The 57,671-nt window shown below is 55.0% G+C and carries 47 protein-coding genes (1 of these 47 running past the window's edge); 32 read left to right on the forward strand and 15 right to left on the reverse strand.

The features are described from left to right. Positions 1–79: 79 nt before the first annotated feature. The 6 genes from AC0IXH_RS05700 to dbpA all read left to right on the forward strand — a co-directional run bounded on the left by AC0IXH_RS05700 (position 80) and on the right by dbpA (position 6,356). Positions 80–1,696: a peptide ABC transporter substrate-binding protein gene (locus tag AC0IXH_RS05700; protein ID WP_471720134.1), complete on the forward strand. Its 1,617-nt coding sequence runs from the start codon at positions 80–82 to the stop codon at positions 1,694–1,696. Positions 1,697–1,848: 152 nt separating this feature from the next. Next, on the forward strand, positions 1,849–2,178 hold the full coding sequence (locus AC0IXH_RS05705; RefSeq protein ID WP_013202308.1) for a hypothetical protein: 330 nt from the start codon (positions 1,849–1,851) through the stop codon (positions 2,176–2,178). 176 nt (positions 2,179–2,354) lie between these two features. Next, positions 2,355–3,338 carry a zinc transporter ZntB gene (gene zntB / locus AC0IXH_RS05710; protein ID WP_013202307.1) on the forward strand — a complete coding sequence of 328 codons (984 nt, stop codon included), beginning with the start codon at positions 2,355–2,357 and terminating at the stop codon, positions 3,336–3,338. A 280-nt stretch (positions 3,339–3,618) separates the two neighbouring features. After that, entirely contained in the window at positions 3,619–3,768 is a 150-nt protein-coding gene (ynaL, locus tag AC0IXH_RS05715; protein ID WP_013202306.1) for a proline-rich small protein YnaL, read from the forward strand. Between the two features lie 178 nt (positions 3,769–3,946). After that, on the forward strand, positions 3,947–4,840 hold the full coding sequence (gene ttcA, locus AC0IXH_RS05720; RefSeq protein WP_013202305.1) for a tRNA 2-thiocytidine(32) synthetase TtcA: 894 nt from the start codon (positions 3,947–3,949) through the stop codon (positions 4,838–4,840). 136 nt (positions 4,841–4,976) lie between these two features. After that, entirely contained in the window at positions 4,977–6,356 is a 1,380-nt protein-coding gene (gene dbpA, locus AC0IXH_RS05725; protein ID WP_346594517.1) for an ATP-dependent RNA helicase DbpA, read from the forward strand. 65 nt (positions 6,357–6,421) lie between these two features. On the opposite strand, the gene AC0IXH_RS05730 is transcribed toward dbpA, so the two are convergent. Together AC0IXH_RS05730 and AC0IXH_RS05735 are read right to left on the reverse strand one after the other, a co-directional pair. Further along, on the reverse strand, positions 6,422–6,709 hold the full coding sequence (locus AC0IXH_RS05730; protein ID WP_013202303.1) for a putative quinol monooxygenase: 288 nt from the start codon (positions 6,707–6,709) through the stop codon (positions 6,422–6,424). Between the two features lie 184 nt (positions 6,710–6,893). After that, positions 6,894–7,550, reverse strand: a complete 657-nt coding sequence (locus AC0IXH_RS05735) for an MgtC/SapB family protein (protein ID WP_013202301.1) — start codon at positions 7,548–7,550, stop codon at positions 6,894–6,896. Between the two features lie 181 nt (positions 7,551–7,731). Between AC0IXH_RS05735 and AC0IXH_RS05740 the strand changes: the two genes are divergently transcribed. Further along, the gene (locus tag AC0IXH_RS05740) at positions 7,732–8,007 is read left to right on the forward strand and encodes a putative hemolysin (protein ID WP_013202300.1); all 276 of its coding nucleotides are present in this window, start codon (positions 7,732–7,734) and stop codon (positions 8,005–8,007) included. Positions 8,008–8,040: 33 nt separating this feature from the next. Here AC0IXH_RS05740 and AC0IXH_RS05745 read toward each other — a convergent pair whose 3' ends face one another. Beyond that, a complete protein-coding gene (locus AC0IXH_RS05745) occupies positions 8,041–9,036 on the reverse strand; it encodes a 2-hydroxyacid dehydrogenase (protein ID WP_013202299.1) in 996 nt (331 codons plus the stop codon). Positions 9,037–9,225: 189 nt separating this feature from the next. Here AC0IXH_RS05745 and AC0IXH_RS05750 point away from each other — a divergent pair, with 189 nt between their 5' ends. Genes AC0IXH_RS05750 through AC0IXH_RS05760 form a run of 3 tightly spaced genes read left to right on the forward strand, consistent with a single transcriptional unit; the run spans position 9,226 to position 12,377 of the window. After that, positions 9,226–11,865, forward strand: coding sequence for a YdbH family protein (locus AC0IXH_RS05750; RefSeq protein WP_471720135.1), 2,640 nt, complete (start codon positions 9,226–9,228; stop codon positions 11,863–11,865). Next, positions 11,852–12,040, forward strand: coding sequence for a YnbE family lipoprotein (locus AC0IXH_RS05755; RefSeq protein ID WP_041692015.1), 189 nt, complete (start codon positions 11,852–11,854; stop codon positions 12,038–12,040). Before AC0IXH_RS05750 ends, AC0IXH_RS05755 begins: the two co-directional genes overlap by 14 nt. Before the next feature lie 10 nt (positions 12,041–12,050). Beyond that, a complete protein-coding gene (locus AC0IXH_RS05760) occupies positions 12,051–12,377 on the forward strand; it encodes a YdbL family probable chaperone protein (protein WP_041692014.1) in 327 nt (108 codons plus the stop codon). A 63-nt stretch (positions 12,378–12,440) separates the two neighbouring features. Here AC0IXH_RS05760 and AC0IXH_RS05765 read toward each other — a convergent pair whose 3' ends face one another. Further along, positions 12,441–13,046: an FMN-dependent NADH-azoreductase gene (locus AC0IXH_RS05765; protein ID WP_013202295.1), complete on the reverse strand. Its 606-nt coding sequence runs from the start codon at positions 13,044–13,046 to the stop codon at positions 12,441–12,443. Positions 13,047–13,280: 234 nt separating this feature from the next. Here AC0IXH_RS05765 and hrpA point away from each other — a divergent pair, with 234 nt between their 5' ends. Then, positions 13,281–17,180: an ATP-dependent RNA helicase HrpA gene (gene hrpA, locus AC0IXH_RS05770; RefSeq protein ID WP_471720136.1), complete on the forward strand. Its 3,900-nt coding sequence runs from the start codon at positions 13,281–13,283 to the stop codon at positions 17,178–17,180. Between the two features lie 81 nt (positions 17,181–17,261). Here the strand turns inward: hrpA and ydfG are convergent, their stop codons facing one another. Continuing rightward, positions 17,262–18,008, reverse strand: a complete 747-nt coding sequence (gene ydfG, locus AC0IXH_RS05775) for a bifunctional NADP-dependent 3-hydroxy acid dehydrogenase/3-hydroxypropionate dehydrogenase YdfG (protein ID WP_471720137.1) — start codon at positions 18,006–18,008, stop codon at positions 17,262–17,264. Positions 18,009–18,414: 406 nt separating this feature from the next. On the opposite strand from ydfG, the gene guaD reads away from it, so the two are divergent. Genes guaD through dcp form a run of 5 tightly spaced genes read left to right on the forward strand, consistent with a single transcriptional unit; the run spans position 18,415 to position 26,418 of the window. Beyond that, positions 18,415–19,746, forward strand: coding sequence for a guanine deaminase (guaD, locus tag AC0IXH_RS05780; RefSeq protein ID WP_471720138.1), 1,332 nt, complete (start codon positions 18,415–18,417; stop codon positions 19,744–19,746). Then, a complete protein-coding gene (gene xdhA / locus AC0IXH_RS05785) occupies positions 19,743–21,188 on the forward strand; it encodes a xanthine dehydrogenase small subunit (protein ID WP_471720139.1) in 1,446 nt (481 codons plus the stop codon). The genes guaD and xdhA overlap by 4 nt, the downstream gene beginning before the upstream one ends. After that, positions 21,178–23,544: a xanthine dehydrogenase molybdopterin binding subunit gene (xdhB, locus tag AC0IXH_RS05790; RefSeq protein ID WP_471720140.1), complete on the forward strand. Its 2,367-nt coding sequence runs from the start codon at positions 21,178–21,180 to the stop codon at positions 23,542–23,544. The genes xdhA and xdhB overlap by 11 nt, the downstream gene beginning before the upstream one ends. Further along, the gene (gene xdhC / locus AC0IXH_RS05795) at positions 23,534–24,313 is read left to right on the forward strand and encodes a xanthine dehydrogenase accessory protein XdhC (RefSeq protein ID WP_471720141.1); all 780 of its coding nucleotides are present in this window, start codon (positions 23,534–23,536) and stop codon (positions 24,311–24,313) included. The genes xdhB and xdhC overlap by 11 nt, the downstream gene beginning before the upstream one ends. 59 nt (positions 24,314–24,372) lie before the next feature. Next, on the forward strand, positions 24,373–26,418 hold the full coding sequence (gene dcp, locus AC0IXH_RS05800) for a peptidyl-dipeptidase Dcp (RefSeq protein WP_471720142.1): 2,046 nt from the start codon (positions 24,373–24,375) through the stop codon (positions 26,416–26,418). 82 nt (positions 26,419–26,500) lie between these two features. Here dcp and hpxO read toward each other — a convergent pair whose 3' ends face one another. After that, positions 26,501–27,658 carry an FAD-dependent urate hydroxylase HpxO gene (hpxO, locus tag AC0IXH_RS05805; RefSeq protein WP_471720143.1) on the reverse strand — a complete coding sequence of 386 codons (1,158 nt, stop codon included), beginning with the start codon at positions 27,656–27,658 and terminating at the stop codon, positions 26,501–26,503. Positions 27,659–27,909: 251 nt separating this feature from the next. On the opposite strand from hpxO, the gene AC0IXH_RS05810 reads away from it, so the two are divergent. The 4 genes from AC0IXH_RS05810 (at position 27,910) to AC0IXH_RS05825 (ending at position 30,629) form a co-directional block, all read left to right on the forward strand. Beyond that, complete coding sequence (locus AC0IXH_RS05810; protein WP_471720144.1) at positions 27,910–28,545, forward strand: hypothetical protein; 636 nt, start codon at positions 27,910–27,912, stop codon at positions 28,543–28,545. A gap of 97 nt (positions 28,546–28,642) precedes the next feature. Next, on the forward strand, positions 28,643–29,089 hold the full coding sequence (locus AC0IXH_RS05815) for a DUF441 domain-containing protein (protein ID WP_013202285.1): 447 nt from the start codon (positions 28,643–28,645) through the stop codon (positions 29,087–29,089). 61 nt (positions 29,090–29,150) lie between these two features. Continuing rightward, positions 29,151–29,570, forward strand: coding sequence for a hypothetical protein (locus AC0IXH_RS05820; RefSeq protein WP_471720145.1), 420 nt, complete (start codon positions 29,151–29,153; stop codon positions 29,568–29,570). A gap of 30 nt (positions 29,571–29,600) precedes the next feature. Beyond that, positions 29,601–30,629 (forward strand): LacI family DNA-binding transcriptional regulator, encoded by a 1,029-nt coding sequence (locus tag AC0IXH_RS05825; RefSeq protein WP_471720146.1) that lies wholly within the window; start codon positions 29,601–29,603, stop codon positions 30,627–30,629. A 52-nt stretch (positions 30,630–30,681) separates the two neighbouring features. Here AC0IXH_RS05825 and AC0IXH_RS05830 read toward each other — a convergent pair whose 3' ends face one another. From AC0IXH_RS05830 to AC0IXH_RS05840, 3 genes are all read right to left on the reverse strand, one after another. Then, positions 30,682–31,506: a sugar phosphate isomerase/epimerase family protein gene (locus tag AC0IXH_RS05830; protein WP_013202282.1), complete on the reverse strand. Its 825-nt coding sequence runs from the start codon at positions 31,504–31,506 to the stop codon at positions 30,682–30,684. A 13-nt stretch (positions 31,507–31,519) separates the two neighbouring features. Next, positions 31,520–32,443 carry a TIM barrel protein gene (locus tag AC0IXH_RS05835; protein ID WP_471720147.1) on the reverse strand — a complete coding sequence of 308 codons (924 nt, stop codon included), beginning with the start codon at positions 32,441–32,443 and terminating at the stop codon, positions 31,520–31,522. A 176-nt stretch (positions 32,444–32,619) separates the two neighbouring features. Further along, positions 32,620–33,648, reverse strand: a complete 1,029-nt coding sequence (locus AC0IXH_RS05840) for a LacI family DNA-binding transcriptional regulator (protein ID WP_471720148.1) — start codon at positions 33,646–33,648, stop codon at positions 32,620–32,622. A gap of 265 nt (positions 33,649–33,913) precedes the next feature. On the opposite strand from AC0IXH_RS05840, the gene AC0IXH_RS05845 reads away from it, so the two are divergent. After that, entirely contained in the window at positions 33,914–35,092 is a 1,179-nt protein-coding gene (locus tag AC0IXH_RS05845; RefSeq protein WP_471720149.1) for a Gfo/Idh/MocA family protein, read from the forward strand. Positions 35,093–35,126: 34 nt separating this feature from the next. Here AC0IXH_RS05845 and AC0IXH_RS05850 read toward each other — a convergent pair whose 3' ends face one another. Next, entirely contained in the window at positions 35,127–36,401 is a 1,275-nt protein-coding gene (locus AC0IXH_RS05850) for a Glu/Leu/Phe/Val family dehydrogenase (protein WP_013202278.1), read from the reverse strand. A gap of 519 nt (positions 36,402–36,920) precedes the next feature. Here AC0IXH_RS05850 and eptB point away from each other — a divergent pair. Both eptB and fabV read left to right on the forward strand, forming a co-directional pair. After that, complete coding sequence (gene eptB, locus AC0IXH_RS05855) at positions 36,921–38,579, forward strand: kdo(2)-lipid A phosphoethanolamine 7''-transferase (RefSeq protein WP_013202277.1); 1,659 nt, start codon at positions 36,921–36,923, stop codon at positions 38,577–38,579. 250 nt (positions 38,580–38,829) lie between these two features. Continuing rightward, positions 38,830–40,026, forward strand: a complete 1,197-nt coding sequence (gene fabV / locus AC0IXH_RS05860; RefSeq protein WP_013202276.1) for an enoyl-ACP reductase FabV — start codon at positions 38,830–38,832, stop codon at positions 40,024–40,026. A 299-nt stretch (positions 40,027–40,325) separates the two neighbouring features. Here the strand turns inward: fabV and ptrR are convergent, their stop codons facing one another. Continuing rightward, positions 40,326–41,195, reverse strand: coding sequence for a putrescine utilization regulator PtrR (gene ptrR / locus AC0IXH_RS05865; protein ID WP_013202275.1), 870 nt, complete (start codon positions 41,193–41,195; stop codon positions 40,326–40,328). A gap of 130 nt (positions 41,196–41,325) precedes the next feature. Here ptrR and AC0IXH_RS05870 point away from each other — a divergent pair, with 130 nt between their 5' ends. The 3 genes from AC0IXH_RS05870 (at position 41,326) to AC0IXH_RS05880 (ending at position 44,636) form a co-directional block, all read left to right on the forward strand. Next, entirely contained in the window at positions 41,326–42,705 is a 1,380-nt protein-coding gene (locus AC0IXH_RS05870) for an NAD-dependent succinate-semialdehyde dehydrogenase (RefSeq protein WP_471720150.1), read from the forward strand. A 177-nt stretch (positions 42,706–42,882) separates the two neighbouring features. After that, entirely contained in the window at positions 42,883–43,317 is a 435-nt protein-coding gene (locus tag AC0IXH_RS05875) for a DUF2231 domain-containing protein (RefSeq protein WP_013202273.1), read from the forward strand. Continuing rightward, positions 43,314–44,636 carry a PQQ-dependent sugar dehydrogenase gene (locus tag AC0IXH_RS05880; protein ID WP_471720151.1) on the forward strand — a complete coding sequence of 441 codons (1,323 nt, stop codon included), beginning with the start codon at positions 43,314–43,316 and terminating at the stop codon, positions 44,634–44,636. Before AC0IXH_RS05875 ends, AC0IXH_RS05880 begins: the two co-directional genes overlap by 4 nt. A 163-nt stretch (positions 44,637–44,799) precedes the next feature. Here the strand turns inward: AC0IXH_RS05880 and AC0IXH_RS05885 are convergent, their stop codons facing one another. Both AC0IXH_RS05885 and AC0IXH_RS05890 read right to left on the reverse strand, forming a co-directional pair. Beyond that, positions 44,800–45,039 (reverse strand): hypothetical protein, encoded by a 240-nt coding sequence (locus tag AC0IXH_RS05885; protein ID WP_134824205.1) that lies wholly within the window; start codon positions 45,037–45,039, stop codon positions 44,800–44,802. Further along, the gene (locus AC0IXH_RS05890; protein WP_471720152.1) at positions 45,039–46,076 is read right to left on the reverse strand and encodes a DUF8093 domain-containing protein; all 1,038 of its coding nucleotides are present in this window, start codon (positions 46,074–46,076) and stop codon (positions 45,039–45,041) included. Before AC0IXH_RS05890 ends, AC0IXH_RS05885 begins: the two co-directional genes overlap by 1 nt. 257 nt (positions 46,077–46,333) lie before the next feature. On the opposite strand from AC0IXH_RS05890, the gene AC0IXH_RS05895 reads away from it, so the two are divergent. From AC0IXH_RS05895 to AC0IXH_RS05905, 3 genes are all read left to right on the forward strand, one after another. Continuing rightward, positions 46,334–47,128 carry a siderophore-interacting protein gene (locus tag AC0IXH_RS05895; RefSeq protein WP_471720153.1) on the forward strand — a complete coding sequence of 265 codons (795 nt, stop codon included), beginning with the start codon at positions 46,334–46,336 and terminating at the stop codon, positions 47,126–47,128. A gap of 4 nt (positions 47,129–47,132) precedes the next feature. Then, complete coding sequence (locus tag AC0IXH_RS05900) at positions 47,133–47,666, forward strand: PadR family transcriptional regulator (RefSeq protein WP_346594542.1); 534 nt, start codon at positions 47,133–47,135, stop codon at positions 47,664–47,666. 117 nt (positions 47,667–47,783) lie between these two features. Beyond that, positions 47,784–49,451 (forward strand): methyl-accepting chemotaxis protein, encoded by a 1,668-nt coding sequence (locus AC0IXH_RS05905; protein ID WP_471720154.1) that lies wholly within the window; start codon positions 47,784–47,786, stop codon positions 49,449–49,451. A 161-nt stretch (positions 49,452–49,612) separates the two neighbouring features. Here AC0IXH_RS05905 and AC0IXH_RS05910 read toward each other — a convergent pair whose 3' ends face one another. After that, positions 49,613–50,620, reverse strand: coding sequence for a glycosyltransferase family 2 protein (locus tag AC0IXH_RS05910; protein WP_471720155.1), 1,008 nt, complete (start codon positions 50,618–50,620; stop codon positions 49,613–49,615). 689 nt (positions 50,621–51,309) lie between these two features. Between AC0IXH_RS05910 and AC0IXH_RS05915 the strand changes: the two genes are divergently transcribed. From AC0IXH_RS05915 to AC0IXH_RS05925, 3 genes are all read left to right on the forward strand, one after another. Then, entirely contained in the window at positions 51,310–52,341 is a 1,032-nt protein-coding gene (locus tag AC0IXH_RS05915) for a glycosyltransferase family 4 protein (protein ID WP_471720156.1), read from the forward strand. A gap of 256 nt (positions 52,342–52,597) precedes the next feature. Then, the gene (locus AC0IXH_RS05920) at positions 52,598–54,988 is read left to right on the forward strand and encodes a membrane-bound PQQ-dependent dehydrogenase, glucose/quinate/shikimate family (RefSeq protein WP_134824199.1); all 2,391 of its coding nucleotides are present in this window, start codon (positions 52,598–52,600) and stop codon (positions 54,986–54,988) included. Positions 54,989–55,185: 197 nt separating this feature from the next. Next, complete coding sequence (locus tag AC0IXH_RS05925) at positions 55,186–56,403, forward strand: sugar transporter (RefSeq protein WP_338575041.1); 1,218 nt, start codon at positions 55,186–55,188, stop codon at positions 56,401–56,403. A 62-nt stretch (positions 56,404–56,465) separates the two neighbouring features. Here AC0IXH_RS05925 and AC0IXH_RS05930 read toward each other — a convergent pair whose 3' ends face one another. Beyond that, positions 56,466–57,671, reverse strand: the 3' portion of a protein-coding gene (locus AC0IXH_RS05930) for a GMC family oxidoreductase (protein ID WP_471720157.1). It continues 429 nt past the right edge of the window; 1,206 of the gene's 1,635 nt are visible here — the last part of the coding sequence; its start codon lies off the right edge, out of view; its stop codon occupies positions 56,466–56,468.

Below are 57,671 nucleotides of genomic sequence, written 5' to 3' on the forward strand. Positions count from 1 at the left end.
AATGCTATTTATCTATCAACGATTTGCGCTAAAGTCGGATTATCTGCCCGTTTAATTGCCCCTACGTTGAGGTGTCCTGATGAACAATTCCTCCCGTTTCACGCTGGCTTTGCTGGCGCTGGCTGTCACTGCTTCTGTCTCCGCTGCTGAGGTTCCGTCCGGAACGGCACTGGCCTCACGTCAGGAAATTGTCCGTCACATAAAAGACGAGCCTGCCTCGCTCGATCCGGCAAAAGCGGTCGGCCTGCCCGAAATTCAGGTGATCCGCGATCTGTTCGAGGGTCTGACCAATCAGGATGCAAAAGGCAACATTATTCCCGGCGTGGCAACGCAGTGGCAGACCACCGATAACAAAACCTGGATTTTCACCCTGCGTAAGGACGCCAAATGGTCGAATGGCGATCCGGTGACCGCCAATGATTTTGTGTATAGCTGGCGCAGGTTAGTCGACCCGAAAATCGGCTCTACGTTTGCCTGGTTTGCGGAGCTGGCCGGCATCCAGAACGCCGGGGCGATCACCAAAGGGCAGATGACGCCGGATAAGCTTGGCGTCACCGCACTGGACGATCACCGTCTTAAGGTCACGCTGGATAAACCGGTGCCGTATTTCGTCAGCCTGACCGCCAACTTCAGCCTTTATCCGGTACCGGAAAAGGTGATTGAAAAAGCAGGGAAAGACTGGGTGCAGCCGGGCACGCTGGTCGGCAACGGCGCGTATAAGCTGCAGGAGCGCGTGGTCAATGAAAAGCTGGTGCTGGTGCGCAATGACCACTATTGGGATAACGCCCACAGCGTGCTGACCAAAGTGACCTTTGTGCCGATCAACGAAGAATCCAGCGCCACCAAACGCTACCGCGCTGACGATATTGATATCACCGAGTCCTTCCCGAAAAATATGTACAGCATGTTGAAGAAAGATCTGCCGGGCCAGGTCTACACGCCGGATCAGCTGGGCACCTATTACTACGCGTTTAATACCACCAAAGGACCGACGGCCGATGTGCGCGTGCGTAAGGCGCTTTCGTGGAGCATCGACCGTAAAATCATCGCCGAAAAAGTATTGGGAACCGGTGAGAAACCGGCCTGGCACTTCACCGCAGATGTGACCGCGGGCTTCAAACCGAAACCCGGTTTCCTGCAGCAGCATTCTCAGGAAGAGCTGAACCAGCAGGCAAAAGCGTTGCTGGCGGCGGCGGGCTATGGCCCAACCCATCCGCTGGATCTGACCTTGCTGTACAACAGCTCGGAAAACAACCAGAAGGTGGCCATCGCGGTCGCCTCCATGTGGAAGAAGAATCTTGGGGTGTCGGTTAAGCTGCAAAATCAGGAATGGAAAACCTATATTGACAGCCGTAACACCGGCAACTTTGATGTGATCCGCGCGTCCTGGGTGGGGGATTACAACGAGCCGTCGACCTTCCTCAGCCTGCTGACCTCGACTCACAGCGGCAACATCGCGAAGTTCAAAAGCCCGGAATACGATGCGCTGATTGATAAAGCCAGTCGGGAAACCAACAGCGAAGCGCGTAACGGCGATTACAACCGTGCCGAGCAGATCATTGCCGACCAGTCGCCTATTGCGCCAATTTATCAGTACACCAATGGACGTCTGATTAAGCCGTGGGTGAAAGGCTATCCGATCACCAACCCGGAAGATGTGGCCTACAGCCGCACGTTGTACATCCTTAAGCACTGATGACCGGCTGGCGCGGGGCTTTCGCTGCCGCGCCAGCAAGATGATTGTGTAATAAGCCAGCAAATTAGCCAATTGTTCATGGCATCGGATGAGATGTTGATAACGGATACTGTTCCGGTCAACGTTGTTCTTCAACCCGGATCAGGTACTTTATGCTGAAGTCAGTTTGCTTACTTACTGCGTCTCTGTTGCTGTCAGGCTGTGCCCTGAAGCAATATCCTTCATCACCTCCTGTCAGTAACGTTCAGGCGACCACGCTGGACTGCACCGGCATCGAGTCACAAATCGCCTCGCAGCAACAAACCCAGGCAAAAATCAATAAAACCGGCGAGTTCGACGGCCTTACGGTGCTCGGATTTATCGGTGATTTTGGCATCGGCAATGGCGTGGCAAAAAGCCTGGCACAAAAGCATGCTGACCAGCGCATGACCCAGCTGAAAGCGCTGGAGCAAACCAAGTGTCAGGGTGGCGCGCAGAGCTGATCGTTTCCTGCCGGGTGTAATGAATATCTGCCTTTCTCCGCTCGGGTTGCCGGGCGGGCGCGTATCTGTTCGCATATTGACATGCTTTTTAACGCTCCCAGGAATATGGCCATTTTGCAACGACGAGCGGGCAGGCTAGACTGTATCGTATTGATTATGCTTAATGCGGAGCAGTTGTGGACGTTATTGAAGGCAAGGCGTTACAGATATCGGATGCCATAATTTCCTGTCAGCTGGATGGCAAGGGCGGGTTAATCCCCATCGACGATAAAGATGTGATTCATTGCGACAGGCCTTGCTGGTTGCATTTGAATTACACCCATCGCGAGAGTGCCGACTGGCTGGTTTCAACGCCGCTGTTACCTGATTCGGTGCGCGATGCGCTCGGCGGCGACAGTATGCGGCCACGGGTCAACCGCCTGGGCGATGGCACGATGATTACGCTGCGCAGCGTGAATCTGAACAGCGAATCCCGCCCCGATCAGCTGGTGGTTATTCGGGTGTTTATTAATGACAAGCTGATTGTTTCTACCCGCCAGCGCAAGGTATTCGCCATCGATGAAGTGCTGACCGATCTGCAAAACGGCAACGGTCCGTTAAACGGCGGCGGCTGGCTGGTGGACGTGTGTGATGCGTTAACCGATCACACCAGTGAATTTATTGAAGAACTGCACGATAAAATTATCGACCTGGAAGACGCGGTGGTCGATCAGCAGATCCCACCCCGTGGTGAACTGGCGTTAATTCGTAAACAGCTGATTATCATGCGGCGCTACATGTCGCCGCAACGTGATGTGTTTTCCCGCATCGCCAGCGAGCGTCTGCCGTGGATGAGCGACGACGACCGCCGCAGAATGCAGGATATCGCTGACAGGTTAGGGCGCGGGCTGGACGATCTGGATGCCAGCGTGTCGAGAACTGCGGTGTTATCGGATGAAATCAGCACGGTGATGGCGGAGTCGATGAACCGCAGAACCTACACCATGTCGCTAATGGCGATGGTGTTCCTGCCAACCACCTTCCTGACCGGCTTGTTTGGGGTGAACCTCGGCGGCATTCCCGGCGGAAGTTGGGGATACGGATTTGGCACCTTCTGCTTCCTGTTGGTGGTGCTGGTGCTTGGCGTTGCGTGGTGGTTAAAAAGACGTAAATGGTTGTGAGATGATAGAAAAATCCGCCTGAAAAAGATGAAAAAGGGCGTTCAAAACTGACCCAAATCAATATTCATCGGGCAACGTTGGGGCAAACTCTTTCCCGCAGGTGAATGCAACGTCAAGCGATGGGCGTTGCGCTCCATATTGTCTTACTTCCTTTTATTTGAATTACTGCATAGCACATTGATTCGTACAAGCCGGGGATTCCCGGCTTTTTTTTGTCCATTTGCCAGCTCAGGCTGGGGTGCCTATGCTTTAAGGACATGCCACGTCTGAGGAGGAAGACATGTTACTCAACACAATGGACACTCCACACGCATCCGATCCCATTCCGACCGACCCGGTCCCGATCCCTGAACCGATCCCAACCCCACAACCGATGCCGGATCCGCCGATCGATCCCGATCCGATTTTAGATCCGCCACCCTATGCCTGATGGCGATGCCTGCCCCTCACCGGGCAGGTTGGCTGACAGGGACGTCATCCTTATCTTCTGGCGCTGCCCGCCGCCAGGATTATTTAAACCTGCACTAAAAACCCGTATACTCCCCGCCAGAAAAGTGTCCAACCAGGAAATCGACCGTCGACCCGCTTCGACGTTATGAGAAGTCGCTATGAATCAAACAGATACAAGAAAAGAATCGCTCGAATACAACAAGTTGCAGAAACGTCTGCGCAGAAACGTTGGCAACGCCATCATCGACTACAACATGATTGAAGAAAATGATGTGGTGATGGCCTGTATGAGCGGCGGCAAAGATTCATTCGCCATGTTGGATATCCTGCTGAATTTAAAAAAGGTCGCCCCCATCCATTTCGACGTGGTGGCGGTTAACCTCGACCAAAAACAACCCGGTTTCCCCGAGCATATTTTGCCGGCGTATTTCGAGAAACTGGATATTCCTTATTACATCGTCGATAAAGACACCTATTCCGTCGTCAGAGAGAAGATCCCTGAAGGCAAAACCACCTGCGGTCTGTGTTCCCGCCTGCGTCGCGGCACGCTTTACTCTTTTGCCGAGCGGATTGGTGCCACCAAAATCGCGCTGGGCCACCATATGGATGACATCGTTGAGACGCTGTTCCTCAACATCTTCCACGGCGCGCGCATGAAGGCGATGCCGCCGAAGCTGCGTTCAGACGACGGACGCAACGTGGTGATCCGCCCTCTGGCGTACTGCCGCGAGAAAGACCTGATTGAATACTCGGAACACAAAGCCTTCCCAATCATTCCGTGCAACCTTTGCGGGTCGCAGGAAAATCTGCAGCGTCAGGCGATCAAATCGATGCTGACCGACTGGGATAAGAAAGAACCTGGCCGCGTGGAAAGCGTGTTTAAATCGATTCAGAACGTCAGCCCAAGCCAGCTGGCTGACCGCAATCTGTTCGACTTTGTTAACCTGCCGCTGGATCGTGAAGGCGACAGGGAAGAGTACGCGTTTTCCGAAGCGACGGTTTCTTCGACCAACATCGACAAATCCATGTTTATCGATGTGACTAACCTCTAATCTTTTTATTAAGCGGCGACGGTTGCCGCTTAATCTTCCTTAGCTGGCCGGTTACCCACCCGGCCGCCACCTGCGGGCAGGGTTTTCTGCTACACTCAGCGCCAATCCGCCCGCCGGTTTTATCAGAGAGTAATGTGTGACTTCTTTTGCAACCCTGACAGCCCTGCCAGCCAGCCAGATCGAGAATCTGAATGAGCTTGGCTACCATACAATGACCCCAGTCCAGGCGGCCGCTTTGCCGGCGATCCTGGAAGGGAAGGACGTTCGCGCTCAGGCCAAAACCGGCAGCGGAAAAACGGCCGCCTTTGGCCTCGGCGTGCTGCACCGCATTGATGTGACCCAGTTTGTCACGCAATCGCTGGTGTTATGCCCAACGCGTGAACTGGCTGACCAGGTGGCGAAAGAGCTGCGTCGTCTGGCCCGTTTTGCCGCGAATATCAAAATTCTTACCCTGTGCGGCGGCCAGCCAATGGGTGCTCAACGCGATTCGCTGGTGCATGCGCCGCATATCGTGGTCGGTACGCCAGGCCGTATCCTTGATCACCTTAAGCGCGAAACGCTGAAACTGGATCAGATCGGCACCCTGGTGCTGGATGAAGCGGACCGGATGCTGGAAATGGGCTTCCGCGAAGATATTGAAGAAATCATCAAATACTGTCCGGCATCGCGCCAGACGCTGCTGTTCTCGGCAACCTGGCCGCAGGATATCGCGCGTATCAGCCAGAATATTCAGCGTGAGCCGGTGGCGGTTGAAACCGACGTGGTATCTGACTTACCGACTATCGACCAGCGCTTTTATGAAGCCGGCGCGCGTGAAAAGTTAACCGCGCTGATCGGTCTGTTGAGCGATGAGAAACCAAGCTCCTGCGTGGTGTTCTGTAATACCAAACGCGAATGTGACGACGTCGCTTATGCGCTGGACAGCGCCAAAATCAGCGCACTGGCGCTGCACGGCGATTTAGAACAGCGCGATCGTGATCAGGTATTGATTCAGTTCGCTAACGGCAGCTGCCGCGTGCTGGTCGCCACCGATGTTGCCGCGCGTGGGCTGGACATTAAATCCCTGGCGATGGTGGTTAACTATCAACTCTCCTTTGACCCGGAAGTGCATGTCCACCGTATTGGCCGTACCGCGCGTGCCGGCGCAGAAGGGTGCGCAATCAGCTTTGTCGCGCCAGATGAGATGGTGCGAGCCCATGCGCTGGAGGATTTCCTGCAGATGAAGCTGAGCTGGCATAAGGTGTCCGAGCTGAAATCGGTGGCCGCACAGCCGCTGCTGGCCGAAATGGCGACCCTGAGCCTGGATGGTGGCCGTAAGGCGAAAATCCGTCCTGGCGACATTCTCGGGGCACTGACCGGCGATGCCGGTCTGAGCAGCGACGTGATTGGTAAAATCGATATCGCGCCAACCCAGGCGTATGTCGCAATCCGTCAGGACACCGCGCGTCAGGCGATGAAGCAGTTGCAGCAGGTGAAAATCAAAGGCAAATCTTGCCGGGCGCGCTTGCTGAAATAGCCGCTTTATCACCCGCAATAAAAAGGCCTGAGCGAATCAGGCCTTTTTTTATTAGTGAGTAAACATCAGATTTTATGCACTTCAGGCGGTTGCGCCAGCAACGGTTCGGCGTCGGCCATCAGCGTTTTGAAGTGCGGCTGTCCGCCATGAATTTCGACCGCTTCGGCATTTTTCCAGGTTTCATGGAACAGAAACACGTTCCCGTCTTCCACACTGCGATACAGATCGTAATGGAGGCAACCCGCTTCAGCACGGGCCGGTTTCACGCCGTTGTTCAGCACTTTTTTTAACTCATCCGCTTTGCCAGGCCGGGCAGTGAACTTTGCCACGATGAGGATATTTTTATCGGTCATCCACTTCTCCTTTTAGTTACCTTGCCAGTCAGGCCGGAAATCCCACCTGACCCTGTAAACTGCTGCTTTAGATACGCATTCTTTGCCATCTTCATTCATTTTCAGGCGATGCATCAACGCATCATGCCACATTTGTCAGGCGACTACAGGCCGCGTGCGCACATGCTGATAAATTGGCAGGCGTTTATTGCATCTCGACCGACGTCACGCCTTTAATCTCTAACAACGCGTCATAAATTTGATGCGGAGCGATATTGCGTGACAATGTCACGTCAATTGTCATTTCACAGAGCCCGGTTTCAACATCACGGTTAACCACCGATACCTGGCCGGTGCGAACGCGCTCCTTTTCTAACGCGATTAACACCAGCGGCACGCTTTTGGGCTTAAGGTGGAAGATCAGGGTGTGGTGGCGGCCAATAAGCCAGTGGCTGATGCGGCGAAACGTCTCCAGCACGATCAGCGCCAGCAGGGTGCCATAAATGCCAATTTCATACAGTCCGCTACCAATCACCAGACCGATGGCGGCGGTGACCCACAGGCCTGCCGCGGTGGTCAGGCCTTTAACCACCTGCTTTTGAATAATGATGGTGCCGGCACCGAGGAAGCCCATGCCGCTGACGACCTGAGCGGCGATACGGCTGGGATCCAGACCAATATGCGTCTGAGCAATAATGTCATCAAATCCGTACTTAGAGACGATCATAAACATCGCGCTGCCAATGCCGACGAGAATATGGGTGCGTAAACCGGCCTCTTTAGCGCGGAGCTGGCGCTCAAGGCCGATTAATCCTCCCAACGCTCCCGCTAAGGCGATACGCAGCAGCAGATCCATTAACATAGATTATCCTTCTGATTTGTAGGCACTTTCAGTTGCTTAATGTTACCCGTTATAAAATGAGACGGCAGGCTATTGCTATTTCAGGCATTTTAATTTGGTAAATATTCGTGACAGCTATCGACCCGCCTGGGATCGTAGCTTATGCTGGCTTTCTGCATAATTACCGTTCCCCGGAGAATAAATGAAAGCAGCGACCTTTCTGCTTGTGGGTTGTGCGCTGTTGCTGTCCGCTTGCAGCAGCAATGAAGCCGACAACGAACCGCCGCAACAGGCTACCAGTGCGCATGTGCCACCTCGCGTGGTGATGTCCGACTTAGCGTCCAGCACCTGTGCAAATGCCGGGGGAACCTTAGCCTTATCACGTCAGTTAGACGGCAGCTCCGTTGGCATGTGCCAGCTGGCAAATGGCCGACGCTGTGGTGAAAATGCGCTGGCAAGCGGCACCTGCGCGCGTTAATACCGGCCAGAGATCCTGACCGGTTCAGCGCATTCAGTCCGCCGTCAGTTCATTCGGGCAGGGTTGATTATTGGTCAGCTGCCTGAGGTTTTCCAGCGTGGTTTCCGCAATGCTGGTCAGCGCTTCAGCGGTCAGGAACGCCTGATGACCAGTAAACAACACGTTATGGCAGGATGATAAACGGCGGAAGATATCATCCTGAATCACGTCATTCGATTTATCTTCAAAGAACAGATCGCGCTCGTTCTCATACACGTCCATTCCCAGCGAACCAATCTTTTGCAGCTTCAGTGCATCAATCGCCGCCTGCGAGTCAATCAGCCCACCGCGGCTGGTGTTGATGATCATCACACCATCTTTCATTTTCTGAAATGCTGACATATCCAGTAAATGATGATTTTCGGGCGTTAACGGGCAGTGCAGGGAGATGACGTCCGATTGCTTAAACAGCGTGTCGATATCGACATATTCGGCACCCAGCTCGATGGCCAGTGGATTAGGATAGGGATCGAACGCCAGCAGCTTCATGCCAAAGCCTTTCAGGATGCGCAGCGTGGCCAGACCGATCTTACCGGTACCCACCACACCGGCCGTGCGGCCGTGCATATTGAAGCCGATCAATCCTTCCAGGGAAAAGTTAGCATCACGGGTGCGCTGATAGGCGCGGTGGATACGGCGGTTAAGCGTCATCATCATGCCGACGGCATGTTCCGCCACCGCTTCCGGGGAATAGGCCGGTACGCGGACGACCTTAATGCCCAGCTCTTTCGCCGCAGCCAGATCGACGTTATTAAAGCCGGCGCAACGCAGTGCGATAAACTTGATGCCCAGTTCAGCAAGCTCTTCCAGCACCACGCGGCTGCCGTCGTCGTTAACGAAGATGCAGATGCCATCGCAGCCCACCGCCGTTTTGGCCGTTTTTTCAGTCAGCAGAAAGTCGAAAAATTCCAGTTCATAGCCGTAGTCTTCATTGACCTGCTCAAGGTATTTCCGGTCGTACTGTTTCGTACTGTACACCGCAAGTTTCATGATCTCTCTCCTGTGACCGTAAAGGGAATAGCGCTGACAGCATAGTAACAATAATTCTCAATACGCGGCGACCCTGAGATGACGGACGGCGGATATTTGCGCTGAATGCGTTGATTATCTGTTAAAAACTTCTCCCTTGTGACATTCCGTGCCATCATTTCACCCTATGATATTCACGGATGGAGCGGAATGTTGACTGGCTTTTCGCGTGGCTGGAAGGTAGCGATAGCGATCGTGCTGGTCGTTGTGCTGCTGATTGCCAGCCTGTTGCTGACTGTAACCCACTGGCTTCCGCGGCTGGCTGGGGTGTGGCTGCCTGCCAACACCGCTCTGGTGCTGGACAGCAATCCCCGCTGGCAGTCCGGTAAGCTCCAGATCCCGGGCGTGCGCTACCGCGTCGGCGACTGTGAACTTGCCGCTGTACAGGATCTGTCACTGGGCCGCGCAAACGGACGTTGGGCGGTCAATGCCGCGACGGTGCAGGTCGACAGCACCTGTGCCAGCCAGCTCCCGGCCAGTGAAACGCCTTCGGCACCGCGTTCCATCGCCGACTGGCAGGCCATGCTGCCGGGTGCGGATATCACCATCAACAGTCTGGCTATTTCGCCGTGGCAAAGCTGGGGTGGAGAGCTGAAGCTCAACCTCGACAGCGCGCGACAGATCGTCCGTTACCGCAGTCCGAATCTCTCGCTGGACGCTGAACTCAGCGGCCAGCAGCTGGCGATCCATTCGCTGACCGTTAAAGCCCCAGGCGTCCCCGAGCCAATTACGGTTGCCGGCACGCTGAACCTGCCAAAAATCCCTGACACCTTGCCTGATGCCGGAAAACTGACTGCCGATATGACGCTGCAGGGCATTCCTGCGCCGCTCAACGTCAATCTGGACTGGCAACAGCAGCAGGGGCAACTGGTGGTGCATCAGCAGGGCGATGATGCGCCGCTGGTGACCTTGCCATGGGCCATCTCAGACCAACAGATCCTGATCCAGCAGGGTCAATGGCGCTGGCCTTATGCGGCACAACCGTTGTCCGGCGGCATTACCCTGGCACTGAAAAACTGGCAGCAGGGGATTCCGGCAACCGAGATCACCGGCCGACTTAACGTGCTGACTCAGGGAAGAGGCGGCAAAGGCAACGTGGTGCTGTCGCTGGGGCCGGGACATCTTGACTGGAGCAACAGCCAGCTGCCATTCCGCCTGACCGGCGAAAGTAAACTGGCGCAGTTGCAATTCTACGCCGGGCTGCCTGGCGAGGTTCAGGGGCCGCTGCTGGACCCAACGCTGCTGTTACAGCCGGGCGCGTTGCTGCGAATGCGCGGGCGATTGCTTTCGACGCTGGAAGTGGATGAGGCGCGTTGGCCGCTGGCCGGGGTGAAAGTCTCATCCGCCGGCATTGACGGACGCCTGCAGGCCATTCTTACCGCACATGACCCGCAGATGGGGCGTTTTAAGCTGCATCTGGATGGGCGGGCCAACGACTTCTGGCCGGATAAAGGTCAGTGGTTCTGGCGCTATTGGGGCGAGGGCTATATGGCCCCGCTGTCGGCGAAATGGGATATGAATGGCAAGGGCCGCTGGCAGGATTCATTGATTGAGCTGACGTCGCTATCAACCGGCTTTGACCAGATCAGTTATGGCAACGTTAACGTTCGTGCGCCGCGTTTAACGCTGGCGGCGCCGGTATCATGGCAGCGCGATGTTGCGCATCCTGCCTTTGCAGGGAAATTCCGCCTGGATGCGCAGCAAACCACCTTCAGCAGCGGCGGTTATCTGCCGCCTTCGACGCTGACCCTGGCGGTGAAAGGTCAGGATCCGGCGGCGTTCCTCTATAACGGCAGCTTGCAGGCAGAGGATATTGGCCCCGTTCGCGTTCAGGGCCGCTGGGACGGCGTTCGTTTGCGCGGTCAGGCCTGGTGGCCGCAACAATCGCTGTCGGTTTTCCAGCCGCTGCTCAGTAATGACCTGAAGATGAAAATCCAGGGTGGAACGCTCAAGGCGCAGGTTGCCTTCTCCGCCGCCGCCGATCAGGGCTTCGAGGCCGGAGGTCACTGGGTGGTGAACAACGGTAGCGTATGGATGCCGGACAACGAAATTAACGGTATCGACTTTTCGCTGCCGTTCAGGCTGAAGGCGCACCAGTGGTATTTCGGGGCCAAAGGGCCGGTGTCGCTGCGGATTAAAGAGGTGAAAAATCAGTTTGCCTTGCAGAATATCACCGCCGATTTGCAGGGCTGGTATCCATGGAGCGATCGCCAGCCGCTGCGCTTAAGCAACGTTGCGGTGGCGGTACTGGGCGGCCAGCTAAGTATGGAAAGTCTGCAGATGCCGCAGACCGAAGCCGCGACGCTGCGCTTACGAAATATCAGCATGAGCGAACTGGTCACGGCGATGAAGCCCAAACAGATTGCCATGTCCGGTCATATTAATGGCGCACTGCCGCTGTGGCTGACCAATTCCCACTGGCTGATCAAAGACGGTTGGATTGCCAATAACGGCCCCCTGACCGTCAGGATGGATAAGGATTTTGCCGATGCCATCGCCAGCAACAATATTGCGGCGGGCGCCGCCATAGACTGGCTGCGCTATATGGAGATCACCCGCAGCTGGGCGACCGTCGACATTGATAATCTGGGGGCGATGACCATGAAGGCGCAGGTCAACGGCACCAGCCGCTTTAGCGACAAAAACCAGCGGGTGACGCTGAACTACACCCAGCGCGAAAACCTGTTCCAGCTGTGGCGCAGCCTGCGCTTTGGCGATAATTTGCAATCGTGGGTAGAGCAAAACGCTGCACTGCCGACTCAAAAGGAAACGACCGATGAAACGCATTAGCCTGCTGATGCCCGCCGGGATTTTGCTGCTTAGCGGCTGCGTCCCGCGTATTGAGGTGGCTGCGCCAAAAGAGCCGATCACCATCAATATGAACGTGAAAATTGAGCATGAGATCCATATCAAGGTCGATAAAGACGTTGAGGCGCTGTTAAAAAATCAGAGCGGACTGTTCTGAGGGGACGATGATGAAAAAGCTAAAAGCGCTGGCGCTGGTGTTCCTGTTGTTGTCACCGGCAGCGATGGCCCTGACGCTGGATGAGGCCCGTCAGCAAGGCCTGGTCGGCGAAACCCTGAGCGGCTACATCGCTGCCGTTACCCAGAACGCTGACGCTCAGGCCCTGGTAGATCGTATCAACCAGGGCCGTCAGCAGCAGTATCAGGCACTGGCGCTGCGCAATAATATGACCGCCGCTGAAGTCGGGCGCATCGCCGGACAAAAGCTGGTTGAGCGCGCTGCCGCCGGGCAATACGTGCGCGGCATCAACGGTCAGTGGCTGAAGAAAGGGCAATAAAAAACCGGTCCCTTGCGGTGACCGGCATTTATTCAGGCTTACCCTTTACGGCAAGATCACGACTTAAGCAGCAACGATCTGCTTCAGCACGTCTTTTGCATCGTTAGCGGCTTTGGTCGCCACTTCCGGACCGTAAGCGATGCCTTCAGCGAAGACGAACTCAACGTCTGACATACCCAGGAAACCAAGGAACAGTTTCAGGTAAGGGGTCAGCAGATCGCTTGGGGTATCTTTATGGATGCCACCACGGCTGGAAATCACCACCACTTTCTTACCGGTGATCAGGCCTTCCGGGCCGTTTTCGCTGTAGCGGAACGTCACGCCAGCACGGGCAACCAGGTCAAAGTAGTTTTTCAGCTGCGTTGGGATGTTGAAGTTGTACATGGGTGCAGTGATCACGATGGTGTCGTGAGCCTGAATTTCAGCAATCAGTTCGTTGGACAGATCCAGTGCTTCCTGCTGACGTGGGGTCAGAGTGGCATCAGAAGGACGCAGCGCGCCAACCAGTTCGCCATCCAGTACCGGGATTGGGTTCATTGCCAGGTCACGTACGGTGATTTCGTCGCTACCGTGAGCGGCTTTCCACTCTGCAATAAAGTGATCGGCCAGCTGATTTGACTGAGAATAACCGGCAAGAATACTGGATTTCAGAACTAAAACTTTGCTCATGATAATTTCCTGTGTGATACGTGAAAGGGATTTCACTCAATGATTTACACTCTAGGGGTAAACATCCCTCAGTGATAGTGCAATATTCTGAGGCCTATGTTCGAATTTACTGAACAAGGTTAACGGCAGGGAGTCATGGCTAAGTGGTTGTCTGTGCTACACTACGCAAAATTTTTATCCTTCGAATCATCTGTTGTTTGCCGGAGTGACGGCGATTAGCGAGTTTATACCTTTATGTCGACAACACCTCAATCTCCCCTGACCGCGCTCTTCTCACGCCTGGACTCGCTGATGCTGCGCGATCGCCAGCGTCTGCTGAAGCGCCTGCACGGGGCTAAAAAAGTCAGCAAGCCTGAGGCGATGCAGGCGATCGCTGACGAGCTGGCGGCGGAAATTACCGTGGCTGAACAGCGTGTGGCCAGCCGTCGTGCGGCGACGCCGACGATTCGCTACCCGGAAAATTTGCCGGTCAGTCAGAAGAAGCAGGACATTGCCGACGCGATCCGCGACAACCAGGTGGTGATCGTCGCCGGTGAAACCGGCTCAGGTAAAACCACCCAGCTGCCGAAGATTTGTCTGGAGCTGGGCCGGGGCATTACCGGGCTGATTGGTCACACGCAGCCACGACGTCTGGCGGCGCGCACCGTGGCCGATCGCATCGCCGACGAGCTGGAAACCAGCCTCGGTGGCTGCATTGGCTATAAGGTGCGTTTTAACGATCAGGTCAGTGAAACCACTCAGGTCAAGCTGATGACCGACGGTATCCTGCTGGCGGAGATCCAGCAGGACCGCCTGCTGATGCAGTACGACACCATCATTATTGATGAAGCGCATGAACGCAGTCTGAACATCGACTTTTTACTCGGCTATCTGCGTGAGCTGCTGCCGCGTCGGCCGGACTTAAAAGTGATCATCACCTCGGCGACCATCGATCCGCAGCGCTTCTCCAAACATTTCCACAATGCGCCGGTAATTGAAGTCTCCGGCCGCACCTATCCGGTGGAGGTTCGCTATCGTCCGGTGGTGGAAGACGCGGATGATACCGATCGCGATCAGCTGCAGGCCATTTTCGATGCGGTCGATGAGCTGGGGCAGGAGAGCCGTGGCGATATCCTGATCTTTATGAGCGGTGAACGGGAAATCCGCGATACGGCGGATGCCTTAAACCGTCGCGATCTTCCGCATACCGAAATTCTGCCGCTTTATGCGCGCCTGTCGAATGCTGAGCAGAACCGCGTGTTCCAGTCGCACACCGGTCGCCGTATCGTGCTGGCCACCAACGTGGCGGAAACCTCGCTGACTGTACCGGGCATCAAGTACGTCATCGATCCCGGTACCGCGCGTATCAGCCGCTACAGCTTCCGCACCAAGGTTCAGCGTCTGCCGATCGAGCCGGTGTCACAGGCCTCGGCCAATCAGCGTAAGGGCCGTTGCGGTCGTGTCTCTGAAGGGATCTGTATTCGTCTCTATTCAGAAGATGATTTCATTAACCGCCCGGAATTTACCGATCCGGAAATTCTGCGCACCAACCTGGCGTCAGTCATTCTGCAGATGACGGCGTTGGGGCTGGGCGATATCGCCGCGTTTCCGTTTGTCGAAGCGCCGGACAAGCGCAATATCCAGGATGGCGTCAAGCTGCTGGAAGAGCTGGGTGCCATCACTCAGAGCGAGGATCAGCATTATAAGCTGACCCCGTCGGGCCGATCGCTGGCGCAGCTACCGGTCGATCCACGACTGGCCAAAATGGTGCTGGAAGCGCAGCGCTATGCCTGTACGCGCGAAGTGATGATCATCACCTCGGCGCTGTCCATTCAGGACCCGCGCGAGCGTCCGGCAGATAAGCAGCAGGCGTCAGACGAGAAGCATCGCCGCTTTGCCGACAAGGAGTCCGATTTCCTCTCCTTTGTGAACCTGTGGGATTACCTGCAGGAGCAGCAGAAGGCGTTGTCGTCCAGCCAGTTCCGCCGCTTATGTAAGATGGAATACCTTAACTATCTGCGCGTGCGCGAGTGGCAGGATATCTACACCCAGCTGCGTCAGGTGGTGCGTGAACAGGGGATCCCGCTGAACAGCGAGCCCGCCGATTTCCGTGGCGTGCATACCGCGCTGCTAACCGGTTTGCTGTCGCATATCGGTCAGAAAGACGCCGATAAGCAGGAATATACCGGCGCGCGTAACGCCCGTTTCTCGATCTTCCCTGGCTCGGGGCTGTTTAAGAAGCCGCCGAAATGGACCATCGTCGCGGAGCTGGTGGAAACCAGCCGGCTGTGGGGCCGTATTGCCGCGCGTATCGATCCGGAGTGGATCGAGCCGGTGGCTCAGCATCTGATCAAACGCAGCTACAGCGAACCGCACTGGGAGAAAGCGCAGGGCGCGGTAATGGCCAGTGAAAAAGTCACCCTGTATGGCTTGCCGATTGTTGCCGCACGCAAGGTGAACTACAGCCAGATCGATCCGGTCCTGTCCCGTGAGCTGTTTATCCGAAACGCGCTGGTGGAAGGGGAATGGCAGACGCGTCACGCGTTCTTCAAAGCCAACCTCAAGCTGCGTGAAGAAGTGGAAGAGCTGGAGCATAAGTCCCGCCGTCGCGACATTCTGGTTGATGACGAGACGCTGTTCGCCTTTTACGATATGCGCATTCCGCAGGACGTGGTGTCGGCCCGGCATTTCGACAGCTGGTGGAAGCTAACCAGCCGCGAACAGCCTGAATTGCTGAACTTCGCCAAAGAGATGCTGATTAAAGAGGGCGCCAGCAACGTCAGCAAGCTGGATTATCCCAACGTCTGGCAACAGGGCAACCTTAAGCTGCGCCTGAGCTACCAGTTTGAGCCCGGCACCGAAGCCGATGGCGTGACGGTGCACGTGCCGTTACCGTTGCTGAATCAGGTTGAGGAGAACGGCTTTGAGTGGCAAATTCCGGGCGTGCGCCGCGAGTTAATTATCGCGCTGATCAAATCGCTGCCAAAACCCGTTCGCCGCAATCTGGTGCCTGCGCCAAACTATGCGGACGCCTTCCTTGGCCGGGTGACGCCAATGGAATTGCCGCTGCTGGAGTCGCTGGAACGCGAATTCCGCCGCATGACCGGGATCACCATTGACCGTGAAGCCTGGCAGTGGGATCAGGTGCCCGATCATCTGAAAATCACCTACCGGGTGGTGGATGAAAACAACCGCAAGCTGAACGAAGGGCGCGATCTCGCCGCGTTGAAGCTTGCGCTGAAAGGAAAAGTGCAGGAAACGCTGTCGCTGGTCGCCGATGACGGGCTGGAGCAGAGCGGTCTGCATATCTGGAGCTTTGGCGACCTGCCGGATCATTTCGAGCAGAAGCGCGGAAATTACAGCGTGAAGGCCTGGCCGGCGTTGGTGGATGAGAAAGACAGCGTGGCGATCCGCCTGTTTGACTCGCAGCATGAGCAGCAGAAGGCCATGTGGCGCGGCCAGCGGCGTTTGCTGCTGCTTAATATTCCGTCGCCGATCAAATATCTGCATGAGAAGCTGCCAAATAAAGCCAAGCTGGGACTCTATTTCAACCCGTATGGCAAGGTGCTGGATCTGATTGATGACTGCATCGCCTGTGGTGTTGATAAGCTGATTGATGAACACGGCGGCCCAACCTGGCAGGAAGCGGGTTACAGCAAACTGCACGATAAGGTTCGCGCCGAGCTGAACGACACGGTGGTCGACATCGCCAAAAAGGTCGAGCAGATCCTCACCGCGGTGTTCAATATCAACAAACGTCTGAAAGGGCGCGTGGATATGAGTATGGCGCTGGCGCTGTCTGACGTTAAGGCACAGTTAGGCGGCCTGGTGTACAAAGGCTTTGTTACCCAGAACGGCTGGAAGCGACTGTCGGATACCTTGCGTTATCTGACGGCAATGGAGCGGCGGCTGGAAAAAATGCCGATCGATCCGCACAGCGATCGCGCCAGAATGCTGAAAATTGAAAAAATTCAGCAGGCCTGGTCCACCTGGTACAACAAGTTGCCCGCCGTTCGCCGCGAAGATGAAGACGTGAAGGACGTGCGTTGGATGATTGAAGAGTTGCGGGTGAGCTATTTTGCCCAGCAGCTTGGCACGCCCTATCCGGTTTCGGAGAAGCGTATCCAGCAGGCGATGGATGAGATCGTGATTTAACCGGGTGTGGTAAATGAAAACAGGCTGCATCTGCAGCCTGTTTTCATCGTTATCGCCCGAGCGCTTGCGCTCCGTCTAACATTACGCCTTGTGCACCTTCAAACCTGCCAGCGTCTGACCGACTGGCATCATCTCCAGCGTATTGATATTGACGTGCTTAGGCAGGTTCGCCACCCAGTACACCGCTTCGGTCACGTCTTCTGCCGTTAACGGTTCCGCGCCGTCATACACGCTGTCCGCTTTGGCATCGTCGCCCTTGAAGCGCACGTTAGAAAACTCGGTGCCGCCAACCAGGCCTGGTTCAATATTGGTGACGCGCAGCGCGGTGCCATGCAAATCGGCGCGCAGATTCAGGCTGAACTGACGCACGAAGGCTTTGGTGGCGCCATACACGTTGCCGCCGGCGTAAGGCCAGCTGCCGGCAATCGAACCGATATTGATGATGTGGCCAACATTGCGCTCAACCATGGCCGGCAACACCGCACGGGTCATATACACCAGGCCTTTGTTATTGGTGTCGATCATCAGATCCCAGTCATCGACGTTGGCTTTATGCGCCGGCTCGATGCCCAACGCCAGACCGGCGTTGTTGACCAACACGTCGATATTGCGCCAGTCGGCGGGCAGGCTGGCCAGCGCTTCTTCAATACCGGTACGGTTGCACACGTCCAGTTGCAGGGTATATACAGCGTCACCCAGCTCCTCTTTCAGCGCCTGTAAACGCTCCTGACGGCGGCCGGTGGCGATCACTTTATGCCCCTGAGCAATAAAGCGGCGGGTGATATCTTCTCCGAATCCTGCGGTAGCGCCAGTAACAAATACAATCATCTCACTGTTCCTCAAGGTATTTTCAATTCCAGCCACCTTACCATTTCAAAGGTAAGCTGATAAGGACGAAAAGGTTATGATTTATTTACTAAACCGATCTGCACGCTGTTGGTGCGTTTAATTCGCACGCTGCCTTTTTTTAGTGCGGCTTTTTTGCCGCGCAGCGCCGACGGTGCGGCTTATTAAAAATAATTCCTCAATGCAACCGTTTGCGGATAAAAGCAACCGGTTGCGCACACGATTACCTGGCAGGCAGACATGAGCTTGTCATAAAACCACATTAACCTTCTGATTATTATTAAGAAATTACGATATGGCGATCTGGCATAACAATTGCAATTTGAAATAAAGGTCATCACCTGCAATAACAAAAGAAAGGGTTGAACTCTTTCCCCAAGGAATCGCTATGTCAGTTACCTGTACTCAGGCTATTCGCGGAAGCTTTTTTGATATTACTGCCGTTGTGGACACGCCGACGCAGCTTCCCGAACAGGCTCGTTATATTGAAGATGGATTGCTGCTGCTGAACGGCGGTGAAATCGTATCGCTGCAGCCGTGGGAAGAAGGGCGCCTTCAGCTTGCCGACGACGTTGCCGTGCTCGACTATCGCGGCAAGCTGATCGTTCCCGGTTTTGTCGATACGCATATTCACTACCCGCAAACCGAAATGATCGGTGCCTATGGCGAGCAGCTGCTGGAATGGCTGCAGCAGTACACCTTCCCGGTAGAGAGCCAGTACCATTGCCCGCAGCACGCCGCCAAAATGTCGGCCTTCTTCCTGCACCAGCTGCTGAGCAATGGCACCACCACGGCGCTGGTGTTTGGCACCGTGCATCCCGAGTCGGTCGATGCGCTGTTTACCGCTGCCGACGGGCTGGGGATGCGGCTGATTGCCGGTAAGGTAATGATGGATCGCAATGCGCCAGATTACCTGACCGAAACGCCGGAGCAGAGCTATCAACAAACGCGTGCGCTGATTGAGCGCTGGCACAACAAGGGGCGCCTCAGCTATGCGCTGACGCCACGCTTTGCGCCGACCTCTTCGCCGGAACTGCTGAGCAAGGTCAGCCAGCTGAAGGCCGAATTTCCGGATACCTGGATGCATACGCACCTCAGCGAAAATCCGCAGGAAATTGAATGGGTGAAGTCGCTGTTCCCGGCGCATAAAAATTATCTCGATGTGTATGACGCCTATCAGCTGACCGGTCGCCGCAGCGTCTTTGCGCATTGCCTGCATCTGGAAGATGAAGAGTGGGATTGCCTGCACAAAACCGACTCCGCCGTGGCATTTTGCCCGACATCCAACCTGTTTTTGGGCAGCGGCCTGTTCGACCTGAACACCTGCTGGCAGAAAGGGGTGAAAATGGGTGTGGGCACCGATGTCGGCGCAGGGACCACCTTTAGCATGCTGCAAACGCTGGGCGAGGCCTACAAAGTGGGCCAGCTCCAGCGCTACAAGCTGGCGGCCTGTGAAGCCTTCTATCATGCCACGCTGGGCGGCGCGCATGCGCTGGATCTGGACAGCCGCATCGGCAACTTCAGCCCCGGAAAAGAAGCCGACTTCGTGGTGCTGGATCCGGCGGTTTCCGCCTTACAACAGATGCGCCATGCCAACAGCAAAGATATCTGGGAAAAACTCTTTGTGCTGATGACGCTGGGCGACGATCGCAATATCGCTGCAACCTGGGTAAACGGGCAGTGCGTCTGGCAGACACACAGTGAGGTAAAAGCCGCATGATCCAATTTTTACTGAATCAGACGCTGGTGACCGAAGAGTCGCTGGATCCCAATCTGACCGTACTGAACTACCTGCGTCAGAATAAACGGCGTAGCGGCACCAAAGAAGGCTGTGCGTCGGGTGACTGTGGCGCCTGTACGGTCACACTTGGCCGGGTGGAAAACGGCGAAATGGTGTATGAAACCGCCAACAGCTGCCTGACCTTTGTCAGCAGCCTGCAGGGCAAACAGCTGATCACCGTCGAGGACTTAAAGCAGGGCAATAAACTGCATTCGGTGCAGCAGGCGATGGTGGATTGCCACGCGTCACAGTGCGGATTCTGCACGCCCGGCTTTGTGATGTCGCTGTTCACGCTGCAAAAAAACAGCGATGGCTGGCAGCATAAGCAGGCTGAACAGGCGCTGGCGGGCAACCTATGCCGCTGCACCGGCTACCGTCCGATTGTCGATGCCGCGCGCCAGGCCTGTGAACAGCCTGAAGTTGACAGTTTCCAGTTGCAGAGTGCGGACACGGCGAAGCGCCTGAGCGCGCTGAAAAACGGGGAGCTGCAAACCCTGACCTTTAAGGACAACCGCTGCTATGTGCCGAAAACCGTGGCACATCTGGCCGGGTTGCTACTGGAGTTTCCGCAGGCGAAGCTGCTGGCCGGCGGCACCGATCTGGCGTTGCAGGTTACGCAGTTCTATAAACCGTTACCGCTGATGATCGCCCTTGAGCAGATTGATGAGCTGAAAACGTGCCAGATAGCTGAGCACGAGATTGTGCTGGGTGCCGGTGCGTCGCTGCATCATTGCTATCAGCTGCTGGCAGCGCATATTCCGCCGTTCTCCGAGATGCTGGAGCGCTTTGCCTCATTGCAGATCCGCCATCAGGGCACGCTCGGCGGCAACATCGCCAACGGTTCGCCGATCGGTGATACGCCGCCGATGCTCCTGGCGCTGAATGCCTCGCTGGAACTGCAACACGGCCAGCGCGTTCGTCGCCTGCCGCTGAATGAGTTCTTCCTTTCCTATCGCAAAACCGCCTTACAGGAAGGGGAGTTTATCCGCGCGATTGTCATCCCAAAAGTGACGCCGTCACAAACATTCGCCGCGTGGAAAGTCTCCAAACGGCTGGAAGATGATATCTCGGCGGTGTTTGCCGCGCTGCTGGTCGACACCGACAGCAGCGGCGTGGTGACCGAAGCGCGAATCGCCTTTGGCGGTATGGCCGAAATTGCCAAACGCGCCAGCCACAGCGAACAGTTGCTGACGGGTAAACCGCTGACGCTGGCGTCAATCGAACAGGCCTGTGCCGCGCTTGAGCAGGACTTCAAACCGCTGAGCGATTTCCGCGCCAGCGCGGATTACCGCCTGCAAATCGCCAAAAACTTATTACGCCGTTTCTATGCTTCCCGTTCGGGTGAGCTGACGTTGCTGGAGGTATCGCGCTATGTCTCATAATCGACCAGTAGTGGCAGAAGACGTGATTGCCCGGCAATACCGGGAAGGGATCCAGAGCGGCGTGGGCAAAAGTAACAAGCACGAAAGCGCCGATAAACATGTCTCCGGTGAAGCCCTGTACATCGATGACAAGCTTGAGCTGCCGGGCATGCTGCATCTCTGCCCACGGCTGAGTGAACACGCTCATGCGCGCATTCTGCATATCAACGTTGAACCCTGCTACGCCATTCCCGGCGTGGTGCAGGTGTTAACCTGGCATCAGGTACCGGGCGAGCTGGATATCGGCCCACTGGAGCCGGGCGACCCGCTGCTGGCGAAGGAGGTTGTGGAGTACGCCGGTCAGGTGGTGCTTGCCGTGGCGGCTGAAACCCCCGACGCGGCGCGCCAGGCTGCCGAAGCCGCCATAATTGAGTATGAGGTGCTGACGCCCATGCTCGACGTCAGGGAAGCGTTGGAAAAGCAGCACTTTGTCCAGCAGCCGCATGTTCATCAGCGCGGTGATGCGCAGGCTGCGCTGGCGCGTGCCGCTCACCGTTTGCAGGGTGAATTCCATATCGGTGGCCAGGAACATTTCTACCTCGAGACGCAGGTGGCAATGGTCATTCCCGGTGAGGACAACTCGCTGCAGGTCTTTTCTTCCACGCAAAATCCGACGGAAGTGCAGAAGCTGGTGGCCTCGGTGATGGGCATCACCATGAATAAAGTCACCATCGATATGCGCCGCATGGGTGGCGGCTTCGGCGGCAAAGAGACCCAGGCGGCGGGCGTGGCCTGTTTGTGTGCCGTGGCGGCGAGGATGACCAACCGTCCGGTGAAAATGCGTCTGGCGCGGCGCGATGATATGCGCATGACCGGCAAGCGCCATCCGTTCTACGTGCGCTATGACGTCGGAGTGGATGAAACCGGACGATTCTGCGGCGTGAAAATCGATCTGGCCGGTAACTGCGGTTATTCGCTGGACCTGTCCGGCTCGATTATCGATCGTGCGATGTTCCATGCGGACAACGCCTATTATCTCGGCGATGCGCGGGTGACTGGCTATCGCTGCCGGACCAATATCGCGTCGAATACCGCCTATCGCGGCTTCGGCGGTCCGCAGGGCATGGTGGCGATTGAACAGATCATGGATCACATCGCCCGTGAACTGAAACTGGATCCGCTTGAAGTACGTAAGCGCAACTATTACGGCAAGGAAGAGCGCAATATCACCCATTACCATCAGAAGGTTGAAGACAATCTGATGGCGGAAATGACTGAACAGCTGGAAGTCAGTGCGTCTTATGCCCAGCGGCGAGAAGAGATCCGCGCCTTCAATGCGGCCAGCCCGTATCTGAAACGCGGGCTGGCGCTGACGCCGGTCAAATTTGGCATCTCCTTTACCTCAAGCTTCCTGAACCAGGCGGGCGCACTGATCCTGATCTACACCGACGGCACCGTGCAGTTAAACCACGGCGGTACCGAGATGGGCCAGGGGTTGAACACCAAGGTGGCGCAGATTGTCGCGGAAGTGCTGCAGATCGACGTCGATCAGATTCAGATCACTGCCACCGATACCGGAAAAGTGCCGAACACCTCACCGACAGCGGCCTCCAGCGGCACCGATCTCAACGGTAAAGCGGCGCAGAATGCGGCGGAAATCCTGCGTGGCCGCCTGACCGAAATGCTCTGTAAGCTGCACAGCTGCAGCGCCGAAGAGGTGACTTTCAGCAACGGCATCGTGCGGGTAAAAGACCAGCACTTCACCTTCCCGGACGTGGCGCAAATGGCATGGTTTAACCAGGTGCCGCTGTCGGCAACCGGCTATTACAAGGTGCCGGGCATTCACTACGATCGCCAGGCCGGGCGCGGCACGCCGTTCTATTACTTCGCCTATGGTGCGGCCTGCGCCGAAGTGATTATCGACACCCTGACCGGGGAATATCGCCTGTTGCGGGCGGACATTCTGCATGACGTGGGCGCATCGCTGAACCCGGCGATCGATATTGGTCAGGTGGAAGGCGGTTTTGTGCAGGGCGTCGGCTGGCTGACCTGCGAAGAGCTGGTGTGGAACGACAAAGGGCGCTTAATGACCGATGGCCCGGCGAGTTACAAAATTCCCGCCATTGGCGACGTGCCGACAGATATGCGGGTGACGCTGGTAGAAAACCGCAGGAACCCAAAAGATACGGTGTTCCATTCGAAAGCCGTGGGTGAACCGCCGTTTATGCTGGGTATTGCGGCCTGGTGCGCCTTGCAGGATGCGGTATCGAGCGTCAGCAACTATCAGCAACATCCGCTGCTGGATGCGCCCGCGACGCCGGAAAGGGTGTTCTGGGGCGCGGATAAACTCAGAGCCGGGGTGACCGATGCGCACTGATGACTGGATTATGGTGTTGGCGCAGCTGCATGAGCGGCGCGAACCCTGCGTGCTGCTCACCGTGCTGGACGAAAAAGGCTCGGTGCCACGCGATCGCGGCAGCAAAATGGTGGTGTCTGCGAGCAAAACCTGGCTGACCATTGGCGGCGGCCATCTGGAATTTAAGTGCGTTGCCACCGCCAGAGAGATGTTAAGCGCCAGGCAGGCGCAGTCCTACAGCGAGCATTTCAATCTGGGCGCAAAGTTGGGTCAGTGCTGCGGCGGCATGACCACCGTACTGTTTGAGCCGTTGCTGCAGATCCAGCCGCAAATCGTGGTATTTGGTGCCGGGCACGTCGGTCAGGCGCTGGTGAATCTGCTGGCGACGTTACCCTGTAACGTATTTTGGGTGGATGAACGCCGCGAGCAGTTTTCCAGCGTGCCGGAAGGAGTCACCGTTTGCTGCCTGGACGATCCCACCGAGCAGGTGGATTTGATGCCGCCAGACAGCTATTTTGTGGTGATGACCCATCATCATCCGCGCGACTTTGAACTGTGTGAAGCGATCCTTAAGCGCGGCGATTATCGTTATTTTGGCGTGATTGGATCGCAAACCAAGCGTCAGCGTTTCGACTATCGCCTTGAAGGTAAAGGCTTCACCCGGCAGCAGCTGGACAGCATGCGCTGCCCGATTGGCCTGCCGGATATCACCGGCAAACTGCCGGCGGAGATTGCCGTGGCGGTGGCGGGAGAAATTATTGCCACTTATCAACGGGCTGATACTGATTGAGTTGGCTTAGGCGGATTAACCGCCTATGCTGAAGGTCACCCATGACAAGGAGATCTGCGATGCAAGCCAATCCGTTCAGTCAGCCAAGTACACTGCCTTATCAGGCACCGCCGTTCGATCGGATTTCCGATGCCGACTACCGTCCCGCACTGGAACAGGCAATGGCCGAAAAGCGTGCGGAAGTGCAGCAGATTGCCGAAAACCCCGACGCACCGAGCTTCGAAAATACCTATGAAGCGCTGGAAAAGTGCGGGCTGATGCTGCGCCGCGTCGAGAATGTCTTTGGCGCGATGACCTCCGCCAACACCAACGCCACCTTACAGGCGCTGGATGAAGAGATGTCGCCACGGCTTGCCGCGTTGAATGATGAAATCCGGCTGAACAGCAAACTGTTTGCCCGCCTGGACAGCGTTTATCAGCAGCGCGAATCGCTGGAGCTGCCGGCCGAAGCGCTCAGGCTGGTCGAGGTGGTCTGGCAGACCTTCCAGTTGGCCGGTGCCAGCCTCAGTGACGATCAAAAGACCGCACTGAAAGCCCTCAATCAACAGTCCGCCACCTTAAGCACCCAGTTTACCAATCGCCTGCTGGCTGGCACCAAAGCCGGTGGCTTAAGCCTCAGCAGCGCCGATTCCCTTGCCGGGTTAAGCGAAGCCGAGCTGACCGTCGCAGCCCAGGCCGCAGCGGAGCGCGGCCTGCAGGGACAATGGTGGCTGGCACTGCAAAACACCACGCAACAGCCGGTATTGCAGGATTTGAGCGATCGCCAGACGCGCGAAAATTTATTCGATCTCGCGTGGCGTCGAACGGAGAAAGGCGATGCGAATGACACCCGCGAACTAATCGTCAAACTGGCTGCGGTCCGCGCGGAACAGGCGCAGCTGCTCGGTTTCAGCAGCTTTGCCGAATGGAAGTTGCAGGATCAGATGGCGAAAACCCCGGACGCCGCGCTGGCGTTTATGCGGGCAATCGTGCCTGCCGCCACCGCACGCGCGAAACGCGAAGCGGCCGATATTCAGGCGCTGATTGACCAACAGCAGGGCGGGTTTGCGCTTGAGCCCTGGGACTGGTTGTTCTATGCCGAACAGGTTCGTCGGGCGAAATACGATCTCGATGAAAGCCAGATCAAGCCGTACTTTGAAGTCACGTCGGTGCTGGAAAACGGCGTGTTTTATGCCGCCACCCAGTTATTTGGTATCACCTTTGCCCGTCGCGACGATATCCCGGTATGGCATCCCGACGTCACCGTGTATGAAATTATCGACAACAATGGTTTGCCGATGGCGTTGTTCTACACCGACTTCTTTAAGCGCGAGAGCAAAGGCGGCGGTGCCTGGATGAGTAATTTTGTCGACCAGTCGAAGCTGCTGGGCACCCATCCGGTGATCTATAACGTCTGCAACTACAGCAAACCGGCCGAAGGGCAACCGGCGCTGATCGCCTGGGACGATGTGATCACACTGTTCCACGAATTTGGCCATACGCTGCATGGTCTGTTTGCTGAACAGACTTATCCAACGCTGTCCGGCACCAATACGCCACGGGATTTCGTCGAGTTCCCGTCACAGATAAATGAGCACTGGGCCAGCAATGAAAAGGTGTTTATGAATTACGCCCGCCATTATCAAACCGGTGAGCCGATGCCGCAGGCGCTGCGCGACAAAATTGTTAAAGCCAGCAAGTTTAATAAAGGCTATGACATGACCGAACTGCTGGCGGCGGCGTTGCTGGATCTCCACTGGCACAGTCTGGGCGCGGAGGATAAACCCGCAGACGTGGCGGCGTTTGAGCAACAGGCGTTGCAGGCGGACAACATCAATTTGCCACAGGTTCCGCCGCGCTATCGCTCAAGCTATTTCCAGCATATCTGGGGCAATGGCTATGCCGCGGGCTATTACGCCTATATCTGGACGCAGATGCTGGCAGACGATGGCTTCGAATGGTTTAACGAGCAGGGCGGATTAACCGCGGAAAACGGTCAGATCTTCCGTCAGAAGATCCTGTCGAAGGGTAACAGCGAAGATTTGAAGCAGCTGTATGCTGACTGGCGCGGGCAGGATCCGGTAATTGAACCGATGCTGATTAATCGCGGCCTGAAAGAAGCCTGATAGCGGCGTTTAACCGGGGCGGGAAGGGGGAACGGCTCTCACAGTCTGAGGATCGTTTCTCCCTTTCCGCCCCGTTTTATTATCAGGCCAGCGGACCACCCTGAATGGTGTCGCACATGCCATGGATAATGCGCTCACCGGTTTCGCTCTTCAGATCTTCATACCACTGTTGTGTGACGTCCATCTCTTTACCGTGGGTCACGTCGCAGCGTTTGCGGGCTTTCAACACCAGATCCTTGACCCGATCCGCACGCTTAAGCTGATAGCGCAGCAGCGCGTCTTCAATGCCTAAGGCGTTCGTTTGCAGGCAATTCGCCAGCACCACCGCATCTTCCATCGCCGCACAGCCTCCCTGACCGATATCCGGCGTGGTGCTGTGAGCCGCATCACCCAGCAGCGCCACACGACCTTTAACCAGCTCCGGGAACGGATCGATATCGTGGATCTCCACGCGGTTAGTGGTTTCCGGGTTAATCTGCCCAATCAGTTTTTGCACCGGCGCTGCCCAACCGCTGAAGTAGCGGCTGAGATCGTCGCGCACGCTGCTGCGATCTTCCGCTAATCCTGCCGGTAGCGGCACGTCAAAGAAGAAGTAGAAACGGTTATTGGCCACCGGCATCAGCGACACGCGTTTACCTTCGCCGACAAAGGTCGTCCACTGCTCAGCCGGCGCAATGCTTTCATCAATATCCACCAGCCCGTTCCAGTTGACGTAGCCGGCATAACGCCGCTCAACGGTGCGGCCCAGTACATATTTGCGCACCACCGAGTGGGTGCCGTCACAGGCAATCAGCAGGTCGCCATGGGCTTCGCTGCCATCTTCAAACCAGGCGGTGACGCCATTTTCATCCTGCTCCACGCGGGCGACGCGTTTGCCAAACTGGACTTTTTCGCGACCGTAAGTGTCCAGCAGCATCGCCTGCAACTCCGCGCGGGCGACCGGATAGGGGCGCTCGCCGGAATCTGCCACCAGCGGATCGAGGCTGAATTGCGTCAGCGTGGTGCCCGACTGAAAATCGTTATAGGCCATCGCACGCATCGGGCCGCCAAGCTTGCGCAGTGGCTCTTTCATCCCAAGGAAATTCAGGCACTTTACGCCATTCGGCCAGATGGAAATGGCGGCGCCAACCGGTTTGATCTCTTTAACGGCTTCAAACACCTCGGTCTGAATGCCGAAACGGTGCAGGGCAATCGCTGTGCACATGCCGCCAATGCCGGCACCAATGATAATCGCTTTCATCTGTCTCTCCTTTCTGTCATAAGATTTATTAAGCAATTTCTATACCAATTTCTTATGACCGCTCAGGTGGCGTCAGCGGCGGATTTTTGCGGAAGTGAAACGATAGTTTCACTGCGATCCTGCATTATTGTGATGCATTGCACCATGATGGCGAGTTGCAGGTGAAACGCTTGCAATTATGCCGCACGAAACGTTGGCAAATTCGGCGATCTTTGTCACAGTAATGGCAACCCTCTCCCGGAGATACCCTCATGGCTATTATTGCCTGCCTGCATGCCGCACGAAGTAACATCGACGTATTTGAAACCGCTCTGCGTTCGCTAGATTTTGGTGATATTCAGCTGCTGCACCGGGTTGAGGATGGCTTGTTCGAACAGGCGGTGGCAGCCAATGAAGTAACACCTGCCGTCGTTGCCGCCACGCGACGGGCTATTGAGGAACTGTGCGAGCACGCCGATGCGGTGATCGTCACCTGCACCACCCTGGGCGTGGTGGCCTGGGATGCAAAGCAGTTCAGCAAGCCGGTATTGCGCGTGGATGCCACGCTGGCCAAGGTCGCCTCACGTTATCACGGCTCAATTCTGGTGCTCTGCACCGCGCACAGCACGCTGGAAGCCACTAAGCAGCTTTTCGAGGCCTTTATTCCCGGCGAACGTCTGGCCGTTGAGCTGATCCCGCGCGCCTGGGCTTACTTTAACCATGACGATATTGAAGGCTATCACCGCGAAATTGCTCACTATATTCAGCAGCGCCCCGAATGTTCGCTGGGCTGCATCGTGCTGGCACAGGCCTCGATGGCCGGGGCGGAGAAATATATCAACAGCACGCTGGCGGTGCTGACCGGGCCTCAGGTCTGTTTGCAGGCCGCTATCGAAACCATCTTGTAAAACAAAGTTAATGAAACGTTAAAAAAGTCTCAACCTGAGCCGGAAAGTGTTTTATGCTGACGGCACAACAGGTTACGCCTTACTGCAGGGATTTTTTATGTTCGATCTGACGCTCTTCATTTTGCTGGTTCTGGCCGGTCTCAGCTACTTCAGTAACAACCTTACGGTGGCGATTGCGCTGCTGGTACTGATTATTGTGCGCATGACGCCGCTGAACACCTTCTTTCCGTGGATTGAAAAACAGGGCGTGACGGTGGGGATCATCATTCTGACCATCGGCGTGATGGCACCGATTGCCAGCGGCACCATTCCCAGTACCACCTTGATGCATTCCTTCCTGCACTGGAAATCCCTGCTGGCTATCGCTATCGGGATCTTTGTCTCCTGGGTAGGCGGCCGTGGCGTCACGCTGATGAGCAGCCAGCCAAGCGTGGTCGGCGGACTGCTAATCGGCACCATCATTGGCGTATCGCTGTTCCGTGGCGTGCCGGTCGGTCCGTTAATCGCCGCAGGTCTGGTTTCATTATTTATCGGCAAAATGTAGCCAGCGCGCCGGCGGACGGTCTGCTATCATTGCGCTCTTTTTTAGATGCGAGATATGACCGGTGAGTAATAAACAAGACAAGCGTGCGAAACGCGCCAAAACCAAAGCGAAACAGGCGAATAACAAGCGTTCGCGCGGCAAGCAGCTGGATGCCGTTGGCCGTCAGAGCTATATCGCCACGCCTGAGATGCTGGCGCTGTTTGACACGCTGCCGCCGCTGGACGAGCACGGTGAGATGCCGTTTGTTGCCGACGTTTATCGCTGGTCGGATGAAGAGTACGGTTTTGAAGGCAACGGCAGCAGTGAAGAAGACATGCTGCAGGTTGGCGCACTGTGCGTGCTCTATATTCACTGGCGCACCAGCGGTCAAACCTCACTGATGCAGAACGACATGATCGAAGCCGCTATTCGTCTTACCGAAGACAATGAGGCGTTCAAAACGCAGTATGCCGCAGCGGTTGCTGCCGCACAGGCTGAATAAAACCGACCATCCGCAGAGGGGCAACAGGTCATGGCTTCAACTCCAACAATGACTGATATTGCCAGAGAAGCCGGCGTGGGTGTGGCAACGGTCGATCGGGTGATCAATCAACGGGCACCCGTCAAAGCCGCAACCCGTCAACGCGTGCTGGCGGCAGCGCGAACGCTGGGCTTTATCTCTGACAAGATCAGCCTCTCTGCAGATTCACCGCCATCCTGCCGTACCGCCTATATTTTGCTCGACTCCGGGGCGGTTTTTTACCGCGAGTTCAGTGAACAGCTGCTGTTGCATACTGCGCGCTGCGATCGGCTTGCCAACGATCCCGAGTTGATTTATCTCAACGTCAATGCCACGGAATCCATCGCTGCAACCCTTATTGCCCTTAGCGACCGGGTCGATGTGATTGGCCTGGTGGCCATCGATCATCCGCTGGTGAATCAGGCCATTGGCGTCGCCCGCGAGAAGGGCGTGCGCGTCTATAGCCTGTTTAGCGAGCTGACCGCCAGCGGCTGCGCCGGCTATATCGGCCTCGATAACCGTAAGGCGGGGCGTACCGCGGCCTGGGCGCTATCCCGTTTGTGCCAACAGCCGGGCAAGATTGGCATTCTGCTGGGCGATCACCGTTTTCTCTGTCAGGAAACCTCGGAGATCAGCTTCCGCTCCTATTTCCGTGAAAAAACCAGCGGGTTCACGATTCTGGAACCGCTGCGCTGCCATGAAGACGATCGCCTGGCTGAACAGGCCACGCGCGAGCTGCTGACGAACCATCCCGATCTGGTGGCGCTGTATGTGCCCAGCGGCGGCGTGGAAGGGGTGGTTAACGCCTTGCTGGCGGAAAAGCAGCGCAGGCACCGGCTGCTGACCGTGGTGTGTCACGGTCCCATTGCCAGCGCACAGCGTGCGTTGCTGGAGGGCGTGGTGGACGTGTTTATCTGGCACCGGATGGCAACGCTGGCAGCGGGGATCACCGGGGCGATTGCCGAGGATTTTGACAGCCAGGCGCGCGGCAATCAGCAACGCTATCTGCCGTTCGAACTGATGACCTTAGAAAACTTCTGAGTGCCGAAATAATGATACCGCCACGGCCTGGCCGTGACGGTTTACCAACAGGCTAGCGAGTCCAGGCGTCGAGGCTGCTCATCGAATCCCGCGCAATCTGCCACAAATCATCCTCCCAGTGGGTAGGACTCAGCAGTTCAGGGCACCATACGCCGTCATAGCCGCTGGCTTTCACCGCGGCCACCCAGCTGGCCAAATCGACTTCACCTTCTCCCGGCTGATAATCGCGCTGCACCCGCTCATCCCATTTCTCACCGGGCATTAAACGGCGGCCATCACAAAAATGCACGCCGTAGATCACTGCCGGATCCAGCGCGGCCACTTCTTCCGGTTGGGTATCGCCACCGGCATACAGGTGCCAGAAGTCGATCACCACGCCAACGTTATCGGCGCCGACCGCCTCAATAATCGCCAGCCCCTGTTTCAGGCTATTGAAGGGGGTAAACGCCACCACCTCAATTTGAAATTTGATGCCATAGCGTTGGCCAATCCTGGCGATCTGGCTGATATTTTCCGTCAGCACCTGGCTGCGTTGTTCGGCAGAAAGCGCGTCGATTTCATTCAGCGCCATAATCTGCACCACCGGACAATCCAGTTGTTGAGCGGCATGGCAAATCTTCTCCGCCTGCGCCAGCAGTTGTTGCCGGGCTTCGGGCTGATGACAACCAATGCCTTTCAGCGCATTCATGCAGCTAATTTCGATCTCATACTGGCGCATCAACGCTTTATAACGTTCCAGCGTGCCGCCATGCTCCAGATATCGGAAAAGATGCTCTGGCAGCAGTTCAAGGGCGGTAAAGCCGGTTTCATGCGCGATGCGCAGTTGGGTCACCGCATTGCTGTGCAGTACCGAAACACCGTGTAAAGCCTTTTTCATTCTGTACTCCTTATCAGAAACCGACGCTGCGCAGATAGTGCAGGCTGGCGGTGACATCTTTTAAGCTGCCCGCCACATCGCGCGGATCGCGCTCCTGTTCGATGGTGATCCAACCTTGCCAGCCCAGCTCGGCGAGCAGGGCTCTCACCGCCGGGTAATCGACATCGCCACTGCCCAGTGGACACATCACGCCCGCGGCACAGGCACTGAAGAAATCCAGTTGCTGTTTGATGGCCGTTTCAAATACCGCCTTATTCACATCCTTAAAATGCAGATAGTCGATGCGGTCGGCATATTTTCGTAACCAGCTCACCGGATCTAATCCGGCGTAATAGAGGTGGCCGGTATCGAGGCACAGTCCGGCTTCGGCCGCCGGGATGTCACTGGCGATACGATCGATTTCATCACCAAACTCGATAAAGCCGCCCGCATGCGGATGGATCACTGGGCGCACGCCATATTCCTGCCAGGCAATGCGGCTCAGCTCGCGGATATTGGAGACCATGCGCTGCCAGTCGGCTTCCGGCAGGCGTTTGGCCCGATTCGACTGACCGGCACAGCGGGCGCGCTCTGCGTCGCCAAAATCGATGATCACCAGATAAGGCGGTGGCACGTCGCTGTCCGCACTGCTGACCGGGACCTTTTGCAGATTGGCGCAAATGGCATGGGTCAGTTCCACCATCTTGCTGAAGTTGGCTTCGGACATCAGGTCATCAAACAGCGTGCCGGCCACCAGCGACAGCTGATGGCTTTCCAGCGCCTGCTTAAGGGCCACAGGATCGGTTGGAAGGTAGCCCCACGGACCGAGTTCTATGCTGCGGTAGCCCGCTTCACGCGCTTCGGTCAGCACCTTATTCCACGGTGGCAGGAACGGGTTTTTAGGATCGTCGACGCCCCAGCTGCAAGGGGCATTAGCGATTGAATACGATGGTTTCATTTGGCGGTCCTGTAAGGATGAGAGGCATAATGAAACGAGCCTATTTTATAAGGAATCAATATTCCATTTAAAGAATAAATGAAATATTGATTCTTTGAAGTGCGTCATAAAATGATAGTTTATGATGTCTATTTGATAGAAAATGATAGGTTGATTGGGTGGCCAGTCCCTCTCGCTTAGCGCAGATGTGAACGTCTGAGCTGAAGCTGGTCATGATGCTGGTATTGTCGTGGCTCGCTGTCAGGTGCGGTCAGACGATAAACCGCTTCCTGCAACATATCGCTGAGCGGCTGAGCGAAGGTCGTGAGCTGATAACGGCTGGAGCCTGCCAGCTCGATATTGTCATAACCGACGATGCCTAAGTGATGATCGGGCGCGGTGCTGGCCAACGCATCCAGCACGCCAATGGCAAGGATATCGTTCTCGCAGAACATCGCCTCAGCCCAGGCCTGTTGCGGGGTGGACGTCAGATAGTGATGATAAGCGTTATAGCCGCTGGCCCGGTTGTAATGGTTGGCCTTCAGCAGCGTAATCCCGGCTTCTGCCACGCCAATTTGCACCAGCCGATCGCGATAGCCTTCGAACCGCAACAGCTGGGTGGATTCGGTATCCGGGCCTTTCATATAACTGAAACGCCGGTAGCCTTGCTGATGGAGTAAATCGGCAGTTTGATAGCCGGCCTGATAGCCATCGGTATTGATTATCTGGATGTAGGGATTGTCATCGTTGCGGCAAAGTTGCACCAACGGAATGCGATGAATATCGCGGGCGAGGGCGATCAGCTCATCGCTCAGCAGCGTGCCGAGAAACAGTAAGCCATCGACCTGCAGCTGATCGGCCAGCGTCAGCACCGCTTCTTCGCTCTTTTGCGCGCTGATATTGATCAACAGCGCCATATACCCCCGCAGCTGCAGCTGCTGAGTCACCTGATCCAACAAGGTTAGCAAGTTGGGATTGAGCATTTCATCGACCACCACACCAATCAGATGCGAGCTTCGCTTCGACAAACTGCGCGCCAGCAGGTTAGGGCGGTAACCCAAATCTTTCGCCGCCTGTTGCACCCGCTCCATGGCGGTTTCCGAGATCGACGCGCCATCGGTGAATGCCCGTGATACGGTCCATTTCGACACGCCAGCGCGTTTAGCCACATCGCTGGCGGTGACCTTACGTGCAGGAGGCTGGTGGGGCATTTTTTCGCTCATCATGTCCGCTCTTTTTCATTCAGACCCCCAGTGTAATGCACAATGCGATCCGCTTTATGCAACCGGGTGCAAAAAAGTTGATTACTGTGATCGGGTCGCTGAATTCATCATGCTGCCGTTTACTTCTATCCCATCCTCCCGGAAAGTCAGGCCGTTATCTCCGATGTTGACTCACATTTGCACCCGGTTGCATTGCGCGTTTTGCACCCGGTTGCAAACATCAGCGGAGAGTCCCTTACCCTGTATAAACCCGATAAAAGAGGTCGTTATGTTGAATGGAGAGAAAAAAATCGCCCGTCCGCTGCGCTGGGCAATGGTAGGCGGTGGCAGATTAAGCCAGGTCGGGTATAAACACCGCGGCGGTGCGCTACGTGATAACACTGCGTATCAGCTGGTGGCAGGTGCCTTTGATATTGATGCGCCGCGCGGACGTGATTTCGGCATCAACATTGGCGTGGACGCCAGCCGTTGTTATGACAGCTATCCGGAAATGTTTGCTGAAGAGGCGAAGCGCGCCGATGGCATTGAAGTGGTGACCATCGCCACGCCAAACGGCACGCATTACGAGATCACCAAAGCCGCGCTGAATGCCGGGCTGCATGTGATTTGCGAAAAGCCGCTGTTCTTCACCAGTGCCGAAGTAAAAGAAGTGAAGCAGCTGGCCGAAGAGAAGGGGCTGATCGTTGGCGTCACCTACGGCTATTCAGGCCATCAGATGCTGCTGCAAATGCGCAAAATGATCGCGCAGGGGGATATTGGCGACGTGCGCATGGTGGAATTGCAATATACCCACGGTTTCAGCGCCAATGACAGCGCCGACAAATTCTCCGATGCCCAGAAATGGCGGGTGGATCCGAAGATTGCCGGGCCAAGTTTTGTGTTGGGCGATCTCTCCACCCATACCTTCTATATCTCGCAGCTGGTGCTGCCGGAGCTAAAGCTGCAATCGTTGCTGTGCGACCGGCAGAGCTTTATCTCCTCCCGCGCGCCGCTGGAGGATAACGCCATGGTGCTGATGCATTATCACGGTGGCGCGGTCGGCCGCTTGTGGACCTCGGCGATTAACGCCGGTTCGATGAACAGCCAGTTTATTCGCGTGGTGGGATCAAAGGCCAGCCTGCAATGGGGCGATTACCAGCCAAACGAACTGGTGTATGAAGTTCAGGGTCAGCCGAACCAAGTGATGCACCACGGCATGCCGTATCTGGATGAATCGGCCTTAGCCGACGATCGTCTGGGCGCGTTGCACACCGAAGGGCTGATTGAGTCCTGGTCGAATATCTATCTGAAGTTTGCCGTCGCCATCGATGCGAAACAGCGTGGCGATGAGGCTGCGCTGGCTGAAATGGTCTATCCGGGTATTGATGCGGGGCTGGACGGCGTGCGTTGGGTGGAGAACTGCGTGCGCTCGGCGGACAGCGGCGCGGTGTGGGTGAACTTCGAGTAAGGTAAACAGGGCGGATTGCTCCGCCCTTAACAGCTTAACCTGGGTAGATTCCCCGGTCTTTACGGGCCATCAGAATGCGTTCGCAGGCCACGATATAGGCAGCGGTACGCAGGCTGCACGATTTCTCGCTGGCTTTATCCCAGACGTGGATCATCGCTTCGGTCATGATTTTATCCATGCGATCGTTGATCTCACTTTCGCTCCAGAAGAAGCTGGCCATATCCTGCACCCATTCGAAGTAACTGACCGTTACGCCGCCGGCATTACAGATGACATCCGGCACCACGGTGACGCCGCGTGAGGTCAGCATATCGTCCGCATCCGGATAGGTCGGGCCGTTAGCGCCTTCCAGCACCAGCTTACAGCTGAGGATCTCAGCGCGCTCACGGGTGATCTGTCCTTCCAGCGCGGCAGGGATCAGAATATCCATTTGCGTGGACCAGAACGCTTCGCTGGCAATTTCTTCCGCGCCAGGGAAGCCCGCAATATTTTTGTTGCTGGCCTGCCACTCGCTGAGTGCGGTTAAATCGATGCCATTGGCGTTGAATAAGGTCGCGGAGTGATCCTGAATCACCACCACCCGCGCACCCGCCGCCACAAACAACCGTGCGGCTTCACTGCCAACGTTACCGAAGCCCTGAACGGCGATTTTCGCGCCTTCAATTTCGATGCCGGACCGGCGGGCAACTTCACGGCCGGTAATATACACGCCACGGCCGGTGGCCTTCTCACGGCCTAACGAACCGCCGAGGTGGATAGGTTTGCCGGTGACAACCCCGGTAATGGTGGTGCCGTGATTCATGGAATAGGTATCCATCATCCACGCCATCACTTTTGCATTGGTGCCGACATCCGGCGCAGGAATGTCTTTCTGCGGCCCAATAATCAGCCCGATTTCGCTGGTATAGCGACGGGTCAGACGTTCCAGCTCACCTTCGGACAGTTTAAAAGGATCGACACGAATGCCGCCTTTGGCACCGCCATAAGGCAGGTTTACCGCAGCACACTTAATGGTCATCCAGGCTGACAGCGCCATCACTTCATTCAAATCGACGTTAGGGTGATAACGCACGCCGCCTTTGCCCGGTCCGCGGGAAAGGTTGTGCTGCACGCGGAAGCCTTCGAAGTGACGGATGCTGCCATCGTCCATCTGCAGCGGGATATCAACAATCAGCGCGCGTTTAGGATGGCGGAGGGTATCAATCCAGCGGGTAAGGTCGCCGAGGTAAGGGGCGACGCGGTCGATTTGCTGCAGGTAGGTAGACCAGGCCGTTGTGCTGCCTTCTGAAACGTAAGATAGCTTATCCATAACAAACCTTTCATTAATTAGTTATATGTACTGCGAAACCAGCGAGTGGTTAGTTGATACGACTTCTTCGCGAGAGAATCTACCACTAAAACGACGTTTCCAAATCGTTAATTTAGTGTGAAATTTGTGGTTGAGGCCGGGTTTGGCAGGGCAGAAGCGAATAAATACTTACCCGCGAGGGCAGTTAAACAGAGAAGGTGAGAATTATTCTCATAGTTATGCAGTAAAAGTGCATATTCGCTGCTTTGGCTTTATTTATCAGAACTTTGAATGCGATCAAATTATGCAATTTGAGGGAAGGGCGCGGAAAACACTTTGTTGATGAAGGGTCAGGACCGCGAATGACTGCAGTGATGGACACATTTCTTGTTACATTATAACAGCCATTTTTTTGCCGCTGCGTTAAACTCCGCCTTCTTTACTTTGTCTGACATTCTGCTAACGCATTTCTGTGGCAGTTTTCAGAACACTTACGCTCTGTTCCTGGCATGACATTCACCGGCATTAATGAAGAACCAGATGAAAAAACTGCATTTTCTGACCCAGCACCGGGTCTGTTGTTTTATTGCTTTATACATTGGGATCCTGCTTAACCTACCGATCTTTTTCCGCCGTTTCCACCAGTTGCAGCATGACGCGATCCTGTCGACCGGCATCGAGCTGGTGGCCGCGTTTATGCTGGTCCTGTTTACCACCTTGCTGTTATCAATGACCGGGCGCTGGCTGTTCAGAATACTGACCACGCTGCTGGTGGTGTTCTCGGTGGCTGCCAGCTATTACATGATCTTCTTCAATGTTGATATCGGCTACGGCATTATCGCCTCGGTGATGGCTACCGACAGCCTGGACCTTTCGAAAGAGTCCGTTGGCTGGCACTTTATGGTGTGGGTGGTACTGGTGAGCGTCCTGCCGGTATTGATGTTATGGCTGACGCCGATGCCGGAAGCCTCGTTGCGCATAAAAAACGGCAAGGCGTTTCTGCGTCGTGCTGGGGTGATGCTGGCTGCGGCGGCCTGTTGCTGGGTGCCGCTGAAAGTGATGGGTGACCACCAGGATCAGCAGGATAAACAAAACAACCGCATGATGGCCAGTTATGGCGGCGTGGTTGCCGGAACCTATTCCCCGTCTAACTGGCTGTCGGGTATGGGGCTGCTGGCCTACAGCAGCTGGAGCCAGGCCGAGGACAGCCGTAATCTGTTCGACCCTGCGGCCCACTTCACCTATACGCCGCCGAAGGACGTGAAGGATCTGTACGTGGTGTTTGTGATTGGTGAAAGTGCCCGTCGCGATCATATGGGGCTTTACGGTTACGACCGGGATAACACGCCGAATCTGGATAAAGAGCCGAACCTGGCGGCATTGCAGGGCTATTCCTGCGACACCTCAACCAAGCTTTCGCTGCGCTGTATGTTTGTCAGGGAAGGCGGCGCGTCTGAGGCACCTCAGCGTACGCTGAAAGAGATGAACGTGTTCTCGGTATTGAAAAAGCAGGGCTTCTCGTCAGAACTGTTCTCAATGCAGAGCGAGGCGTGGTTCTACAACAAAGTAATGGCGGATGATTATGCGCTGCGCGAAACCATCCAGTCTGAGAAGCGTAACGTCGGCAAGCCGATTGATGATATGGCGCTGGTTAACGAGCTTAAAGACTCTATCGATCGCCATCCGCAGGGCAAACATCTGGTGATCCTGCATACCAAAGGCTCGCACTATCTCTACACCGAACGCTATCCACGCTCATTCGCGCGCTACAAGCCAGAGTGCCAGGGCATTGATGACCAGTGTTCTACCGAAGAAATGGTCAATTCCTACGATAACAGCCTGCTTTACACCGACCACGTATTGGAACAGGTGTTCAACCAGCTGCGGGACAAAAACGCGATTGTGTTTTATGCCTCGGATCACGGCGAATCCATCTCGAAAAATATGCATTTCCACGGCACACCGCGTGATGTCGCGCCGATGGCACAGCGCAGCGTTCCGATTATGGTATGGGCCTCAGATAAGTTCCTGCAACAGCCTGACAACGCCACGGCCTTCCAGCAGTTGAAAAAGCTGGCGAAGGATAAAACCCCGGTGTTCCACGAGAAGCTGTTCGACAGCATCCTCGGGTGTATTGGCTATACCTCGCCAGACGGCGGCATCAACGAATTACGCAACTGGTGCCACGTTAACCCGTAAGCCACACGCGTCACGTTAATCCGTCATTTTAAGGGAGGCCTCCGGGCCTCCCTGACTTTTTCATCGCGGTAAAATGTGTCTTAATCCTTTGTTATACGCTTTTAGTCACCTGTCGTTGATTATTTGCTGCATGAAGAGTGAGCAAACGACGGGGCTAAACGCGATCCTTTCGCCGATAGCTTTGCCTGAACCGGCACAAGCGGGTATTCTACTGCCCATATTTACTGTGACAGTATCAATTGAGGTCGACATGATTATTAAACCACGCATCCGTGGCTTTATCTGTGTTACTGCCCATCCGGCGGGTTGCAAAGCTAACGTTGAAAAACAAATCGAGTACGTGACCAGCCACGGCAAAATTGCCAATGGTCCGAAAAAGGTACTGGTGATTGGTGCTTCAACCGGTTACGGCCTTGCTGCCCGTATCTCTGCGGCGTTCGGTTGCGAAGCCGATACGCTGGGCGTGTTCTTTGAACGTGCTGGCGAAGAAACCAAACCGGCTACCGCTGGCTGGTACAACTCTGCCGCCTTTGAAGAGCTGGCTGAAGCGAAAGGCCTGTATGCAAAAAGCATCAACGGCGACGCTTACTCTGACGCCGTGAAGCAGAAGACCATTGAGCTGATCAAACAGGACCTGGGTCAGGTTGACCTGGTGGTTTACAGCCTGGCGTCTCCACGTCGTACTCACCCTAAAACCGGTGAAGTGTTCAACTCAACGCTGAAGCCAGTGGGTAAGACCCTGACCACGCGCGGCCTGAACACCGACAAAGAAACCATCTCCGACATCACGCTGGAACCGGCAACGCAGGAAGAGATCGACGGTACTGTTGCGGTTATGGGTGGTGAAGACTGGCAGATGTGGATTGACGATCTGAAAGCCGCAGGCGTTCTGGCTGATGGCGCGAAGACCACTGCCTTTACCTACCTGGGCGAGCAGATCACCCATGACATCTACTGGAACGGCTCCATCGGGGAAGCGAAGAAGGATCTGGACAAGCGCGTTCTGACCATTCGTGACACCCTGGCGGAAAAAGGCGGCGACGCGCGCGTTTCCGTGTTGAAAGCGGTCGTGACTCAGGCAAGTTCTGCCATCCCAGTGATGCCGCTGTATCTGTCATTGCTGTTTAAAGTGATGAAAGAGAAGGGTACGCACGAAGGTTGCATCGAGCAGGTTTACGGCCTGTTCAAGGACAGCCTGTATGGCGCATCGCCAATTCTGGATGACGTTGGCCGTCTGCGCGCGGACTACAAAGAGCTGACCCCAGAAGTGCAGGATGAAGTGGTTAAACTGTGGCCAACGGTGACCAACGAAAACCTGAACGAAATCTCTGATTTCGTCGGCTACAAAACCGAATTTATGCACCTGTTCGGTTTCGGCCTGCCGGGCGTGGATTACGATGCTGACGTTAACCCAGACGTTAAGATCAAAAATCTGGTGCAGATGTAATTCCTGTTCTGCATGCATAAAAAAGCCTGTCTTCGGACAGGCTTTTTTTTTGGCTTAAACGTTTCCCTGGCAGGCAACAATAAGCGTTATACGGAGAACGCCATCGCGGCAATCAGCGTATAAAATGACGCACAAAATAAAACCACACCTGACCAGACCTGATAGTTATTCATTATTCAGCACACCTTATGTTGGGATGCGCGTATTATGACCACCGGGCTCAGACCCGTCTGTCAGGTCATTCTGCCTGTCGTGTAGGAAACTTCCGATGGTGTTGCCGCTGTATTTCGTCAGTCCGTTCAGCCCGCCACGGCAAGCGGTTCAAGCATGCTCGCCATCGCCTTGAGGTTTGCCGAACCATTGCCTTTTCGCCAAATCAGCCAGATATCCAGATGCCCGCGATCGTCGGCCACCGGCCAGGCCATCACGCTGTCTCTGCCTGGCATATTCTCCAGCATACTCTTCGGGATCATCGCCAGCCCGGCACCAGCACTGACGCACGCCACGATGCCATGATACGACTCCATCTCGAAAATTTTGCCTGGCGCGGCGTTATCCAGCGCAAACCAGTTTTCAAACAGCCGCCGGTAAGAGCAGTTGGCGCGAAAAGCATAGATCGTCGAGCCGTTGATATCGGCTGCGCGGCTCACCGGCGGATGATTAAGGGAGGAGATCAGCACCATCTCTTCGGCGAAGGCCGCCACGCCTTCCAGCTGTGGGTGCTTCGGCGGCCCATCAATAAACACCGCGCTGAATCGGCCAGACAGCAGGCCATCGGTCATATCGCCAGACGGACCGGTAGAGAGATCCAGTTCCACCCCTGGCCACGCCTGATGATAGCGGGCGATCAGCGGAGGAAGGCGAACGGCGGCGGTGCTTTCGATGGCGCCCAGGGTGAAAATCCCGGCGGGATGCTGACTGGAGACCCGCTCACGGGCTTCCTCGGTCAGGGCCAGAATGCGGATGGCGTAATCCAGCAAGGTTCGGCCCGCGTCAGTAATATGCAGGCGTAACTTCTCGCGGCTGAACAGCATCACCCCGAGTTCGTCCTCCAGCTGGCGTAAGCGGGTGGAGATATTCGACGGCACGCGATGCAGTCGCTCAGCGGCAGCGGTAACGCTCCCTTCCTCCGCGATGGCGCGGAACACTTCCAGCTGGGTCAGATCCATAACATTCTCAATATGAGTAAGATATTTTCATTATTATTCATTTTTAAAGAAAGCTCCGCAAGCCTATGATGATGACATCAACGTAATCCCTTTGCTTCGGGCAATGATGCCCACGGATCAGGAGAATTTTATGAACGCAACTACAGGTGCAGTCTCACGCAATCCCTTTACTGGCGACGTGTCACGTAACACGCCTTTTGCCTCCGCAGCCGATGTCGATACGGCGCTGCAGCAGACCTGGTCCGCTTTCCAGGGCTGGCGCGTCACCGATATCTCCGCCCGCAGCGCGCTGTTGCGAAATATCGCTGGCGGCCTGCGTCAACATGCCCGCGAGCTGGCAGAGATGATGACCGATGAAATGGGTAAGCCGGTGACGCAAGGTCTGGCTGAAGTCGAAAAAAGCGCGCGTCTGTGCGAATGGTATGCCGAGCAGGGCCCGGAATTCCTCAAGCCTGAGCCGACGCTGGTTGAGAACAATAAAGCCTTTGTGCAGTATTTGCCGCTGGGCCCGATTCTGGCCGTAATGCCGTGGAACTTCCCGGTCTGGCAAGTGCTGCGTGGCGCGGTCCCTATCATGCTGGCAGGTAACAGCTACCTGTTGAAACCTGCGCCAAACGTGATGGGCTCAGCACTGCTGCTGCAATCGGTGCTGACTGCAGCCGGCGTTCCGGAAGGCTTGTTCAAAGTAGTGAATGCCGATAATGACGCGGTGGCTAAAATCATTAACGATCGCCGTATTGCTGCAGTGACCTTAACGGGCAGCGTGCGTGCGGGTGCGGCCATTGCCGGTCTGGCGGGTGCGGCAATCAAGAAAAGCGTGCTGGAGCTGGGCGGTGCCGATGCCTTTATCGTGCTGGCCGATGCCGACATTGATGCGGCCGTAAAAGGGGCAATTTCAGGCCGTTTTGCCAACAGCGGACAAATCTGTATTGCCGCGAAACGCATCATCGTTGAATCTGCGGTCTTCGACGAGTTCCGTGACAAGTTTGTCGCCGCGGTAAAAGCGATGAAAGTAGGCGATCCGCGCGAAGAAGACACTTATATCGGCCCAATGGCGCGCTTCGATCTGCGTGATGAGCTGGATTCTCAGGTGCAGGCAACGCTGAAAGAAGGGGCCGAGTGCCTGTTAGGCGGCCATGTGATCCCAGGCGAGGCCAACTTCTATGCGCCGACCGTGTTAAGCAACGTGAAGCCCGGCATGACCAGCTTTAAGCAGGAGCTGTTTGGCCCGGTCGCCTCGCTGATTGTGGCCAAAGACGCCGCTGATGCTATTGCGATGGCCAACGACTCTGAGTTCGGTCTGGGCGGCAGCCTGTGGAGCAAGGATCTGGAAAAAGCACGCGAACTGGCAGGTCAGATTGAAACCGGCGGCGTGTTTATCAACTCGCCAAGCTTCTCGGATCCCCGCGTGCCGATTGGTGGCGTAAAGCACAGCGGCTTTGGTCGTGAGCTGTCCCACTTCGGCATCCGCGAGTTCACCAATGCTCAGACGGTGTGGCAGGAAGCGTAACGCTATTTGTTAACGTGATGTAAGCCGGTGGATGCCCGTCCACCGGCTTTTTTTTCGGCGTTTGAATCACTTAATGTCACATTTACAAACACAAAGTCATTAAGTTAACTAACCTTTTACAGTCGGGCACGTCGGCTTTTCCCTTCGCCGTGCGCATTTTGTAAAAGGAGCCTGTGAATGTCATCTCATGCACCATCCCGTAATTCCGCCCTGGCTGTTGCCCTTTATTCGTTGTTAAATCCCGTGCCTCTTGGCTTTTTTGTTGCCGCCTGGATGTTCGATATTATCTATATCTACAGCACGGAGATCGTCTGGACCCGAGCCGCCAGCTGGCTGATTGCTTTTGGTCTGGTGATCGCCATTATTCCCCGTCTGATCAATCTGGTTCAGGTGTGGGTGGGGCATTCCTATCCGCAGGGATCGGCAATCAAAATTCATTTCTGGGCCTGGCTGCTGGCGATTGTGCTGGCGGTATTCAACGCCTTTGTTCACAGCCGTGATGCCTTTGCCGTCGTGCCGACTGGCGCAATCCTTTCCACGCTGGTGGTGCTACTGCTGCTGTTTGCGAATGTTCAGCTGGCTTTGCGTACCCGCACTCAGGAGGTTTTATGATCCCTAAATCACTGATCCTCTCGTTGCTGGCCGTCTCAATTACCCTGGTCATTTCAGGCTGTGATGATGGCGCGAAAATCGATCCATCCCGGCAGACCGGGGCAAATCCTGAACTTCCGGCAGCCCAAAATTTCCTGATCCCGCCGATGCAGGTGCCTGCGGGTGCCGCGTGGAAAGAGGGCGAAAAGCCGAAGGTGGCGGAAGGACTGAACATCGAGAAAATTGCCGACGGCCTGCAACATCCACGGCAGCTTTATACTTTGCCGAACGGCGATATTCTGGTGGTTGAAGGCAGCGGGCCAAAAGCGCCGACCACCCAGCCAAAACAGCTGATCACCGGCCTCATTAAAAATGCGTCCGGCAAAGGCGGTGCGGGCGGCAACCGGATCACGCTGCTCAGAAACAGCAACGGCGATGGGAAAACCTGGGAAAAACACGTTTTCCTCGAAGGTCTTTATTCGCCGTTTGGTATCCAGCTGATTGGCGACAACCTGTATGTCGCCAACGCCGATGCGATTCGAAAATATCCGTATAAAAGCGGGGAAACGAAGATCGGTGACGCCGGCAGCGAGCTGACCGAACTGCCTGGCGGCCCAATCAATCACCACTGGACCAAGTCGCTGCTGGCCAGCCCGGACGGCAGTAAGCTGTATGCGGGGATTGGCTCCAACAGTAACATTACCGAGAACGGCATTGGCGCTGAATACCGCCGCGCGGACATTCTGGAAGTCGATGTTGCTTCCGGTGCCAGCCGTATTTACGCCAGCGGATTGCGCAATCCAACCGGTCTGCAATGGGAACCGCAAACCGGCAAGTTGTGGGCGATCGTCAACGAACGTGACGAGATCGGTGCCGATTTAGTGCCGGACTATATGACCTCAGTGCAGGAGGGCGGTTTCTACGGCTGGCCTTACAGTTACTACGGCCAGCATATCGACCAACGCGTCAGCCCGCAGCGTCCGGACCTGGTCGCCAAAGCGCTCAAGCCAGATTATGCCCTGAGTTCGCACGTAGCCCCGCTGGGATTGTGGTTCTACCAGGGCGATAACCTGGCAGACTATCGCGGTGGCGCCTTTATCAGTGAACACGGCAGCTGGAACCGTAAACCGTTGAATGGCTATCAGGTTGTCTGGGTTGCCTTTAAAGACGGCAAGCCGGTGGGCCAGCCTAAACCGGTGGTGACCGGATTCCTGACTGATGACCAGAAAGAGGTGCGCGGGTTGCCTGTCGGGCTAACCATGGATCGGCAGGGTGGATTACTGATTGCGGATGATGCCGGCAATGTGGTCTGGCGGGTAACCGCCGCAGCGAAACCCTGAGGATCTGGCGGCCCGTGCCAAGCGTTAAGCGCGGGTCGATTTTCTGATTTTATAAAGCCGGTGGAGATAATCCCCGGCTTTTTTAGTGGCTGATTTGACTTCATCGCCTGGCAGTTCACCCCGTTGGCCTTGCTGTCGAGAATCTGAAGCTCTGCCAGGGTGATTAAATCAGGTCAGACTCTTTGATTTTATCTAACCCAATTTCTTGCAGATCGATATCGTAAATTTCGGCTTGCTGTTGCACCAGCGTGATGACCCTATGGAATGCCGAGAGATAACCGGTCTGAAAATCCTCATTACGGGTGCCTGTCGAAGCAACCTGCTGAGCCTTGGCATCCAGAGCCAGCTCGCTAAGCGCTTCTCCGAGTGTGGCAACCAAAGCTTCATATGCATTGAATTCCATTATTTACGCTCCTTAAGAATGTCTTTGGCAATCGACATATAAGCTTCATGTCGTTTAACATCTTGCTGCCAGTGATGCATTAAGTTTTCCTGATGCTGCGATGTTAAAATATCCCAGCGCGGTACGTGAACTTTTCGCTTTATCGGATCATTCAAATACTCGGTATGTTCAGTTATTTGCTTTGCATGCTTATTGATTGCTTTATCCAGGTTTTGGTCAGGTAACTTAGAGTACTGTTCATATTGCTTTGGGTATCGTTGTTTAGCTACATTAGCCAGCGAATTCGCAGTGAGGACATCAGACTTAGCTAGCTTAGATAACCGTTCAGCCTCACTCAACGTACTTAATCGACCAAGTCCAAGTCCAGCTGCCACTGAGGCGATAGCAATCGCCGTACCAACAGTGTTGCTATTCAGCACCTGCTCATAACCTGCCGGAGCATCTCCTCCAAGTTGTTGAGCTGTTTTGGCAAAATCTTCAGTGTTCCCATTATATATACCTCCAGCAGCCAATAAGCGACCTGCTGCTTTACTGTTTATTGTCCTTGCAGTCTGTGCATGTTGCTCAGGTTCTGCACAGTAATTGCCATGATGGATACGTTCAGTCGGTGAGGCCTTAATACCACCTCGTCTGATAACCGCATCGTTGTAACCATCAATAACTTCGCAGACAAACCATTCGTGATACCGGTTCGGGGCTTCACAAACCAGATTACCTTTATCATTAACATAAAAAGGATTGTTGTAAGGACTCCAATCCTCCATAAAGTTAATGCCTATCAGCCAGCCTATTTGAAGAGATTCTTTGACGGTATCGTAAACCTGATCGCTGTATCCTGCTTGAGCGCGTTGCCAAGTTTGAGGGTTAGAAAATAAACGTGTTGGTAATTCGAAGGACCAGAAATGGCTGTAGTGGTTTTGATTAAGGTCATAATACTTCTTTGCCTGATCCATTGCTCTGTCAGGCGATAAAACGAAAGGGTAATCCTCGGGGGTTAACTCCCATTCAAGATCGCTATATCTATAAAGTGAAAACATACGACACCTGCTAATCCTTGCGGGTGAGATTGAACGAATTTTCATCCTATCTCATTTCTGACTTAACTAAAAATCTACCCCTTCGCGTGCTCTACCTATTTGATAATTAACATTAAAAAATGAAGGTATGCAGGTGGGTTATCTGGCGGCCCGTGCAAAGTGTTAACAAATTAACTTGTGATCAAGATATATCATAGATATATTTTAGCCCAAGCCAGTTGGCGCGTAATCACGGGTTCGCCACCCCATTTGGGAGAATGATCTTGTCTGAGTTCGCTGAAAAAAGTCGTCGCATCCCGCGCCGCGTAAGAAATGAACTGCGTTTTCGCCCGTTAGAAGTGGTCTCGAAGGAATTTATTGCCGGCAACTTCTACCGCATCGAATTTGGTGGCGAAGCCCTTGCAGGCTTCACCTCGCAAGGTTTTGATGATCACATTAAAGTCTTTTTCCCCGATCCTAAGACCGGTGAGTTTCACCTGCCGGAAATCACCGAAGATGGCGTGGTGTGGAAAGATGGCGTCCGGCCGGTCGCACGCGACTACACGCCGTTGTTCTTTGATGGCCAGTCAACGCTGACGCTCGATTTCTATCTTCATCAGTCCGGCGTGGCCAGCGACTGGGCGGCGAAAGCGCAACCGGGTGACAAGCTGGCGGTCGGCGGTCCACGCGGTTCGCTGGTGGTGCCGGAGGATTATGATTTTCAGCTGTATGTCTGCGATGAAACCGGGCTTCCCGCCTTTAAGCGCCGTCTGGCAACAATGACGGCCAGCAAGATTACGCTTTTTGCCTGGGCTGATGAAGCCACCGGCAAAGCCTACCTGCCAGAGATGGACGGGGTTGACGTCTGCTGGTTAGGCAGCGGCAACATGAATACCGCAACCGCCGCGGATTTGATCGGCAAGCTGGATCGGATTGCCTTGCCAGATGAAGACTATTTTATCTGGCTGACCGGTGAGGGCGCAGCCGTCAAACTGCTGAGCGATTACTTTACCGGCCAACGGCAAAAAGAAGCCGACTTTGTGCGCGCGGTCGCTTACTGGCATCAGAAATAAGCGCATGAAACTCTCCCCGCAATCGCCTCAGGATCCGGCCCAGCAGGAAGCCTGTGCCAAAGTCCGCAGAAAACGGCGCGAAAAAATGCTGGATGCCAGCGATATCCGGCTGCTGATCCTGCACTTTATCGCGCAGGGTGCGGCGCATGGCTACGAGCTGATAAAGTCGATTGAGGAGCTATCGAAAGGCGAGTATTCGCCCAGCCCGGGCATCATCTACCCCAATCTGACGCTGCTGGAAGAGATGGACTGCATTCGGGTTAAGGATCCGCAGGCCGCGCGCAAGGCGTATGGTCTGGAGAAGGAAGGGGAACGCCAGCTCGAACAGGCTAAGGATAGCCTGCAAGCCATCATCGGCAGGCTGACCTCGATGGCCGTGCTGGTCAATAACCGCAGCATTCCGGAAATTGAGCGTGCCATTCACAATATGAAAATGGCCCTCAATACCCGCTTGTCCCATCCCGAGCTTTCCCAATCCACGCTGTATGACATTATCGATGCGCTGGATGAAGCGGCCAAAAAGATTGAGCGCAGCTGATTGTGGTCATGCCAATCATCAACGGTTAAGGGGTGAAATAAACCCTTAACTGGCCCTAATGTTACCGGTAACTATGCCGATAAATGTGATTTGTGCCACATTTAACAGGGTGCTGATATGTCAGTTTTCAACCGCATTAAAACCTCCTCTTTCCTGCTCTGTAGCATTGTCGCCTTCGGGGCATTACAGCTTATTGCAGGTGCTCTCTTTCTCTCTTCCCTTAGCGACAATAAAGACAGTTTTGAAACAGCCAGTTCGGCTAACGACAAGGTAATGGCGTTAACCAACGCCTGGTATGCGTTGAACGCCGCGCGCGCCGACAGCAATCGCGTCCTGATCTGGCTGCAGAAAGACGGGCCATCAAGCAGCAAAATCGAAGGCATGGTGCAGCATGGCAAAGAACAGATTGCGCTGGCAGACCGTTGGTTTAAGGATTACCAGTCAGGTCCGGCCATTCCTGGTCTGGATCCGGCGTTAAACGATCGGCTTGCCGCCACCTATCAGGTCTATTCCACGCAGCTATCGACGCTGATTGGCATTGCCGCTAACCGCGATATGCCGGGTCTGTTTGGGCTGAATATCGCCAACGATCAGCTGGCGATGGAAGCGGACTATAACCACTGGCGCGATGCGATCAGCAAGCTGTCCAAACAGGCGTCGACCCGCAGTAATCAGGCGTTTGCCACCATGCTTTGGCTGCTCGGTTCCATTCTGCTGATTGTGGTGTTCTTTATTGGCCTGTGCTGGCGGGTAATGAGCCGGGTGTTAATTCAGCCACTGAACCTGGCGCTGGGCCATATTCGCGCCATTGAGCAGGGCGACCTGACCCAGCCAATTGAGATCGACCGCAGCGCGCGTAACGAAATGGCGCGTTTGCTGGCTGGCCTGCACGGCATGCAGCTGGCGCTGGTGAAAACCGTGGGTAACGTGCGCGCCAGTTCGGACAGCATTCTGACCGGCGTCAGTGAAATTGCCGCCGGTAACAACGACCTCTCTTCCCGCACCGAACAGCAGGCCGCCTCGCTGGAGCAAACGGCAGCTAGCATGGAGCAGATCACTGCTACCGTGAAGCAGAATGCCGATAACTCGCATCAGGCGGCAAAACTGGCGCTGTCAGCGGCGGAAACGGCAGAAAAGGGCGGAGAGATCGTCGATGGCGTAATCAAAACCATCTTCGGGCTGGAAGAAAGCTCGAAGAAAATCGCGGAAATCACCGGCGTGATTGAAAGTATTGCCTTCCAGACCAATATCCTGGCGCTGAATGCGGCGGTTGAAGCGGCGCGTGCCGGGGAAAATGGTCGTGGTTTTGCCGTGGTGGCCGGAGAAGTCCGTAATCTGGCACAGCGCAGTGCTGTTGCTGCCAAAGACATTAACACCCTGATTGCCGAATCGTCCGCGCGGGTGCAGAACGGTTCGAAGCTGGCGGGACAGGCCGAAGACTCGATGCAGGCGATAGTGGTGTCGGTGAAGCAGGTGCGCGACATCATGGACGAAATTTCTTCTGCTTCCGATGAGCAAAGCAAAGGCATAAGTCAGGTGGGGCTGGCGGTGTCAGAGCTGGATCGGGTGACGCAACAGAATGCGGCACTGGTGGAAGAAGCGTCCTCTGCCGCGCAGTCGCTGGAAGAGCAGGCAGCCCACCTTAACAGTGCCGTTGCGGTGTTCCATCTGACGCAGGAAGCGGAACGTAAGGCGGTGTCAGTGAAATCTGCCCCGTTACGCGCGGTAAGGAAACCGGCGATGGCCGTCGCCTCAAACACCAGTGAGAACTGGGAAGCGTTCTGATAGCAACCGGGCTGCCCCTTAACTGGGGCAGCCCGGTTGTGTCGCAGATTCTGGCTACATCGCCCGACCGATGATTGCGGCTTTTTAAATAAAAAAAACCAGCAGCGTGGCCCTGCTGGTTGGAGAAAATGTGAAGTGTAGAATCCGTCAGCTTATTTTTGCTAAGCGACTGAGCGGGAGGCTGCTTTCTGAATGACCTTTTTTTCCTTCGCGATGCGGCGGTTCAGCTTCATGCGGATTAACGAGCCATACAGCGCCGGGTGATTTAACAGGATCATATTGATCAGGCTGCCGGGCTTCAGGGCGCGTCCCAGGTACTGCACCGCGTCGAGAAGGTATTGCGGTGGGGCGGTATTATCCCAGGCGCAGAGATACATCATCAGCTTGAACTGCTGGATGGCATACAAACGCTTCAGATAGTCGCGGTCAGGATCCTGATCCAACAGCATCAGCAGAATGTTGTATGAGCATAAAAAGGCATCGTAACGCTGACGGTAGAAGCTGTCGTTTTTGGCGCTGTTGGTTAAAGAACCACTTCTTATGCGCTGTTTATAATAGACATTCCGACTGACGAAGGCTTTGCCGCTGCGCAGAAAGGCCTCGACGGTGAAAATATGGTCTTCGTGCAGGCGACGGCTGTAGCGCATGCCGTTGTCGATAATCACCGCGCGTTTCAGCGCATAGTTCCAGGTGGCCGAGGTATAGCTGTCGGTTTCCAGTAACGAAGTGAAAACGGCCCTAGCGGGCATCAGGCCAAAGCGCTGATGGACCATTTTAGGCTGGGTTTTGGCTTCCGCATCATCATCAAACATCACCGAATTAAAACAGAATATCTCCACATCAGTATGCTGATTGGTCACCTTGTTCAGCTCATCAAAGAAGCCGGCGCCCAATACATCATCGGGATCGCAACAGAAGACAAATTCGCCCATCGCCATGCGAATGCCATAGTCACGAGCCTGGCCCAGTCCGCCATTGGGAATGGTAAACACTTTAACGTTACTCAGGTGGCGATAATGCATTTCGACCAGCGCTAACGTATTGTCGGTAGAGCCATCATTAATAATAATTAATTCATTGGGTGCAGAGATCTGCATCAGGAGAGAATCAATGCACTCCACAATATACGGTGCGACATTATAGGCAGGGATGATTACGGATAGTTTCATTGAAATTCCCATCGGGCTGCGTTGGTTTTAATGATTCTATCAAGCCCTTTACCGTGGAATAAGTCAACTCTTTGTCCCAATGGCCAATGTTAATCAGAGGATTCGCACGGGATAACGCTATTGCATCATGGCCGCTAATATCTTTACTTAACTTACGCTGGGCGTAATTCCTGAGGGAAATCCGAAGGCAATGTAAAAAGCAGTAAGGTAATATGATAAAAACGCATAAGGATAAATTTCAAGTTATTGTATTTATTAGTATTTATATTGGCTCATTTTCTCTTATAGCGTCCTTTCCCGTCGTGAGCCCATTTAGTTATTTACCATTATTAAAAACAATCGCCAAGAAAATCATTTGTGAGATTAACATTAGCGAATTCACATCAAAATTAACCTGGTAATGTCGTGGTATCAGGAATAAACGCCGGGCGTCAACTATAGGAATAAACGGATGTTTACAATTTGTCATTGCTGTGGTGATGTAATGGCGATAAATATAAGAGAGCAACCGACAATGCTGTTTTCTCAAACACACAGGGCTAGAAGCGTAAACCTAATCGAGGTGCAGAATGATCGTCGGCATTTCTAATGATAGTTATCCTGAGAAGCGAACAATTATCGTCGACAATAATGTCGAATATATTAACTTCAAGACCAAAAACGTTTATTACTATATTAATCTTCTTAATATGAAGGTTTTGAAGAAAAGAAAGAACTTTCTCTTTAAACCCTTGAGCATCCAGGACAAGGGGAATGTCGATATATTCCATCTTTTTAACGAGGTAGCACAAACCGATCGTAAATGGGTGGCCACCTTTGAGACAGAATTACCGCGGGTCCTGCCGCAAAAGAGTGGTGATAAAAGCGACAATTTTCCTGAACTGGATCGCCTGGCGCCGCTGCTGGCCGCCGACAACTGTTTAGCGCTGATTGCGCTTTCCGGTGCGGCTTACAAGATGGAAAGCAAGCTGTTTCTGCGCACGCCTGAGCTGGCGAAAGCGATTCTGGCTAAAACAGTGGTGATGCATCCGCCGCAAAAACTCACCCTGGCACACCGCGAAGCGCGCGATCCTACTCAACCGATTCATTTTGTCTTTATTGGTAATGAGTTTTACCGCAAAGGCGGCGGTGAGGTGGTCCGCGCCTTTAGCGAACTGGTGGAAGAAAACCTGGTTAACCCAGAGCTACTTAAAGTGACGCTGATTGGTGACCTGGAAAAGAAACATAACTACGCGCATGGCCACTATCAGGACGACCCGCTGTTTGCCAGCTACACAGAATCTGTTATTGCCCGCCACGGCTGGATTGAACATGTCGACTTTATGCCGAACGATCGGGTACTTAAGCTGTTGCAGCAGGCGGATGTCGGGCTGTTGCCGACCTGGGCTGAGACCTACGGTTTCTCGGTACTGGAAATGCAGTCCTGCGGCTGTCCGGTTATCACCACCAATGTCCGGGCACTGCCGGAGATTAATCCTGAACAGGCGGGCTGGCAGGTCATCAATAGCCTGAATGACGATCTGGATTACAGCGTGAAATCCATTCAGGAACGAAATTATGTCCGCATGCAAACCATCGAACAGCTAAAGGCTATTATCCTGTCGATCTTCGCCGCGCCGGAACAGATTAACCAGAAAGCGAATGCGGCTATTGCAAGAATTAGAAATGAACACGATATATTAGCCTATCAACAACAGCTTCAAATGCTTTACAACCGCTGAATGCAGGGCGCTAAAGCCCGTGTTGTCAGAATAATTCCCAATAAGCCTCTGTAAAAGAGGCTTTTTTATGCCCAACACCTGCCTTAGCCCCCGTTCTTCCCGCACCTGCAAAGTATTACCGCACTGAAATAATAACCTGCTATACATTAAATAAATGGGTTTTATTTCTAATGTTTTTTTAGTTAAATTTGTGTTGTCGAATTGTAAGGGTTCGTAAGGATAATATTTATCCATTTGTATACATTGAGAGATGAAAATGATTAACAAATTGACGAGTATCGTTATAGCGATTGTGGGTCTCGCTATGCTTTACATGGGTGGTCAGTTGCTGATGATCGGCGGCTCACCATTTTATGCCATTATGGCAATCGGACTGCTGATTACCGCAGTTGCGCTGTTCAAGAATAAAAAGATTGCCTTAACCATTTACGCCATCCTGATGTGGATTGTTCTGGCGTGGATGATTTTTGAAGTCGGCTTCGACAAATGGCAGTGGATCCCTCGCGGCGATCTGATCGGCCTGATCGGTGTCTGGCTGGCCTTACCCTGGGTGGTTCGTCCGCTGTCGAAAGCACAGAACCCTGCAAACCCTGCCAAATTCCATCCTTTCCTGGGCACCACCGTTATCATCATGATCGCCATTGTGATTGGCCTGATGTTTTACGATCCGTATCCAAAGGAAGGGAACATCACTAACCAGCGTGCGCCAGCAGAGACCGACGTGGCAGGCAACGACTGGGCCGCTTACGGCGGAACCAACAACGGTGCGCGTTTCTCCAACCTGAAGCAGATCACCACTGACAACGTCAGCAATCTGGAAGTGGCCTGGACCTACCACACCGGCGACCTGCGTGATGCGAAAGATGCATCAGAGTACACGTTCGAAGCCACGCCGCTGAAGGTGAACAACAGCATCTACTTCTGTACGCCACATAATGAAGTGCATGCACTGAACCCGGAAACGGGTGCGCTGAAGTGGAAATATGAGCCAACCAAAGATCGCTCTTATCTGCAGCAGCATCAGACCTGTCGTGGCGTGAGCTACTACGAAGCGCCAGAAGCGGCGGCGACCAATGCCGTACAGCCTGCCGCCGTGGCTAACTCTCCAGCCGTTTGCCGTAAGCGTATCTTCAATGCCGCGAACGATGCCAAACTGCTGGCGCTGGATGCCGATACCGGCAAGCTGTGTGCTGATTTTGGTAACAACGGTGTGGTCGATCTGCGTGCCAACATGGGCGAAATCCGTCCGCATGCGCTGATGCAAACCGCAGCACCGCTGGTTGCCGGTAATCTGGTGATTGTGGGTGGTTCCGTGATGGATAACGGTTTCAACGCCGGCAACCCATCGGGCGTTATTCGCGCCTATGACGTGATCACCGGTCGTCTGGTGTGGAACTTCGATCCGGCTAATCCGGAAAACACCCAGCCGATTGCTGCGGGCCAGACCTATCCGCAGGATACGCCGGTTGCCTGGGCCACGCTGAGTGCTGACATTAAGAATGGCCTGGTGTATGTGCCGTTCGGTAATGCGTCCCCGGATGAACTGGGTATTGAGCGTGATGCCAACAGCAACACCGAGAAATTCCGTGACACGCTGGTGGCACTGGATCTGAAAACGGGCCAGTTTAAATGGCGCTTCCAGTCCTCTAAACACGACCTGTGGGACCGTGATAATCCTTCCCAGCCGTCGCTGGTAGACATCGATTATCAGGGCAAAAAACAGCCGGTGGTTATCCTGCCAACCAAGACCGGTAACCTGTTTGTGCTGAACCGTCTGACCGGCGAAGCGGTATACCCAATCAATCAGGTGGATGTGTCGACCAAAGGGATTGCCGGTGAGAAGTATTCACCGACTCAGCCAGTGTCTGCGCTGAACTTCCTGCCAGATCCAATCAATGAGAAATCCATGTGGGGCCTGACGCCGTTCGATCAGATGGCGTGCCGCATCGACTTCAAATCTCTGCGTTATGATGGCAATCCATGGACACCGGCAACGGAAGGCGGCTCGATCATCTTCCCTGGCAACATTGGTGTCTTCAACTGGGGTTCTGTCACCGTGGATCCTCAGCGTCAGATCCTGATTGCCTCTCCAGTGCGTCTGGCGTACAAGTACAACCTGATCAAACGCACGCCAGAAACGGCCACTCAGCGTCTGTTCACCAAAGACGGCACGCCTTACTGGAACGAGAACTTCGACGGCGATTACGCAATCCATATCCAGCAGCTCTCTTCCAGCCTGGGTATTCCGTGTATCGCGCCACCGTGGGGCCGTATGGTCGGCGTGGATCTGAAAACCGGTAAAACCGAGTGGCTGCGCCGCGTGGGCACCACCAAAAACCTGAAAACCAGCTTCCTGCCGGGTCGCTTCCCGATTGGTTTCCCAATGGGCATGGTTGCACACGGTGGCCCACTGACCACCGCAGGTGATTTGGTGTTCCACGGTGCAACGGCGGATAACTTCTTCCGTGCGTATGACATCAGCACCGGTAAACTGCTGTGGGAAACCGAGCTGCCAGCCGGTGGCCAGGCCACACCGTCAACCTATATGGGCGCGGATAATAAGCAGTACGTGGTGATTGCCGCAGGTGGACATGGTTCACTGGGCACGAAAGAGGGTGATGCGGTTGTCGCATACCGTCTGAAGTAATACACTGAGGGCGGAACGCCAGTTCCGCCCTGATTTACCGCTCCGCCTGATGACTTTTTCCGGTCAACAATCCCCGCTTTATCCAGAATTCATATCTTAAAAATGAGATATTGGTCACACTTTTATTGAATAAAATTCAAATCGACCTACACTATTGCGCTTTCGGACGTCTTTCTTTCATCCAGGAGCTGCACGCTATGTCTGATTTGTTAGCCGTTTCGCGCAAGGTTGCCTGGTCCAGGGTTTTGACTCTGGCAGTTGCCGCCTTCGTGTTCAACACCACCGAATATATCCCTGTTGGTTTGCTCTCTGACATTGGCAGCAGTTTTGGCCTGGCGTCGTCGCAGGCCGGCATAATGATGACCGTCTACGCCTGGATAGTGGCGTTGATGTCGCTGCCGCTGATGCTGGCAACCAGTCAGGTGAATCGCCGCACGCTGCTGATCGTGCTGTTTATCCTGTTCGCCGGCAGCCATTTGCTGTCGTTTTTTGCCTGGAATTTTGACGTGCTGCTGATTAGCCGCGCGGGCGTGGCGCTGGCACATGCCTTGTTCTGGTCGATCACCGCGTCGCTGGCGGTGCGACTGGCACCGGCCGGTAAACGGGCCCAGGCACTAAGCCTGCTGGCGATGGCCACCGCGTTAGCGTCGGTGCTGGGTTTGCCGTTGGGGCGCGTGATCGGCCAGTTTGCCGGCTGGCGTTATACCTTCCTGATCATCGGTGCCGCCGCGTTGGTACTGTTGTGGATGATTATCCGCGTGATGCCGTCAGTGAAGTCTGAGCAAGGCGGTTCGGTGAAAAACCTGCCGACGCTGCTGCGTCGTCCGGCACTGATGAGCCTGTACGCGGTGACGGTGGCGATTGTCACCGCCCATTTCACCGCCTTTACCTATATTGAATCCTTTGTGGTACAGGTGGCCGGTTTCACCGAAGGATTTGCCACGCTGCTGCTGTTCCTGATTGGCATCGCCGGTATTGCCGGCAGCGTCATCTTCAGCCGGATGGGCGATCAGCGTCCTGCTCAGATGCTGACGGTATCGATTGGGGTGATTTCGGTCTGCCTGATGATCCTGCTGGCGGTGTCGGTCAGCGAATATGGCACCATTGCGGTCTCGATGCTGTGGGGCATGGCCTTTATGATCGTCGGCATGAGCCTGCAAATGAAGGTGCTGACGCTGGCACCGGATGCCACCGATGTGGCGATGGCGCTGTACTCCGGTATCGTCAATATTGGTATCGGTGCGGGGGCATTGCTGGGGAACAAGGTGAGCATGGATCTGAGCGTGTCATCGGTTGGCTACATTGCCGCCATTCCGGCCATCGCCGCGCTGATAGGGTCGGTTGCGATGTTCCGCAAATGGCCATCACGAACCGTCGAGACCGGCCAGCAGATGGGCGCGAAGTCGGAAGCCTGATGCTCAGCCGCTGAAGAAGAAAAACCACTCCTGACCGGAGTGGTTTTTTTATGCGCGAAACCTTATACCTTCACCACCTTCAGCAAATGATCGGCCAGCCGCAGGCTTAACGCCGCGCCGGTCAGCGTCGGGTTCATGCAGGAGGCTGAAGGCATCACGCTGGTCCCGGCGATAAACAGGTTAGGGTGATCGTGGGTCCGGCAGTTGCTGTCGACCACCGAGGTTTTGGCATCGTTGCCCATAATGGTGGTGCCCATAATGTGCTGACGATCCTGATAGCCGGTATCGATTTTTGACACGTCGGCATTCAGCAGACGGGCAAAATTATCGAAATCTTTCAACCCTTCGGCTTTGCCGGCATGCCAGTAATCGGTGACGCTGTAGTAAATCTCCGGCAGCGGCAGGCCAATTGCATCCTTTTTGGTTTTGCTGGGCACAATGCGATTTTCGGCCAGTGGTAGCGTTTCAAAATCGATGGCAAAGTTCAGCGACCGCGCTGACAGGGTTTTCAGCTGTTGATCCAGCTTCGAGCCCAGCACGCCTTTCTTGATCAGCCCGGCGGCATAGTCTGCGGTCGGCACGGTATTGCGCACCTTGATTTTATAACTGGGGGAATCCTTCCTGAACGCGCCATCGCGGTTGTTCAGGTACACCAGCAGCTCGGTCGGTCCCTGACCCGGCCAGACGTCCTCTTTCATCATCACGTTCATGCTGATCCCGGTATGGCCCATCAGATTCCGGCCGACCTGATCGGAGCCATTGGCGATGCCGTTCGGATAACGTTCGGAGGTGGACATCAGCAGCAGCTTGGGCGATTCGATGCCATATGCCGCCAGCACAAAGTAACGGGCGGTCAGATGATGCTCAGAACCGTCCGGCTTCTTGTACCAGATACCGGTGATTTTCCCGCTATCATCGGCCTCAATGCGGTACACCACCGAATTATCCAGCAGCTGCGCGCCGTGCCGTTCGGCCTCGTCGATGTGCATTGAGCCATCATATTTGGCGCCAATCGGACAGACCGGGTTGCAGTTGTTATTCCCGGCACAGACCGGACGCTTACCGTAAGGACGCGTGGCCCGTCCGTTCGGTTCCATCACCGGATTGTAGCCGCCGTTGCTTAACAGTTCCGACAGGCGCTTAAACAGGTAGCTCGGCTCCAGACCGACCATCGGAAAAGGCGTGGAGCGCGGCGGCCAGGGCTGGCCACCGTGACCACTCTCATCCTGGCCATCCATGCCGGACACGCCGAGTTCCGCTTCCGCTTT

The sequence above is a fragment of the Erwinia sp. AC075 genome, assembly GCF_979253995.1.

Bases quoted from the DNA above. Each gene is read 5' to 3' on its own strand.
- dcp (WP_471720142.1), top strand. From the start codon at position 24,373: ATGCAAGCCAATCCGTTCAGTCAGCCAAGTACACTGCCTTATCAGGCA.
- AC0IXH_RS05815 (WP_013202285.1), top strand. From the start codon at position 28,643: ATGTTCGATCTGACGCTCTTCATTTTGCTGGTTCTGGCCGGTCTCAGC.
- hrpA (WP_471720136.1), top strand. From the start codon at position 13,281: ATGTCGACAACACCTCAATCTCCCCTGACCGCGCTCTTCTCACGCCTG.
- ttcA (WP_013202305.1), top strand. From the start codon at position 3,947: ATGAATCAAACAGATACAAGAAAAGAATCGCTCGAATACAACAAGTTG.
- AC0IXH_RS05910 (WP_471720155.1), bottom strand. From the start codon at position 50,620: ATGAAACTATCCGTAATCATCCCTGCCTATAATGTCGCACCGTATATT.
- ptrR (WP_013202275.1), bottom strand. From the start codon at position 41,195: ATGGATCTGACCCAGCTGGAAGTGTTCCGCGCCATCGCGGAGGAAGGG.
- AC0IXH_RS05885 (WP_134824205.1), bottom strand. From the start codon at position 45,039: ATGGAATTCAATGCATATGAAGCTTTGGTTGCCACACTCGGAGAAGCG.
- AC0IXH_RS05920 (WP_134824199.1), top strand. From the start codon at position 52,598: ATGATTAACAAATTGACGAGTATCGTTATAGCGATTGTGGGTCTCGCT.
- AC0IXH_RS05870 (WP_471720150.1), top strand. From the start codon at position 41,326: ATGAACGCAACTACAGGTGCAGTCTCACGCAATCCCTTTACTGGCGAC.
- eptB (WP_013202277.1), top strand. From the start codon at position 36,921: ATGAAAAAACTGCATTTTCTGACCCAGCACCGGGTCTGTTGTTTTATT.
- AC0IXH_RS05700 (WP_471720134.1), top strand. From the start codon at position 80: ATGAACAATTCCTCCCGTTTCACGCTGGCTTTGCTGGCGCTGGCTGTC.
- xdhA (WP_471720139.1), top strand. From the start codon at position 19,743: ATGATCCAATTTTTACTGAATCAGACGCTGGTGACCGAAGAGTCGCTG.
- xdhB (WP_471720140.1), top strand. From the start codon at position 21,178: ATGTCTCATAATCGACCAGTAGTGGCAGAAGACGTGATTGCCCGGCAA.
- AC0IXH_RS05850 (WP_013202278.1), bottom strand. From the start codon at position 36,401: ATGGATAAGCTATCTTACGTTTCAGAAGGCAGCACAACGGCCTGGTCT.
- AC0IXH_RS05810 (WP_471720144.1), top strand. From the start codon at position 27,910: ATGGCTATTATTGCCTGCCTGCATGCCGCACGAAGTAACATCGACGTA.
- AC0IXH_RS05740 (WP_013202300.1), top strand. From the start codon at position 7,732: ATGAAAGCAGCGACCTTTCTGCTTGTGGGTTGTGCGCTGTTGCTGTCC.
- AC0IXH_RS05840 (WP_471720148.1), bottom strand. From the start codon at position 33,648: ATGATGAGCGAAAAAATGCCCCACCAGCCTCCTGCACGTAAGGTCACC.
- AC0IXH_RS05890 (WP_471720152.1), bottom strand. From the start codon at position 46,076: ATGTTTTCACTTTATAGATATAGCGATCTTGAATGGGAGTTAACCCCC.
- AC0IXH_RS05705 (WP_013202308.1), top strand. From the start codon at position 1,849: ATGCTGAAGTCAGTTTGCTTACTTACTGCGTCTCTGTTGCTGTCAGGC.
- AC0IXH_RS05830 (WP_013202282.1), bottom strand. From the start codon at position 31,506: ATGAAAAAGGCTTTACACGGTGTTTCGGTACTGCACAGCAATGCGGTG.
- AC0IXH_RS05755 (WP_041692015.1), top strand. From the start codon at position 11,852: ATGAAACGCATTAGCCTGCTGATGCCCGCCGGGATTTTGCTGCTTAGC.
- AC0IXH_RS05900 (WP_346594542.1), top strand. From the start codon at position 47,133: ATGAAACTCTCCCCGCAATCGCCTCAGGATCCGGCCCAGCAGGAAGCC.
- AC0IXH_RS05750 (WP_471720135.1), top strand. From the start codon at position 9,226: ATGTTGACTGGCTTTTCGCGTGGCTGGAAGGTAGCGATAGCGATCGTG.
- AC0IXH_RS05845 (WP_471720149.1), top strand. From the start codon at position 33,914: ATGTTGAATGGAGAGAAAAAAATCGCCCGTCCGCTGCGCTGGGCAATG.
- hpxO (WP_471720143.1), bottom strand. From the start codon at position 27,658: ATGAAAGCGATTATCATTGGTGCCGGCATTGGCGGCATGTGCACAGCG.
- fabV (WP_013202276.1), top strand. From the start codon at position 38,830: ATGATTATTAAACCACGCATCCGTGGCTTTATCTGTGTTACTGCCCAT.
- guaD (WP_471720138.1), top strand. From the start codon at position 18,415: ATGTCAGTTACCTGTACTCAGGCTATTCGCGGAAGCTTTTTTGATATT.
- AC0IXH_RS05880 (WP_471720151.1), top strand. From the start codon at position 43,314: ATGATCCCTAAATCACTGATCCTCTCGTTGCTGGCCGTCTCAATTACC.
- ydfG (WP_471720137.1), bottom strand. From the start codon at position 18,008: ATGATTGTATTTGTTACTGGCGCTACCGCAGGATTCGGAGAAGATATC.
- AC0IXH_RS05765 (WP_013202295.1), bottom strand. From the start codon at position 13,046: ATGAGCAAAGTTTTAGTTCTGAAATCCAGTATTCTTGCCGGTTATTCT.
- AC0IXH_RS05730 (WP_013202303.1), bottom strand. From the start codon at position 6,709: ATGACCGATAAAAATATCCTCATCGTGGCAAAGTTCACTGCCCGGCCT.
- AC0IXH_RS05875 (WP_013202273.1), top strand. From the start codon at position 42,883: ATGTCATCTCATGCACCATCCCGTAATTCCGCCCTGGCTGTTGCCCTT.
- AC0IXH_RS05915 (WP_471720156.1), top strand. From the start codon at position 51,310: ATGAAGGTTTTGAAGAAAAGAAAGAACTTTCTCTTTAAACCCTTGAGC.
- AC0IXH_RS05925 (WP_338575041.1), top strand. From the start codon at position 55,186: ATGTCTGATTTGTTAGCCGTTTCGCGCAAGGTTGCCTGGTCCAGGGTT.
- AC0IXH_RS05760 (WP_041692014.1), top strand. From the start codon at position 12,051: ATGAAAAAGCTAAAAGCGCTGGCGCTGGTGTTCCTGTTGTTGTCACCG.
- xdhC (WP_471720141.1), top strand. From the start codon at position 23,534: ATGCGCACTGATGACTGGATTATGGTGTTGGCGCAGCTGCATGAGCGG.
- AC0IXH_RS05825 (WP_471720146.1), top strand. From the start codon at position 29,601: ATGGCTTCAACTCCAACAATGACTGATATTGCCAGAGAAGCCGGCGTG.
- AC0IXH_RS05735 (WP_013202301.1), bottom strand. From the start codon at position 7,550: ATGTTAATGGATCTGCTGCTGCGTATCGCCTTAGCGGGAGCGTTGGGA.
- AC0IXH_RS05835 (WP_471720147.1), bottom strand. From the start codon at position 32,443: ATGAAACCATCGTATTCAATCGCTAATGCCCCTTGCAGCTGGGGCGTC.
- AC0IXH_RS05745 (WP_013202299.1), bottom strand. From the start codon at position 9,036: ATGAAACTTGCGGTGTACAGTACGAAACAGTACGACCGGAAATACCTT.
- ynaL (WP_013202306.1), top strand. From the start codon at position 3,619: ATGTTACTCAACACAATGGACACTCCACACGCATCCGATCCCATTCCG.
- AC0IXH_RS05895 (WP_471720153.1), top strand. From the start codon at position 46,334: ATGATCTTGTCTGAGTTCGCTGAAAAAAGTCGTCGCATCCCGCGCCGC.
- AC0IXH_RS05905 (WP_471720154.1), top strand. From the start codon at position 47,784: ATGTCAGTTTTCAACCGCATTAAAACCTCCTCTTTCCTGCTCTGTAGC.